General features: G+C 62.0%; 44 protein-coding genes and 1 tRNA gene (1 of these 45 cut by a window edge). 31 read left to right on the top strand and 14 right to left on the bottom strand.

All coding sequences use genetic code 11. The features are described from left to right. Positions 1–252: 252 nt before the first annotated feature. Positions 253–1,623 carry a tyrosine-type recombinase/integrase gene (locus tag ACZ5WQ_RS15930; protein WP_464382657.1) on the bottom strand — a complete coding sequence of 457 codons (1,371 nt, stop codon included), beginning with the start codon at positions 1,621–1,623 and terminating at the stop codon, positions 253–255. A gap of 182 nt (positions 1,624–1,805) precedes the next feature. Here ACZ5WQ_RS15930 and ACZ5WQ_RS15935 point away from each other — a divergent pair. The 3 genes from ACZ5WQ_RS15935 to ppnN all read left to right on the top strand — a co-directional run bounded on the left by ACZ5WQ_RS15935 (position 1,806) and on the right by ppnN (position 6,531). Then, positions 1,806–1,892 (top strand) — tRNA-OTHER (locus ACZ5WQ_RS15935). A gap of 235 nt (positions 1,893–2,127) precedes the next feature. Then, a complete protein-coding gene (locus tag ACZ5WQ_RS15940) occupies positions 2,128–5,004 on the top strand; it encodes a bifunctional diguanylate cyclase/phosphodiesterase (protein ID WP_464382658.1) in 2,877 nt (958 codons plus the stop codon). 153 nt (positions 5,005–5,157) lie between these two features. Beyond that, complete coding sequence (gene ppnN, locus ACZ5WQ_RS15945; RefSeq protein ID WP_464382659.1) at positions 5,158–6,531, top strand: nucleotide 5'-monophosphate nucleosidase PpnN; 1,374 nt, start codon at positions 5,158–5,160, stop codon at positions 6,529–6,531. Positions 6,532–6,573: 42 nt separating this feature from the next. Here ppnN and rutF read toward each other — a convergent pair whose 3' ends face one another. Genes rutF through rutA form a run of 6 tightly spaced genes read right to left on the bottom strand, consistent with a single transcriptional unit; the run spans position 6,574 to position 10,738 of the window. Continuing rightward, a complete protein-coding gene (gene rutF, locus ACZ5WQ_RS15950; protein ID WP_233048931.1) occupies positions 6,574–7,086 on the bottom strand; it encodes an NADH-dependent FMN reductase RutF in 513 nt (170 codons plus the stop codon). A gap of 11 nt (positions 7,087–7,097) precedes the next feature. Next, the gene (locus ACZ5WQ_RS15955; RefSeq protein ID WP_228247616.1) at positions 7,098–7,688 is read right to left on the bottom strand and encodes a malonic semialdehyde reductase; all 591 of its coding nucleotides are present in this window, start codon (positions 7,686–7,688) and stop codon (positions 7,098–7,100) included. Between the two features lie 12 nt (positions 7,689–7,700). Next, positions 7,701–8,504, bottom strand: coding sequence for a pyrimidine utilization protein D (gene rutD, locus ACZ5WQ_RS15960; RefSeq protein ID WP_464383660.1), 804 nt, complete (start codon positions 8,502–8,504; stop codon positions 7,701–7,703). Between the two features lie 13 nt (positions 8,505–8,517). Next, positions 8,518–8,901: a pyrimidine utilization protein C gene (rutC, locus tag ACZ5WQ_RS15965; protein ID WP_088277171.1), complete on the bottom strand. Its 384-nt coding sequence runs from the start codon at positions 8,899–8,901 to the stop codon at positions 8,518–8,520. Next, on the bottom strand, positions 8,898–9,650 hold the full coding sequence (gene rutB, locus ACZ5WQ_RS15970; RefSeq protein ID WP_464382660.1) for a pyrimidine utilization protein B: 753 nt from the start codon (positions 9,648–9,650) through the stop codon (positions 8,898–8,900). The genes rutC and rutB overlap by 4 nt, the downstream gene beginning before the upstream one ends. Further along, positions 9,650–10,738 carry a pyrimidine utilization protein A gene (rutA, locus tag ACZ5WQ_RS15975; protein WP_464382661.1) on the bottom strand — a complete coding sequence of 363 codons (1,089 nt, stop codon included), beginning with the start codon at positions 10,736–10,738 and terminating at the stop codon, positions 9,650–9,652. The genes rutB and rutA overlap by 1 nt, the downstream gene beginning before the upstream one ends. A gap of 236 nt (positions 10,739–10,974) precedes the next feature. Between rutA and rutR the strand changes: the two genes are divergently transcribed. From rutR to ACZ5WQ_RS16015, 8 genes are all read left to right on the top strand, one after another. Beyond that, complete coding sequence (gene rutR / locus ACZ5WQ_RS15980) at positions 10,975–11,703, top strand: HTH-type transcriptional regulator RutR (RefSeq protein ID WP_464382662.1); 729 nt, start codon at positions 10,975–10,977, stop codon at positions 11,701–11,703. Between the two features lie 242 nt (positions 11,704–11,945). Next, positions 11,946–12,953, top strand: a complete 1,008-nt coding sequence (locus ACZ5WQ_RS15985) for an isopenicillin N synthase family dioxygenase (protein WP_269688140.1) — start codon at positions 11,946–11,948, stop codon at positions 12,951–12,953. Position 12,954: 1 nt separating this feature from the next. Next, positions 12,955–13,341 (top strand): VOC family protein, encoded by a 387-nt coding sequence (locus ACZ5WQ_RS15990; RefSeq protein WP_228247610.1) that lies wholly within the window; start codon positions 12,955–12,957, stop codon positions 13,339–13,341. A 33-nt stretch (positions 13,342–13,374) separates the two neighbouring features. Continuing rightward, positions 13,375–14,466 (top strand): BMP family ABC transporter substrate-binding protein, encoded by a 1,092-nt coding sequence (locus tag ACZ5WQ_RS15995; RefSeq protein WP_464382663.1) that lies wholly within the window; start codon positions 13,375–13,377, stop codon positions 14,464–14,466. Further along, the gene (locus ACZ5WQ_RS16000; RefSeq protein ID WP_464382664.1) at positions 14,463–15,980 is read left to right on the top strand and encodes an ABC transporter ATP-binding protein; all 1,518 of its coding nucleotides are present in this window, start codon (positions 14,463–14,465) and stop codon (positions 15,978–15,980) included. Before ACZ5WQ_RS15995 ends, ACZ5WQ_RS16000 begins: the two co-directional genes overlap by 4 nt. Next, a complete protein-coding gene (locus ACZ5WQ_RS16005) occupies positions 15,973–17,067 on the top strand; it encodes an ABC transporter permease (RefSeq protein ID WP_464382665.1) in 1,095 nt (364 codons plus the stop codon). The genes ACZ5WQ_RS16000 and ACZ5WQ_RS16005 overlap by 8 nt, the downstream gene beginning before the upstream one ends. Continuing rightward, positions 17,067–17,996, top strand: a complete 930-nt coding sequence (locus ACZ5WQ_RS16010) for an ABC transporter permease (RefSeq protein ID WP_464382666.1) — start codon at positions 17,067–17,069, stop codon at positions 17,994–17,996. Before ACZ5WQ_RS16005 ends, ACZ5WQ_RS16010 begins: the two co-directional genes overlap by 1 nt. Positions 17,997–18,068: 72 nt before the next feature. Continuing rightward, positions 18,069–18,845: an SDR family NAD(P)-dependent oxidoreductase gene (locus ACZ5WQ_RS16015; RefSeq protein WP_285677532.1), complete on the top strand. Its 777-nt coding sequence runs from the start codon at positions 18,069–18,071 to the stop codon at positions 18,843–18,845. On the opposite strand, the gene ACZ5WQ_RS16020 is transcribed toward ACZ5WQ_RS16015, so the two are convergent. Both ACZ5WQ_RS16020 and ACZ5WQ_RS16025 read right to left on the bottom strand, forming a co-directional pair. Continuing rightward, entirely contained in the window at positions 18,824–19,768 is a 945-nt protein-coding gene (locus tag ACZ5WQ_RS16020; RefSeq protein ID WP_285677531.1) for an alpha/beta hydrolase fold domain-containing protein, read from the bottom strand. The genes ACZ5WQ_RS16015 and ACZ5WQ_RS16020 overlap by 22 nt on opposite strands. Beyond that, the gene (locus tag ACZ5WQ_RS16025) at positions 19,752–21,227 is read right to left on the bottom strand and encodes a flavin-containing monooxygenase (protein WP_464382667.1); all 1,476 of its coding nucleotides are present in this window, start codon (positions 21,225–21,227) and stop codon (positions 19,752–19,754) included. The genes ACZ5WQ_RS16020 and ACZ5WQ_RS16025 overlap by 17 nt, the downstream gene beginning before the upstream one ends. A 93-nt stretch (positions 21,228–21,320) precedes the next feature. Here ACZ5WQ_RS16025 and ACZ5WQ_RS16030 point away from each other — a divergent pair, with 93 nt between their 5' ends. From ACZ5WQ_RS16030 to ACZ5WQ_RS16040, 3 genes are all read left to right on the top strand, one after another. Beyond that, positions 21,321–22,355, top strand: coding sequence for an AraC family transcriptional regulator (locus tag ACZ5WQ_RS16030; protein ID WP_464382668.1), 1,035 nt, complete (start codon positions 21,321–21,323; stop codon positions 22,353–22,355). Positions 22,356–22,470: 115 nt separating this feature from the next. After that, positions 22,471–23,649: an acyl-CoA dehydrogenase family protein gene (locus tag ACZ5WQ_RS16035; RefSeq protein WP_285677528.1), complete on the top strand. Its 1,179-nt coding sequence runs from the start codon at positions 22,471–22,473 to the stop codon at positions 23,647–23,649. Positions 23,650–23,661: 12 nt separating this feature from the next. After that, on the top strand, positions 23,662–24,804 hold the full coding sequence (locus ACZ5WQ_RS16040; protein WP_285677527.1) for an acyl-CoA dehydrogenase family protein: 1,143 nt from the start codon (positions 23,662–23,664) through the stop codon (positions 24,802–24,804). 310 nt (positions 24,805–25,114) lie between these two features. On the opposite strand, the gene ACZ5WQ_RS16045 is transcribed toward ACZ5WQ_RS16040, so the two are convergent. Together ACZ5WQ_RS16045 and ACZ5WQ_RS16050 are read right to left on the bottom strand one after the other, a co-directional pair. Then, the gene (locus ACZ5WQ_RS16045) at positions 25,115–25,891 is read right to left on the bottom strand and encodes an outer membrane protein OmpK (RefSeq protein WP_432649125.1); all 777 of its coding nucleotides are present in this window, start codon (positions 25,889–25,891) and stop codon (positions 25,115–25,117) included. A 157-nt stretch (positions 25,892–26,048) separates the two neighbouring features. Beyond that, positions 26,049–28,574 carry a bifunctional diguanylate cyclase/phosphodiesterase gene (locus ACZ5WQ_RS16050; RefSeq protein ID WP_285677526.1) on the bottom strand — a complete coding sequence of 842 codons (2,526 nt, stop codon included), beginning with the start codon at positions 28,572–28,574 and terminating at the stop codon, positions 26,049–26,051. A gap of 186 nt (positions 28,575–28,760) precedes the next feature. Between ACZ5WQ_RS16050 and ACZ5WQ_RS16055 the strand changes: the two genes are divergently transcribed. From ACZ5WQ_RS16055 to cydC, 7 genes are all read left to right on the top strand, one after another. Then, positions 28,761–29,120 carry a CidA/LrgA family protein gene (locus tag ACZ5WQ_RS16055; RefSeq protein WP_464382669.1) on the top strand — a complete coding sequence of 120 codons (360 nt, stop codon included), beginning with the start codon at positions 28,761–28,763 and terminating at the stop codon, positions 29,118–29,120. A gap of 11 nt (positions 29,121–29,131) precedes the next feature. Beyond that, positions 29,132–29,839, top strand: a complete 708-nt coding sequence (locus ACZ5WQ_RS16060) for an LrgB family protein (protein ID WP_228247644.1) — start codon at positions 29,132–29,134, stop codon at positions 29,837–29,839. Between the two features lie 180 nt (positions 29,840–30,019). Beyond that, a complete protein-coding gene (locus ACZ5WQ_RS16065) occupies positions 30,020–31,576 on the top strand; it encodes a cytochrome ubiquinol oxidase subunit I (RefSeq protein WP_228247641.1) in 1,557 nt (518 codons plus the stop codon). After that, on the top strand, positions 31,576–32,715 hold the full coding sequence (gene cydB, locus ACZ5WQ_RS16070; protein WP_172409678.1) for a cytochrome d ubiquinol oxidase subunit II: 1,140 nt from the start codon (positions 31,576–31,578) through the stop codon (positions 32,713–32,715). Before ACZ5WQ_RS16065 ends, cydB begins: the two co-directional genes overlap by 1 nt. 15 nt (positions 32,716–32,730) lie before the next feature. Continuing rightward, complete coding sequence (gene cydX / locus ACZ5WQ_RS16075) at positions 32,731–32,844, top strand: cytochrome bd-I oxidase subunit CydX (protein ID WP_083728321.1); 114 nt, start codon at positions 32,731–32,733, stop codon at positions 32,842–32,844. After that, positions 32,816–34,546 (top strand): thiol reductant ABC exporter subunit CydD, encoded by a 1,731-nt coding sequence (gene cydD / locus ACZ5WQ_RS16080; RefSeq protein WP_464382670.1) that lies wholly within the window; start codon positions 32,816–32,818, stop codon positions 34,544–34,546. Before cydX ends, cydD begins: the two co-directional genes overlap by 29 nt. Beyond that, the gene (gene cydC / locus ACZ5WQ_RS16085) at positions 34,539–36,173 is read left to right on the top strand and encodes a thiol reductant ABC exporter subunit CydC (RefSeq protein ID WP_269688129.1); all 1,635 of its coding nucleotides are present in this window, start codon (positions 34,539–34,541) and stop codon (positions 36,171–36,173) included. Before cydD ends, cydC begins: the two co-directional genes overlap by 8 nt. On the opposite strand, the gene ACZ5WQ_RS16090 is transcribed toward cydC, so the two are convergent. Continuing rightward, positions 36,174–39,458 (bottom strand): acetyl-CoA carboxylase family protein, encoded by a 3,285-nt coding sequence (locus ACZ5WQ_RS16090; RefSeq protein ID WP_464382671.1) that lies wholly within the window; start codon positions 39,456–39,458, stop codon positions 36,174–36,176. Between the two features lie 3 nt (positions 39,459–39,461). Further along, positions 39,462–41,162 (bottom strand): AMP-binding protein, encoded by a 1,701-nt coding sequence (locus ACZ5WQ_RS16095; protein ID WP_464382672.1) that lies wholly within the window; start codon positions 41,160–41,162, stop codon positions 39,462–39,464. Positions 41,163–41,316: 154 nt separating this feature from the next. On the opposite strand from ACZ5WQ_RS16095, the gene ACZ5WQ_RS16100 reads away from it, so the two are divergent. Then, positions 41,317–42,267, top strand: coding sequence for a LysR family transcriptional regulator (locus ACZ5WQ_RS16100; RefSeq protein WP_228247636.1), 951 nt, complete (start codon positions 41,317–41,319; stop codon positions 42,265–42,267). Here the strand turns inward: ACZ5WQ_RS16100 and ACZ5WQ_RS16105 are convergent. Further along, on the bottom strand, positions 42,222–44,621 hold the full coding sequence (locus ACZ5WQ_RS16105; protein ID WP_464382673.1) for a penicillin-binding protein 1A: 2,400 nt from the start codon (positions 44,619–44,621) through the stop codon (positions 42,222–42,224). The two genes, ACZ5WQ_RS16100 and ACZ5WQ_RS16105, sit on opposite strands and share 46 nt — an antisense overlap. Before the next feature lie 184 nt (positions 44,622–44,805). Between ACZ5WQ_RS16105 and ACZ5WQ_RS16110 the strand changes: the two genes are divergently transcribed. The 9 genes from ACZ5WQ_RS16110 to gltB all read left to right on the top strand — a co-directional run. Continuing rightward, positions 44,806–45,870: a pilus assembly protein PilM gene (locus ACZ5WQ_RS16110; protein ID WP_228245562.1), complete on the top strand. Its 1,065-nt coding sequence runs from the start codon at positions 44,806–44,808 to the stop codon at positions 45,868–45,870. After that, positions 45,870–46,448: a PilN domain-containing protein gene (locus ACZ5WQ_RS16115; RefSeq protein ID WP_233048949.1), complete on the top strand. Its 579-nt coding sequence runs from the start codon at positions 45,870–45,872 to the stop codon at positions 46,446–46,448. Before ACZ5WQ_RS16110 ends, ACZ5WQ_RS16115 begins: the two co-directional genes overlap by 1 nt. Continuing rightward, a complete protein-coding gene (locus tag ACZ5WQ_RS16120; RefSeq protein WP_088277117.1) occupies positions 46,445–47,068 on the top strand; it encodes a type IV pilus inner membrane component PilO in 624 nt (207 codons plus the stop codon). The genes ACZ5WQ_RS16115 and ACZ5WQ_RS16120 overlap by 4 nt, the downstream gene beginning before the upstream one ends. Before the next feature lie 14 nt (positions 47,069–47,082). Next, positions 47,083–47,595, top strand: a complete 513-nt coding sequence (gene pilP / locus ACZ5WQ_RS16125; protein ID WP_418887104.1) for a type 4a pilus biogenesis lipoprotein PilP — start codon at positions 47,083–47,085, stop codon at positions 47,593–47,595. 56 nt (positions 47,596–47,651) lie between these two features. Further along, the gene (gene pilQ / locus ACZ5WQ_RS16130; protein ID WP_285677519.1) at positions 47,652–49,787 is read left to right on the top strand and encodes a type IV pilus secretin PilQ; all 2,136 of its coding nucleotides are present in this window, start codon (positions 47,652–47,654) and stop codon (positions 49,785–49,787) included. A 5-nt stretch (positions 49,788–49,792) separates the two neighbouring features. Further along, on the top strand, positions 49,793–50,302 hold the full coding sequence (gene aroK / locus ACZ5WQ_RS16135; protein WP_228245559.1) for a shikimate kinase AroK: 510 nt from the start codon (positions 49,793–49,795) through the stop codon (positions 50,300–50,302). A gap of 87 nt (positions 50,303–50,389) precedes the next feature. Continuing rightward, complete coding sequence (gene aroB, locus ACZ5WQ_RS16140; RefSeq protein ID WP_285677518.1) at positions 50,390–51,469, top strand: 3-dehydroquinate synthase; 1,080 nt, start codon at positions 50,390–50,392, stop codon at positions 51,467–51,469. Then, positions 51,466–53,001, top strand: coding sequence for an AAA family ATPase (locus tag ACZ5WQ_RS16145; protein ID WP_464382674.1), 1,536 nt, complete (start codon positions 51,466–51,468; stop codon positions 52,999–53,001). Before aroB ends, ACZ5WQ_RS16145 begins: the two co-directional genes overlap by 4 nt. A gap of 266 nt (positions 53,002–53,267) precedes the next feature. Further along, positions 53,268–57,671 carry the 5' portion of a glutamate synthase large subunit gene (gene gltB / locus ACZ5WQ_RS16150; RefSeq protein ID WP_338213074.1) on the top strand. Its footprint extends 48 nt past the window's final position, so only the first 4,404 of its 4,452 coding nucleotides appear in the window; it begins with the start codon at positions 53,268–53,270; the stop codon falls past the right edge of the window.

Genomic DNA, 57,671 nt, shown 5'->3' on the forward strand with positions numbered 1-57,671 from the left:
GTCTCGGGCCTGTTTCGATGCTCGAGTAGGCGCTTGGGCACATATTTTCGGCAGGTTAAAAAGCACCACCGCGAATCCAAGGGCAAAAGAAGTAGTTCAAAAGGCTGTCTCGAAAGGGGCGGCCTTTTAAATTTATGCGCAGTCATGCTGTTTGCTGCTCGCATGGCTGGTAGCGCCAGGGAGGCGCATATAGCGGGTATTAGGCGCAGGTGAAGCTGCTCTATCTTCACCTGCGCAGCCTTAATGCGACTCTTAGGGAGTCGGAGTCATTGCGTCGTCGTGTTGGGAGGGTTCAAGTTCATTGAGCTTGTCGCCGTAGACTTCGATCCAGGATTTTCCATCGAACTCACGTTCAAATAGTCCCCGCAAGAACGCGTGCCATTCGGATAGCGCTTCTGCCTTCTCATCGAAGTACGCATAGCGGTCGTAGACTGCGTCGACCGACATGTCTTTGTGGTTAAGGATTCGACTGCGAACGTCTTTGCCAAGCCCTCGGCTTGTCATGTGTGTGGTGGCGGTTCTGCGCAGGTCATGTACCACTGGGCGAGGGTAGCCGTCTGCGACGCGGAGCAGGCCTTCGTGCTCAACCCTGTCCATATCCTTGACGTAGGCCGTGTACATTCGATGCATGGCGCGGTTTAGTGATGGTTGAGTCTGAGCCTGTCCGGGGAAGCGTCCGGGAAATACATATTGCCCCGTGCGGCTAGCGAATTCGTTGCCTTTTTTCTTGTGATCCTCGATCTGTTTGCGCTGTTTGTTTTTGAGGTACTTCAGGATGCCCATAACCTCATCCGACAAGGGGATCGCGATGGGGTTGTTATTCTTTTCGAATTTGCCGCTGCGATCCCACATGGAGTCGTAAAAATCTAGATCTACCCAGCGCATTTCTACGATGCGACCGGAGCGCTGTGCCAGCATCAGGCTGAGAAGCAGAGCGAAGCGGGTATTCTCATTGAGGTAGGGGGCGGTGAGCTCGCGCAGGAACCAGACCAGTTCGTGACGATTGAGCGTACGTTCTCGAGGCACATCCTTGACTAGCTTCTTCATCTGCACCAGCGGGGTCGCGTCCAGGATGTCCCGGTCTACGCAGAAGTTGAACATCGCGCGGATGACTGCCAGGTTGCGGTTCGCTTGGATGCCCGCAGTCTTGGCCTTCTCGTCGAGCAAAGCGATGACTTGCTTGCGTTTGATATCGACCATCTTCATGCGGCCGAGGTGAGGGATAAAGTCGACCTCCAAGAGTCGCTTGTACTCGTGCAGTGTCCTCTCGCTGTTCTTGAGTTTGACGTGATCCAGATAGATTGCAGCAGCCTCGGCGAAGGTGGGGCTTTCGCGATACTCGAACAGCTCCGCGACCTTTTTCTGCCCAGGGTCGATGCCCTGGGCGAGAAGGTTGATGGCTTGAGCGGCCTGCTCTCTTGCCTCAGTCAACGACATGGCCGGGTACTTTCCAAGTGTCAGCCTGCGTGGGTGATTGTGAAAGCTGTACAGGAGGATGAAGCTTTTGCTGGTTTTGTTGACCCTGACCCCGAATGTGCCGTGCCCATGCATGGGCGGGTCGAGATATTCAAATCGGCCTTGTTTGGGGTCGTACTTCAGGCGTTTTACGGTCAGCTCATTCATGGGTTGTCGTATGGTCATGCGGCCTCCATAGGCGGTTTTCGGGGTAGGTTTTGGGTAGGGATTTGGCCCCGGGGTAGGGTTGGGGTAGGGCTTTGACGCCGCTTCCAAATCTGTTAGTCTTCCCTTAACAACTCCTGCTTTTTTCTTGAGATTCAAGGGGATGCAGGAATTATTTTTGCCTTGCCTGTTCCGAAAGCCTTGTGGAATATGGGCTGCTGATAAAACTTGTAATCAGTAGGTCCCGAGTTCGACTCTTGGTGCCGGCACCACAACACAAAAGGCTTGCGAGAAATCGCAGGCCTTTTTTGTTTTTCAGCGGTTGTTGCAAGAGGCAGATCGGATCTGCCCGACCCTTGGCGTGCTCGGAAGCACCGCCGCCCGGCGGCGATACGCCAATGCAACTGGGCATCAATGGTGGCCCGTCAGGCGGGCTGGCATTGCTTGTGTCTTGCGTAACCCTGCTGCGACGGGCGCTGCAGCTGTCTGGCTTTGCGGAGTATTCGAATGCATCCTGGTGGTGACCCTAAGTGGCGGTTCGCGATGTTTGCGTGCCTGGTGTCGGCTGCATTGATGGTGGTTGCCCTGTCTCTTCCGCGCATCCCGCTTTTTGTCGAGCGGCCGCAGGATTATCTGTCGCTTCACCTGTTGCTTGAGCTGGTCGCGGTCATTGTGTCGGTGATGGTTGTTGCGATCGCCTGGGGTTCGCTGGGCAAGCGGGATATGCCTCGGGCCAATGTGCTGGTCTTCGGCTTCACTCTTGTGGCGGGCGCTGATCTGGCTCATGCCCTGGCGTATGACGGCATGCCGTCACTGATCGTGGATGGCAGCATCGAACTCTCCATCTTTTTCTGGCTGGCAGGGCGCTGTGTCGAGGCTTTGTCGCTGCTGCTGGTTGCTGCCGGAGTGCGCTTTCACGGCACACCGTTGCGCTGGCTGGCAGCTGCGCTGCTGCTGTTCGCCGGATTGTTGCTGACGGGTGTATATGCCTTGCATCTGCTGCCGGATACCTTTGTGCCGGGGCAGGGCGTCACAGCGTTCAAGGCTCGGATTGAATACGCTCTGTGTGCAGCCAATCTGGTGCTGGCCGGCTGGCTGTTCACCCGTTTCCGCCGCGAACGCAATGTGCGCTTCCTCTGGCTCGGCCTGGCAAGCTTTGTCATGGGGGTGGGTGAACTGGCATTTACCGGCTATGTCGATCCGTCTGACGCGATCAGCCTGCTGGGGCACTTCTACAAGGTGCTGGCCTACATCTTTATCTATCGGGCAGCATTTATCGTCGCGGTTCATGAGCCCTATGCGCTTTTGAGTCAAACCACCGAACTTGCGCAGGCCAGGGAGCAGGACCTGAACAGGTTGATGCAAAATCTGCCGGTCGGTGTGGTGCGTCTGGATCCGAGTCTGGCGATCCGCTTTCGTAATCCGGCCTTTGACCGTGCCTTTGCCGGCGCTTCCTCTGCAGAGACCGGGCGGCCATTTGAGTGGGCGATCAATGCTGATCTTTTTGGGCAGCTGTTGCCATTGCTGCGCAATGCACTGCGCGGTGAGCGTGGACAGCTTGATGGCGCTTACCGCGCGCCGCAGGGAGAGCTGCGCCATGGCCACGCCATCGTGGTGCCTGATGGCGACGGCGTCATGGCGATCTTTACCGATACCACTGAGCGCGAGCGGAACCTGCAAAAGCTGGAGCTGTCGATGCGCGAGAACAGTGATATTCGGCTGGCACTGGACGCTCATGCCATTGTTGCGTTCACTGATGCGCGTGGCGTGATTACCAAGGTCAACGACAAGTTCTGCGCGATCTCCCAATACGCCCGTGATGAGCTGATCGGTCAGACCCATGGCCTGCTCAATTCGGGCTCCCATCCGCGGGCCTTCTTCGTCGATCTGTGGCGCACCATTACCCAGGGCGAGGTCTGGAATGGCGAGGTCTGCAACCGGGCGAAAGATGGCTCGCTGTATTGGGTGCAGACAACCATCGTGCCCTTTGTCGGTGACAACGGCCTGCCGGAGCAATATATCGCCATCCGCGCCGATATTACCAAGCGCAAGCAGGCTGAAGCGCAGGCACTGCATATCGCTCTGCACGATGAGTTGACCGGCCTGCCCAATCGCCGGCTGATGACCGAACGCCTGTTGCAGGCGACCCGCAAGGCTGTGCGCAGCGGCAGTTACGGTGCGGTGTTGATGATCGATCTGGATAACTTCAAGGAGATCAACGATACCCTTGGTCATGCCCAGGGAGACGCACTGCTGTGTCAGGTCGCCGGACGGCTGCAGCAAGTGGTTCGTGACGTGGACACCGTGACCCGGCTGGGTGGGGACGAGTTTGTGCTGCTGTTTGAGGACCTGGGCAGTGATCTGGACCAGGTCATCGCCCGGGTCGCCGCGCGCGCAGAGCACATTCGTCAGCGGCTGGGTGAGCCCTATCAGCTCAGCAGTCTGCAGCTGGGTGTGTCACCAAGTATCGGCGTCACGCTGTTCTCCCTGATCGATGACCAGCCGGAGGAGCTGGTCAAACAGGCTGACATGGCGATGTATCGGGCCAAGGATGCGGGTCGTGATCAGGTATGCTTCTTTGATCCGGCGATGCAGACCGAGGTGGTGGCGCGCGCGATGCTGCTGCGCGACCTGCGTCAGGCGCTGGAGAACCATGAGTTCTGCCTGTTCTATCAGCCGGTAGTGGACGGGCAGCAGCGGATACTGGGTGTCGAGGCCCTTATCCGCTGGCAGCACCCCCAGCGTGGCATGGTCTCGCCGGCCACCTTCATTCCGCTGGCCGAGGACAGCGGGCTGATCCTGCCGATAGGTCAATGGGTGCTGGAAACGGCCTGCCGCCAGTTGGTCAGCTGGGCACAGGACCCGGAACGCGCCCACTGGCATATCGCCGTTAACGTCAGTGCCAGGCAACTGAATCAGGTCGAGTTTGTCGATCAGGTAACCGCTGTCATCGACGCCACGGGCGCACCTGCTGCCAGGCTGCGCATGGAGTTGACCGAGAGCATGCTGCAGGACAACCTGCCGCGTACCATCGGCAAGATGCGCACCCTGCGACAGATGGGTATCCGTTTCTCGCTGGATGACTTTGGCACCGGTTATTCCTCGCTCAGTTATCTCAAGCGACTGCCGCTGGATCAGCTGAAGATCGACAAGTCCTTTATCGACCACATTCTCACCGACGCCAACGACGCGGCGATAGCCGGCACCATTGTGGCGCTGGGGCGAACGCTCGGGTTGGGCGTCGTGGCCGAGGGCGTGGAAACCGCCGAGCAGATGCGTTTTCTGGTCGACAGCGGCTGTGAGGTGTTTCAGGGCTACCTGTTTGGTCGCCCGGTTGAAGCGGCCGCGCTGGGACGCAGTCGTGAGTCATTGGCAACCAGCTGATCGGTTACCTGCCTCTCGGGCGCCATTTTGCGCCACCGGCGATTGCCAAGGCAGGCTGCCGGGGTCGAGAATGAAGGCGCCTTTGCGACCATCGCGGTCGTATCTATCGTCACCCGACGGCGTGGTCGTCGGTGTCTGCCAAGGAAGCCTCGCATGACAAGACCCAACGTAATCAATGCATCGGTCAGCCCCAAAGGCAGCCTGGAAACCCTCTCTCAACGTGAAGTCCAACAGCTCGGCAAGGTCGGCTCCGGTGGCCTGCATCAGCTATTCCGCCAGTGTGCGCTGGCGATTCTCAACACCGGCGCGCGCGTCGATAACGCCAAGACCATTCTTGAGGCTTACGCCGATTTTGAAGTGCAGATTCACCAGCAGGATCGTGGCGTGCGGCTGGAGCTGATCAACGCGCCGGCTGATGCCTTTGTCGATGGCGAGATGATCGCCAGTACCCGCGAGATGCTGTTCAGCGCGCTGCGCGACATCGTTTATACCGAAAGCGAACTGGGCGGCCCGCGGATAGATCTGGAAAGCTCCGCCGGCATCACCGACTACGTCTTCCATCTGCTGCGCAACGCGCGCACCCTGCGCCCCGGGCTGGAACCGAAGATGGTGGTGTGCTGGGGGGGGCACTCGATCAGCATCGAGGAGTACAAGTACACCAAGAAGGTCGGGCACGAACTGGGCCTGCGCAATCTCGACATCTGCACCGGCTGCGGGCCTGGTGTGATGAAGGGCCCGATGAAGGGGGCAACCATTGCCCACGCCAAGCAGCGCATCGTCGAGGGGCGCTATCTGGGTATCACCGAGCCCGGCATCATCGCCGCCGAAGCGCCCAACCCGATCGTCAACGAACTGGTCATCATGCCCGACATCGAGAAGCGCCTGGAGGCCTTCGTGCGGGTTGGTCACGGCATCATCATCTTCCCGGGCGGCGCCGGCACGGCGGAGGAGTTTCTCTACCTGCTGGGTATTTTGATGCACCCGACCAACCGTGATCTGCCGTTCCCGGTCATCCTCACCGGCCCGCGCAGCGCCGAGGCCTATCTGCAGCAACTGCATGCCTTTGTCGGTGCGACCCTGGGCGCCGAGGCGCAGCAGCACTACCGCATCATCATCGACGATCCGATCGAGGTCGCGCGCGGCATGGCCGCCGGCCTCAAGGAGGTGGAGCGGTTCCGGCGCGAGCGTAACGACGCCTTCCACTTCAACTGGCTGCTGCACATCGAGGAGAGTTTTCAGCGCCCATTCGACCCGACCCACGCCAACATGGAAGCGCTGCAGCTCACCCTGGACATGCCGCCGCACGAACTGGCGGCGAACCTGCGTCGGGCCTTTTCCGGGATCGTTGCGGGCAACGTCAAGGACAAGGGTATTCGTCTGATTGAGCAGCACGGGCCGTACCGTATACACGGCGACCCGCGCATCATGCAGCCGCTGGATGCGCTGCTGCAGGCCTTCGTCGATCAGCACCGGATGAAACTGCCGGGTGGCGCCGACTACGAGCCGTGTTACCGCGTGGTCAGCTGAAGCAGGAGGTGCCTCGCCGTCAGCGCGGCGAGGCACCCCGTGTCAGACCGGCTGACAATAGCGGCGCTGGAAGTACACCAGGCCGTCGCCGCTGTCGCGCTGGCGGATCGCCAGAATCTCGCAGATCAGAATGTCGTGGCTGCCGGCGGCAACCCGGTTGCTGATGCGGCAATCGAAGTTGATCAGCGCGTCATCCAGCATCGGCGCACCGCTGACATCGGTGCTCCAGTCGGCACTGGCGAAGCGCTCATCCATTGCCGTCTTGCCGCCGAACAGGTTGGACAGCGCCTGCTGCTCGCAGGTCAGGGTGTTCACGCACAGATGGTCGTTGGTCTGAAAGATGTCGTAGACCGATGCGCTGCGGTTGAGGCAGACCAGCAGGCTTGGCGGCTCGTCCGACACACTGCACACGGCGGTGGCGGTGAAGCCGGCGCGGCCAGCAGGGCCATCGGTGGTGACCACGTTGACGGCTGACGCCAGCACCGACATCGCGTTGCGAAAAGCATCCTTGGTGACCGGGGCGGGCATGGGTTCCACTATCTTGGCTGCGAGCATGACGGGCTCCTTCAGGTGAGAATGCAGGCCTTGGAATAGGCCAGACGCGGCAAACGGTCGAACACCTTGCTGCTGTCGCCGTAACCGAGGTTGATCAACAGGTTGGACTTCCAGTGGCTGTCGCTGAAAAACGCGGCGTCCAGTGCCTTGGCGTCAAAGCCGGACATCGGCCCGGTATCCAGTCCCAGGCTGCGGGCGGCCATGATGAAGTAGGCGGCCTGCATCGAGCTGTTACGGAAGGCAGTTTCGTAAATCATCTCCGGGCTGCCGGTGAACCAGCTGCGTGCGTCCGCATGCGGGAACAGCTCGGGCAGTGCGTCGTAGAAGCGCGAGTCATAGGCAACGATTACGGTGACCGGCGCGCTCATGGTCTTTTCCAGATTGCCCGATGACAGGCACGGCTTGAGCATCTCCTTGCCCTGACGGGTGCGCACGAACACGAAGCGTGCCGGGCTGCAGTTGGCCGAGGTCGGGCCCATTTTGGTCAGGTTGTAGATGGCTTCCAGCAGGCTGTCGGGCACCGGCTGATCGAGCCAGCCATTGTGGCTGCGGGCCTCGGTAAACAGTTGCGCCAGGGCGCTTTGATCCAATGGTTCGTGCATGGTTGCCCTCACTCAGGCGGCGTATTCGGTGTCGTGAATGACGCTGGCAAGAAAGCGCCTGAGCGTCGTATTGATGGTGTCCGGGCAGCTCACGCTGGAGGCGTGGCCGCCGTAGTCAAAGCATTCCAGGCGGGCGTTCGGCAGTTGCTCGGCAAGCTCTCGCGAGCACTGCCAGGGCACCAGCATGTCGTCTCGGTTGGCGATCAGCAGCGTTGGCTGGCGAATGCCGGCCAGCGCCTGAAGATCCGGCGCAAAGGCCTGCAGAGCAGCAATGCGGCGCAACAGATTGTCGGTCGGCGGAAAGCCGGCCACGTGCTTGCGGTCGTCGATTTGCAACTGCTCGATGTTGGCGGCAATCCAGTCCGGCGGGTAGAGAAACAGCGCCTGCGCCTCGACGTAGGCAGCCGGGCCGCTGCCGGCCAGCAATTGCTTGCGTACCGAGAAGCAGCGCGCGGTATGCGAGCTGACCCGCGACCAGGCGTTCATCAGCGTCAGGCTGCGCAGCCCCGGCGCCTGCTGCATGGCCAGTGCCAGGCCGACCAGACCACCGAGGGCATGACCGATCAGGTGATAGTCGCCGATGCCGTGGCTGGCGAGCAGCGTGCGCAACTCGCTGGCCATGGCGTCGATGCTGTAGTCGGCGGGCAGCGTGGCGGGGCTCTTGCCGGTGCCGAGCTGGTCGTACAGCACCACGCGATAGTCGCTGGTCAGGGCATCCAGCTGTGGCATCCAGAAATGCGCCGCGCCGCCGAGCCCCGAGCTGAACACCAGCGTCGGGGCGTCGGCATCACGCCGGCCGTGGATTTCGATATGCATCACGGCCGCGGCCTCAGCCGACGTGGGCAATGCTGGCGATTTCGATCAGCGCGTCCGGCTTTACCAGACCGCACTGGATGCAATAGCGCGCCGGCTTTTCGCCCGGGAAGTACTCGGCGTAGACGGTGTTGATCGCGGCGTAATCGCTCCAGTCGCGCAGCATGATCATGTTGAAGGTGACGTCATCCATGGTGCCGCCGGCTTCCTCGACCACACCCTTGATGGTTTCCAGCACGTGACGGGTTTGCGCTGCGGCATCGCCAACGTGAACCACGTTGTTGTCCTTGTCGAAGGGCAGGGTGCCGGAGACGTAGAGAATGCCATCGGCCATCGAGCCCGGAACGTAGGGGGCCAGCGGTTTGCCGGTGCCGGCAGGGAGTACGGTGGTTTTGCTCATGCGGATGCTCCTTGGGTAACGGGCTTGGTCAGGGCATTACAGAAGTCATCGACGCTGCTGACCCAGCCAAAGAAGGTTTCGATGTTGTACAGCGAGGCCTGCTGGACGAATTCCGGGCCGGCCTGATGGGTGGCGTCTGCCAGGACTACGCCGAAGTATTCGAGGAAGAACCCGTCGCGCAGGGTAGACTCCACGCAGACGTTGGTGGCGATGCCGGTAAACACCAGATTGCGGATGCCACGGGCGCGCAGCAGGCTGTCGAAAGCGGTGTTGAAGAAACCGCTGTAGCGCGGTTTCGGCACCACAAGGTCGCCCGGTTGCGGTTGCAGGGCGTCGACCAGATCGTAGTCCCAGGTGCCCTTGGCCAGCAGCTTGCCCTGCAACTCCGGGTTCTTGCGCATGGTCTTCAGCGCGTTGGATTTGTGCCAGTTCGGCGAGCCGGGGCCACCGGCCTCGGCGTACTCGCTGTCCCAGCCGTTCTGGAAAAAGATCACCTGCACGCCGGCGGCGCGGGCCGCTTCGATGGCGCGGGCGATCTGCTCGATCACCGGTCCGGTGCTGGAAACATCAAAGCCGGCCAGATCCAGATAGCCGCCCTTGGTCGAGTAGGCGTTCTGCATGTCGACTACGATCAGCGCGGTCTCGCCGCTGTTCATCGCCAGCGACTCGGGGCGCGCGGGCAGAATCACATCGGTCGGGTTATTGCGCAGCGGTGCATGACCGACAACAGGTTTGGTCAGGCCGTTCATCACGCGCTCTCCAGCATCTCGTTAACGTGTTGGCGGCTTTTCATCAGCGGCTGGATCTTGCTGCCGAAGTCTTCGATGCCCTTGATGAAGTCGTCGAAGGTCAGCATCACGCCGCTGTTGCCGGGCACGGTGGCGACTTCGTCGAGCATGCGCGCAACATTTTCGTAGGAACCCACCAAGGTGCCCATGTTGATGTTCACCGCAGAGGTCGGATCGGCCATCTGGCGGATGTTGGTGTCACCCTTGGACTTGGTGTCGGCGGCGCCTTGCTCGCCCAGCCAGGCGATGGCCTCGTGGTCGGCGCCGTCCTTGTAGTGCTCCCAGCGGGCGCGCGCGGCTTCGTCGGTCTCATCGGCGATGATCATGAACAGCGCACAGGAGGTGACGTCGCGGCCGCTTTCTGCGGTGGCCTTGACCAGTCGTTCGACGGTCGGGGCGAAGGCGGTCGGGGTGTTCACGCCCTTGCCGAAGCAGAAGTTGTAGTCGGCGTATTTGGCGGTGAAGGCCATGCCGGCCTCGCTCTGCCCGGCGCAGATGACCTTCATGTCGGCCTGGGGTTTGGGGCTGACGCGGCAGTCGTCCATCTGGAAGTGTTCGCCCTTGAAGTCGCTGCGACCGGTGTTCCACAGATCGCGCAGCACAGTGGCGTACTCACCGAGATAGTCGTAGCGGTTGGCAAAGAACTCATCACCCGGCCACAGGCCCATCTGGCTGTATTCCGGTTTTTGCCAGCCGGTCACCAGGTTGACGCCGAAGCGGCCGTTGGAGATCGAGTCGATGGTCGAGGCCATGCGCGCAACGATGGCCGGTGGCAGGGTCAGGGTGGCGGCGGTGGCGAACAGCTGGATGCGCTCGGTCACGGCAGCCAGGCCGGCCATCAGGGTGAAGGACTCGAGGTTGTGCTCCCAGAACTCGGTCTCGCCGCCAAAGCCGCGCAGCTTGATCATCGACAGTGCGAACTCGAAGCCGTAGTGCTCGGCGCGTTGCACGATGGCCTTGTTCAGGTCGAAGGTCGGCATGTACTGCGGCGCGTTCTTGGAGATCAGCCAGCCGTTGTTACCGATCGGGATGAAGATACCTACATTCATTGGATTGCACTCCGTGGTCCATTTGTTCGGAAGGTCGGCATACCCTGCCGGCCGCTGAACAGCTGAAAAGCACAATCCAGGCCATGTTTTTTTTGTTGATTTAAATCAATGATTTGGGTGGTTTGACTGGTTTAAGGTAGACCATTTAGTCCGAATTAGAGCACTTGGTTTGTGCATGCCGATTCGCTTTGGGGCCCATTTTGGGGCTTGAGTTGTCTGCTATCCCCAAGGGTAGAATGCGGGCGTTAAAAGAAGAGGCATACCTCCCAGTGAGCAAACAGATACAGCGTCCCGCAACACCTGCCAAGAAGCCCAAGGCGCGGACTCGGGTGCCCAGTGAGGCCACGCTGAATCGGCGCAAGCGGCTGATGGAAACCAAGCGCAGCGCCATCATGGAAGCGGCGCTGGATGTGTTTTCCCGTTACGGCTTGCACGGCACCAGTCTTGATCAGGTGGCCAGCCAGGCCGACGTGTCCAAGACCAACCTGCTGTATTACTTTGCTTCCAAGGAAGATCTGTACATCAATGTGCTGCGTCAGTTGATGGATGTCTGGCTCAGCCCGCTCAAGGCGTTCACTGTCGAACAGGATCCGTCCGAGGCGATTGGTGACTACCTGCGCGTAAAGCTGGAGTTGTCGCGAGATCATCCGGCCGAGTCGCGGCTGTTCTGTCTGGAGGTCATTCAGGGGGCGCCGCTGTTGTTGGGCGAGCTGCAGGGCTCGTTGCGTGATATCGTCGAATCCAAGGTCGGCGTCATCAATGCCTGGATCGAGGCCGGTAAGTTGGCACCGATCGAGCCGCACCATCTGATCTTTTCGCTCTGGGCGATGACCCAGCATTACGCCGACTTTCGTACCCAGGTTGAGGCCGTTTCTGGTCGTACCCTGGAAGATCCGGCCTTCTTTGCCGAGACGCTGGACAATCTCAAGGCACTGGTTTTGCAGGGCGTCTGTCCGCGCTCTTGATGCAGATCAATATCTCCGCCCCTTTTTTGGGCTAGACGCACAAACCGAGTGCTCTAGATCAGACCGTTTGTTCCAAAACAAGCGGTCACTTTTCATTATCTATTTGTTTTTTAAGTAGAAACGCTTTTTGGCATAGTTGCTGCAACCGTCTCCGCTGATTGGAAAATGGCGCGTCGAACACTCCTCGCGTCGCTTCTTCTGCCCAGCGCTCCCGCTGAGCTCCATTTGGAGGAAACGGTTGTATGACGCTTCAATACGTTCCCATCATCGATCTTGGACCCTATTTCAGCGGCACCGCCGAGGGCAAGGCTGAGGTGGCCAGAGCGGTCAACCAGGCCTGTCGCGACATCGGCTTTCTGGTCATTACCGAGCATCAGATTCCCAGGGAACTGATCGAGCGGGTCTATGCCCTGACCTCGCAGTTCTTTGATCTGCCGATGGCAGAAAAGCGCAAGGCAAACCGCCCGCGTCCCGACATGGTGCGCGGTTACAGCGCAGTCGCCGAGGAAAGCCTGTCCTATTCGATGGAAGAGGCGGCGCCGGGCGACCTCAAGGAATCCTTCTCGATCGGCCCGAGCAACGTACCGGCCGAGCCCTACTATTCCGAAGCCATGGCCGGTCCGCACTTTGCGCCTAACGTCTGGCCGTCCGACCTGCCCGGTTTTCAGCAGGCCTACACCGAATACTTTGAAGCCATGGGCGATCTGGCCCGTTCGCTGATGCGCATCTTTGCGCTGGCGCTGGAGCTGCCGGAGACCTTCTTCGACGACAAGATCGACAAGCACATCAGCATGTTCCGCAGCCTGCGTTACCCGCACCTGAAGGAGGGTATCGAGGAAGGTCAGCTGCGCGCCGGTGCGCATACCGATTACGGCAGCCTGACCATCGTCAAACCCGACGGCGCACTGGGTGGCCTGCAGGTTTGCAACCGCGACGGCGAATGGGTCGATGTGCCCTTTGTTGAAGACGGTTTCGTGGTCAACATCGGTGACCTGATGATGCAGTGGACCAACGACCAGTGGATCTCGACCCTGCACCGCGTGATCAACCCGCCGGAAGATGCTGCGGGCGATCAGCAGCGCCAGTCGCTGGTGTTCTTCCATCAGCCCAACTACGACGTGATGGTCGAATGCCTGCCAAGCTGCCTGGCCGAGGGCGAGACGCCGCGGTATGCACCGGTCAGCTCCGGCGATCACCTCAAGTCCAAGTTCGTCCGGCAGACGACCTTTGGCGGCAGCAAGGTGGCCTGAGATGAGCAAACTTTCCTACGTCAACGTATTCGCCCGCGACATCGAAGCGCTCAGCGGGTTCTACCAGCGGGTGTTCGACTTTCCGGAAGTGGAGGCGATTCGCTCGCCGATCTTCGTCGGCCTGGATGCCGGCACCTGCTGTATCGGCTTCAACGCGCCGGATGCCTACGAGCTGCTGCATCTGGCCGAGTATTCCGACACTGCTGGCTGCAAGTTTCTGCTCAACATCGACGTCGACAGCCCCGCCGAGGTCGACCGCATGGTGCCGATCGCCGTCGAAGCGGGCGCCACCCTGATCAAGCCGCCGTATACCACCTATTACAACTGGTATCAGGCGGTGCTGATGGATCCGGAAGGCAACGTGTTCCGTATCAACCACATGATGTAGTCACACCACCTGATCGCAAGAAGGACTTTGGCAATGAAAAAACTGATTGCGGGCGCCGTATGCGCCCTGGCCACCTGCGGCCTGCCGACCCTGGCTGCTGCCGAGGAAGGCGGTTTTACCCTGACCGGCCCGGCGAAGATCGCCATGCTGTACATCAGCCCGCGCAATGACGGCGGCTGGACCCAGGCGTTCGACGAGGCGCGTCAGCGTCTGGAAGGCGAGATTGGCCAGAAGATTCAGTACGTGGAAAGCGTGCCGGAAACCGCCTCGGCGATTAAACCGACCGTTGAACGGCTGATTCAGCGTGGTGCCAACATCATCATCGGTACCGCCTTTGGTTACTCCGACACCTTCAAGGAACTGGCCGACAAGTACCCGGAAGTGGCCTTCCTGAATGGCTCCGGCACCACCAACTCGCACAACCTGGAGTCCTTCTACGGTCGTACCTACGAGAGCCAGTACCTGTGCGGCATGGCCGCGGGTGCCGCTTCTGAAACCGGCAAGCTGGGCTTTGTAGCGGCCAACCCCTTCGGTCAGGTGAACTGGACCGTCAACGCCTTCGCCATGGGCGCGCAGCAGATGAATCCGGATGCGACCGTCACCGTCATCTACACCGGCGCATGGAACGACCCGGTCAAGGAGCGCGCGGCAGCCACCGCACTGATCGATCAGGGCGCTGACGTCATCGGCCAGCACGTGGACAGCCCGACCCCGCAGATCGTTGCCCAGGAGCGCGGCGTCTATGGCACCGGTCACCACCGTGACATGAGCGAGTTCGCCCCCGAAGCCACTGTCTGCTCCTCGGTCTGGGTCTGGGATCGCTTCCTGGCACCGGAGCTGAAGAAAATCATGGCCGGCAACTGGGGCCCGGCGGAGAACGGTGCGCTGCTGTCGATGGAGCAGGGCGGTACCGACGTCTCCTGCTGCGGCAAGGGTATCGATGAAGAAGAGAAAGCCAAGATCATGGCTGCTCGCGAGGCACTGCTGAACGGCGAGAAACTGATCTACGCCGGCCCGATCTCCGACCGTGACGGCAACGTCAAGGCTGCTGAGGGTGAGGCGCTGTCGGACGGTGAACTCTGGTCCATGGACTGGTTCGTCAAGGGAGTGATTACCCAGCAATGAGTAACCCGAACGCGATCCGGCTGGACAGCGTAAGCAAGTCGTTTGACGGCTTCAAGGCGCTGTCCGAGGCATCCTTCACCGCACGCTGGGGCGAGGTACATGCTCTGCTGGGCGAGAACGGAGCGGGCAAGTCGTCCCTGATGAACATCGCCGCAGGGCTGTATGCGCCGGAAACCGGATCGCTGTTCATCGACGACAACCCGGTTCGTCTGAAGGGGCCGCTCGATGCTGCCGCACAGGGCATCGGCATGGTTCACCAGCATTTCAAGCTGGTGAAACCCTTCACCGTGGCAGAGAACATTCTGCTTGGCCTGCGCCATCTGCAAACCGGTACCTACCGGCAGCGGCTGGCGCAGACCGCCGAGCAGATCACCGCCATGGCCGCCAGCCTGGGGTTCAGCATCGAACCCCACGCGCGGGTGGATCAACTGTCGGTGGCCGAGCAGCAACGGGTCGAGATTCTCAAGGTGCTGCTGGCCGGTGCCCGCATTCTGATTCTCGATGAACCCACCGCGGTATTGACCGATGCGGAAGCAGAAAACCTGCTGACCACGGTCCAGAATTTCGCGCATCAGGAAGGTGCTGCCGTCATCCTGGTGACCCACAAAATGAATGATGTCATGCGCTACGCCGATCAGGTGACGGTGATGCGCACAGGCTCAACGGTTGCCAGCCTCAAGCCGCAGACCGTGTCGGTCGGTGAGCTGGTCAAACTGACCGTTGGCGACGCGCCGACTCCACCGCAGATTCCGTCCAGCCGAGACGCGGGCGAGGTCAGGCTGGCGGTGCGTGATCTGCGCTCCAGCGGCGATGCGCCGGCGCTGCGCGGCGTCAATCTGGAGCTGCGTGCCGGTGAGATTTACGGCATCGCCGGGGTTGGTGGCAATGGCCAGAGTGAACTGGCCGGCGCGCTGATGGGCCTGCCCGAGCCGGTGTCCGGCGAGATGGAGCTGGTCGGGGAAGGCGATCTCAACAGCCTCAGTGCGGCCCGTCGCCGCGAGCTGGGCATCGCCTGCATCCCGGCCGACCGCTACAGCTCGGCGCTCGCCGCGCCGCTGTCGATCAGCGACAACTTTGCCATGGGCGATGTACACAGCGGCCGCTACGGGCCGTTCTGGTTCCTGCGCCGCAAGCGGATCGAAGCCGACACCGCCGCCGCGGTCGCCGAGTTTGATGTGCAGGGTGTGCGCTCGCTGCAACAGAAGGCGGCGCTGCTGTCTGGCGGCAACGCGCAGAAGCTGGTGATTGCCCGCGAATTTGCCCGCCCCCCGCAACTGGTCATCGTCCACAGCCCCAGCCGCGGGCTGGATGTGCGCGCCACGCTGGCGGTGCACGAGCGGCTGCGCAGCGCGCGTGATGCGGGCGCTGCGGTGCTGCTGATCAGTGAAGACCTGGACGAAGTGATGGCGCTGGCTGACCGCATTGGCGTGATGTCGGCAGGACGTATCATCGGCGAGTTTGCCCAACCGGCAGACCGCCAGGCAATCGGGCAGGCCATGGTGAATCATGTTTGATACAACGAATTTTCAACCGCTGCTGGCGCGCCGGTACACCCTTGAAGTTCGCCAGCAGATGGCCTGGTACTGGCAGGCGCTGGTCATCGCGCTGGCATTGGTAGTCGGCATGCTGATCTCGGCGGCGATTCTGGTCAGCGCCGGGGTACCCGCCGATGAGCTGCTCAATGAGTTTGTCATCCTCACCCTGTTCGACAGCCAGAGTCTGCGCGCGGTGTTGTTTCAGGCCGCGCCGCTGATCATGGTCGGTCTGGCCGGCTGCCTGGCGTTTCGTGCGCGGTTCTGGAATCTGGGGTTGGAAGGCCAGATGATCTGGGGCGCGATTGGCGCGACGGCCGTTTCGCTGTTCGAGATCGGGCCGCCGTCGCTGCGCCTGCCGCTGATGATGGTCTGCGCCATGGTCTGCGGCCTGCTCTGGGCGCTGGCGCCGGTGCTGCTCAAGCTGCACCTGAAGGTCAACGAGATCATCTCCACGCTGATGCTCAACTACATTGCGATCAACTTCCTGCTGCATCTGGTCTACGGCAGCTGGAAGGACCCGCGTGACTCCTTCCCCTATTCGCCGCAGTACAAGGTATTCGAGCGTCTGCCCGAGCTGTTCGATGGCGTCAGTCTGGCGGTGGTGCTGGCGCTGGTGGTCGCGCTGTTCGTGCTCTGGTTTACCGGTATCTCGCGCGCTGGCCTGTACCTGCGCTTTGTCGACAGCAGCCCAGGTGTGGCGCGTGCGGTCGGCGTGCCGGTCAAGCGGGTGATCCTCGGTACCGTGCTGCTGTCCGGCGCGCTGGCTGGCCTGGCCGGGCTGATGATTACCGCCGGGCAGGAAGGGCGGCTGACCCATTCCTTCTACGCCGGTTATGGTTTTTCCGGGATTCTGATCGCCTTCCTGGCGCGTAACCAGCCGATAGCCGCCACCATTGTCGCGGTGCTGGTGGCGACCCTGTTTGTCGCCGGGCGCAGTCTGCAGGTGTTCTATCAGATTCCGTTCTCGATGGTGCAGTTGATCCAGGCGATTCTGGTGATCTGCGTGGCGTCTTCGGAGTTCTTTATCCGCCACCGTATTCGCCGCATTCAGGGAGGGCAGGTCTGATGGACATGATTGCAAGCTGGATCGGCAACATTCCCGACTTTGCCGTGCCCTTTGCGCTGGCGGCGCTCGGGTTGATCGTGATCGAACGCTCCGGGGTGCTGGCACTGGGTGCCGAGGGCTTGATGCTGGTGGGTGCGCTGGCAGGGATCGGCGCGTCACTGATGACCGGCGGCGCAACCGTCTGGGCATTGATTCTGGCGATGTGCGCGGCCGGGGTTGTCTCGCTGCTGTTTGCCCTGATGGTGCTGGTGATGCGCATCAATCAGGTGATCGCGGGCCTTGCTCTGGTGTTCTTCTGTCAGGGCCTGACCGGCTTGCTCGGCACCCTGCTGGACTGGACCAACAAGCCGGTCGCCGGGCTGCACGCGGTCTCGCTCTGGCCGTTTTCGGAGCTGCCGGTAGTGGGCAAGCTGTTTGTGCAGAACCCGCTGGTATTCGTTACGCCGCTGATCTTCGTCGTGGTGGTGCTGGTGCTCAATCGCAGTGTGCTGGGTCTGCGCCTGCGTGCGGTCGGCGAGAACCCGCAGGCGGCGGATGCCGCCGGTATTCCGGTACTGGGCTATCGCTGCGCCGCCATTGTTGCCGGCTCCATGCTGATCGGTCTCGCTGGTGCCTATATCTCGGTGCTGAGCACCAAGATGTGGATCGTCGATATGGTCGGCGGGCGCGGCTGGATCGCCGTGGCGCTGGTGATTTTTGCCCGCTGGTCGCCGTGGAAGGCGCTGGCCGGTGCCGTGCTGTTTGGCTGTATCGAGGCGCTGATTCCGCAGATGGCCGCCTCCGGTATTCGCCTGCCGCAGTACTTCGTATTCATGACCCCCTACGCCGTCACCCTCGGGGTGATGATCTGGGTTGCCGTGGCCAGCCGCGATAGCAGCAGCCAGCCCGGGGCGTTGGGGGAACCCTTTATTCGTGAGGAGAGGCGCTAGCCGCGTTGAAAGCTGGCTGCGTGGCCAGCGCTTTCAACACCGCTAGCCCGGAACTGAAAACAGGATATACCCATGCAAGGTGCAGTATTGATTACCGGCGCGACCTCGGGGTTTGGCGCCGCCAGCGCGCGCTGTCTGGCGCGTCAGGGCTGGCCGCTGATTCTCTGTGGTCGCCGTCTGGAGCGGCTGCAGGCGCTGGCCGATGAACTCAGCGAGCTGACCAGCGTTCTGCCGCTGCAGCTGGACGTACGCGATGCCATCGCCGTGCAGCGTGCCATCGATGAGCTGCCGGAGCCGTTCTCCGGGATTCAGGTGCTGGTCAACAACGCCGGGCTGGCGCTGGCGCCGGGCCCGGCGCAGGCGGTTGAGTTGAGCGACCTGCACACCATGATCGACACCAACATCACCGGACTGGTCAACGTCACCCACGCGGTGCTGCCTAAACTGATCGTCTGGGGTAGCGGTGCAACCATCATCAACATCGGCTCCACTGCCGCCGGCAATCCGTATCCGGGCAGTCATGTCTACGGTGCCAGCAAGGCGTTCGTGCAGCAGTTTTCCTACAACCTGCGCTGTGACCTGCAGGGCACCGGCGTGCGGGTGACTGATCTGGCGCCGGGTATTGCCGAGACCGAGTTCAGTCTGGTGCGCAACGCCGGGGACTCGGGTGCCGCGGACAAGGTCTATCAGGGCACGGTGCCGCTCACCGCCGACGATGTAGCCGCACAGGTGGGCTACATCGCCGCGCTGCCGGCGCACATGAACATCAACCGGCTGGAAGTGGTGCCGGTGCGTCAGGCCTGGGGGCCTTACGCTATTCACCGGGATCAGCTTACCGAGTCGGTCTGAGCGCTGTTCACAAAGTCCACCACCCGCTGCAGCGCTGCATCAGCACTGTGCAGCAGCCCGGCGTGGGCCTGAAATACATGCCACAGGTCTTCGTAGCGCTCCAGCCGTACGGCGACGTCGGCTGCGCGCGCGGCTTCGGCCAGCCGCAGGCTGTCGTTCAGCAGCACCTCGTCTTCACCGACCTGCAGCAGCAATGGCGGCAAGCCCTTGAGCTGGCCGAACAGCGGCGACACCATCGGGTCGGCGCGGTCCAGCCCGGCCGGGCAGTAGGCGTCGCGGGCGCTGTCTAGCCAGGACGGATGCAGCAGTGGATCGCCGGCCGCAGGCGCGTGCAGCTGTTCGGCGGTCATGTCGGTGACCGGTGAAAAGCACACCAGCGAGGCCGGCAGCGGCAGCTTGAGTGCAGCCAGCTTTTGCGCTGTCACCAGCACCAGATTGCCGCCCGCCGAGTCGCCGATCAGGGTGATCTGTTCTGGCGCGTAACCCCGCTGCAGCAGCGCCTGATAGGCGGCGACCGCATCGTCACAGGCCGCCGGTGCCGGATACGCCGGCGCCATTCGGTAATCGAGGGCGCAGACGTCAAACTGACCACGGCTGGCGAGCGCCGAGCAGATGCCCCGATGGGTCTGCGGGGAGCCGATGACGAAGGCGCCGCCATGCAGATACAGCAGCACGCGACCGTCGCCACCCGCCGCCGGGCGGTGCCACATACAGGGCCGTCCGGCGATCTGCTCGGCGCTGCGGGTCACGCCTCTGGCCAGCGGCATGCCGAGGGTCAGCAGGCGCAGCACCAGTGCCTGCACGGCAAAGGGCACGGGCGGACGGATCAGACCGCGAAACAGCAGTTTCAGCATGCCGCGCAGCAGGGCGCGCAACCCGGGCTGCCCTGGGTTGCGATACAGCTCATCAACGTACCTGGACATAGTCACTCCATGTCGGTTTGCGGGTCATGTATCGATAGGTGAAGGTAAAGCCGGGCCAGTTGACGGTCTGTTTGCCGTCGGCGGTCAGGTACCAGCTCTGGCAGCCCCGGGCCCAGACCGTGCCGCGGGCATCTTCCTGCAGCTGCCGGTTGTAGCGCACCTGCACTTCGGGCTGCAGATCAAGGTAACGCAGACCACGATCGCGCACGGCCTTTACGCAGGCAACGACATAGCGGAACTGGCTTTCCAGCATGTAGATGATCGAGTTGTGGCCGAGGTTGGTGTTTGGCCCGTAGAGCACATACAGATTGGGGAAGCCGGAGACCGAGATGCCCTTGTAGGCTTCTGCGCCGTCGCGCCAGGCGTCGTTCAGGTCACGACCGTCCAGCCCGCTGATGCGGATCGGCGCGAGGAACTCGGTGGCGGCAAAGCCGGTGCCGTAGATCAGTACGTCGGCCGGATGCAGGGTGCCGTCGTTGGTGACGACGCCTTCCGGGACAATTTTCTCGATGCCGTCACTGACGATGTTGACGTGCTTTTGATCCAGCGCCGGGTAGTAGTTGTTGCTGATCAGGATACGCTTGCAGCCCATCGGGTAGTCCGGGGTCAGTGCGGCGCGCTTGGCGGGATCGCTGACCTGACGGTCCAGATGACGCAGGGCGGCCTTTTCGCTGCTTTTGACCAGCGAGGTGAAGTGTACAAAGCCGAGGGCACGTACTTCATGGCTGAGGTACTGCCAGGCCCTGTCCAGCCGGTGCAGCAGCGGCAGGCGACTCAGCCAGCGTCGGCGCGAATCGCTGTACTCGCAATCATCCTTGGGCAGCACCCAGGCGGCGTTGCGCTGGTACAGGTCGAGCTGGGCCACCTCGGGCACGATCTGCGGTACGAACTGGATCGCCGAGGCGCCGGTACCGATGACTGCGACCCGTTTGCCCTTCAGATCAACGTCGTGCTGCCATTCGGCCGAGTGGAAGGCCGGGCCGGCAAAGCTGCCGAGCCCGTCGATGTTCGGCATCAGCGGGCGGTTGAGCTGGCCGGTGGCGGCGATCAGGTTGCGCGCGACCAGGGTGTCTCCGCTGGCGGTAGTGACCTGCCAGCAGCCGCTGTCGGCATCGAAGCGGGCGTCGCTGACTTCGCAGTTCAGGCGGATGCGCTGGCGCAGGTGGTATTTGTCGGCGCAGTGGCGGATGTAGGCGTGAATCTCGTCCTGGCGGGCGTATTTGTGCGGCCAGTTGGTGCGCGGCTCGAACGAGTAGGAATACAGGTGCGAAGGTACGTCGCAACCTGAGCCCGGATAGTGGTTGTCGCGCCAGGTTCCGCCAATGTCAGCGGCCTTCTCCAGCAGCAGAAAATGGCTGATGCCGGCACGATCCAGTTGGATGGCCATGCCGAGGCCGCCAAACCCGCTGCCGATGATAATGGCGTCGAGTGGTGCGGCAGGTGAGCTTTTTGTAGTCATTGTGTGCTTCCTCCTGTTGTCAGCATATTAGGTGTTGCCTGTCGGCGCGGGTATGGCATAGTCGGTCAAAAAATTGTGAGTTTCGGACACGTCATGACCGCTACTGCTCCTCCCTGGCCGCGCCTGCGCAACATTGGCAGCGTGCAACTGATGACCCAACTGGGTACCGAGCTGGGCCTGACCGTACCGCAGTGCCTGCAGGGCACCGGGCTGGATGTGATGGCGCTGGCCGATGGTCAGGCCGAGGTCACCGCGGATCAGGAGCTGCAGGTGGTCGGCAATCTGCTCGCCAACCTGCCTGATCAGCCGCTGCTCGGTCTGCTGGCCGGGCGCCGTTATCAACTGAGTCGCTATGGCATCTGGGGGTATGCGTTGCTCAGCAGTGCCTCGCTGGGCGAGGCGCTGGAAATGGGCCTGCGCTACCTTGATCTGACCTTTGCCTTCTGCCGCATCCAGGCCCGCGAGGACGCCGGTCGCCGATGGCTGGTCATTGATGATCGCTGGGTCGAACCGCGCCTGCGGTCCTTTCTGCTGCTGCGTGACAGCTCCGCCATTACCCGTATCCACAGGGAGCTGACCGGGCTGCGGCAGCCCTTCAAATCGGTTCGACTGGCGCTGCCCGCGCCACCGGATGCACTGATAAGTGCCTACACCGAGGCCTATGGCTGCGCCCCGCAGTTCGATGCCGCGGAAACCCTGCTGGAACTGGACCCGGTACTGCTGGCCCGCGGTTTGCCCGGCGATAACCCGGCGATTCGGCAGGCCTGCGAGCAGCAGTGTCGGCAGTTGCTGCAGCGCTATCGGGCGCGTGATGGACTGGCAGGTCGGGTGCGCGAATTGCTGCTGGAGGGCGGCAGCGCTCTGCCGGACATGACCTCGGTCGCAGCGCGACTGCACCTGACCGAGCGTACGCTGCGCCGCCGCCTGGGCCAGGAACAGACCGGTTTCCGCCAACTGCAGGAGGAAACCCGCGAGGCGCTGGCCGAGGAACTGCTGCGCCTGCCGGGCCTGTCGCTCGACGAGGTCGCCCAACGTCTGGGTTACGGCGAGGTGTCCAATTTCGTGCATGCCTTCCGGCGCTGGAAGGGGATGACGCCGAAGCAGTTCATGCGCAGCCGGCAGGGCTGATCCATCACGTTGGTTAATGGGTAACCATTCGGTCAGTCAAGCTCTGCGCGCGCGCTGGGCCGGGCAGAGTATCTTTGCTTCCGGACCTTTCACGAACATACCGAGGAGAATGCCCGTGGCCGATCTGGACGTATTTCGCCAGCAGACCCGTGCCTGGCTGGAAGAAAATTGCCCGCAGAGCATGCGCACACCGCAACGCTCGGACAACGATGCCTGCTGGGGTGGACGCAACTTCACCTTTGCCAGCGAAGACCAGAAACTCTGGCTCGAGCGCATGGCCGCACGCGGCTGGACCGCGCCCGACTGGCCAACCGAGTATGGCGGCGGTGGTCTCAGTCAGCAGGAGCACAAGGTGCTGCGTGAAGAGATGGCGCGCATCAATGCCCGCCCGCCGCTGTCCAGTTTTGGTGTCTGGATGATCGGCCCGGCGATTCTCAAGTTCGGCTCCGAAGAGCTCAAGCGTCAGCATCTGCCGCCGATCGTCCGCGGTGAAATCCGCTGGTGTCAGGGCTACAGCGAGCCGGGTGCCGGCTCCGACTTGGCCGGCCTGCAGACCCGTGCCGAAGACCACGGCGACCACTTTATCGTCAATGGCCAGAAGATCTGGACCTCCTACGCCGACAAGGCCGACTGGATGTTCTGTCTGGTGCGCACCAACCCGGATGCCAAGAAGCAGCTGGGCATCAGTCTGGTGCTGTTCGACATGACCACCCCCGGTGTCAGCACCCGGCCGATCAAGCTGATTTCCGGCAGCTCACCTTTCTGTGAAACCTTCCTCGACAATGTGCGGGTGGAAAAAAGCCAGGTCGTGGGCGAGATCAACGCCGGCTGGACCATCGCCAAGTACCTACTGACCCACGAGCGGGAAATGATTGGCGGCATGGGCCGCACGGCCGCAGGTCAGAAGAGTCTGCCGCAGATCGCGGTGGATGCTGTCGGCCTGGAAGACGGCAAGCTGGCCGACGGCATGCTGCGCGGCGAGCTGGCGACATGGGATCTGGATGCGGCTGCCTTTGCGCTGACCGCCGAGCGGGTATTGGATGAAGCCAAGGCGGGTCAGGGCGTTGGCGCGGCATCGGCCATGCTCAAGTACTACGGCACCGAGCTGAACAAGCGTCGGCAGGAGCTGATGGTTGCCCTGCATGGCAGTGACGGTCTGCTCTGGGAAGGGGAGGCGTCTCGCGAGGGGGCCATCGCCCGTAACTGGCTGCGCTCGAAGGGCAACTCGATCGAGGGCGGCACCAGCGAGGTGCAGCTCAACGTCATCGCCCGCAACATTCTCGGCCTTCAGTGAGGGGACAGCATCATGGCAGCTTTGGTACTTAACGAAGAACAACAGATGCTCAAGGACGCGGCCAAGCGTTTTCTGAGCGAGAGCGCCCCGGTCAGCCAGCTGCGTGCGCTGCGCGACAGCCGCGACGAAACCGGCTTCTCCCGCGAGCTGTGGCAGAGCATGGTCGAGATGGGTTTTGTCGGCACCCTGATCCCCGAAGCCCTCGGCGGTGCCCAGTTTGGCTACGTCGGCATGGGCCAGGTCAGCGAGCAGGCTGGTCGCAACCTGAGTGCTTCCCCCTTGATCTCGACCGCCATTGGCGGTGTGGCCGCGCTGCTGCTGGCCGGCTCCAGCGAACAGCAGCAGGCGCTGCTGCCGCAGGTCGCCGAGGGCAGCCTGCTGCTGGCGCTGGCGGTTGATGAAGCGCCGCGTCACGCGCCGAACCGGGTAGCAACCCGTCTGCAGGTGGCTGATGGCGGGTATCTGCTCAACGGCCGCAAGACTTTTGTGGTCGACGGCCATGTTGCCGACAAGCTGATCGTCTCCGTCCGCAGCGCGGGTGCCGAAGCCGACCAGGCGGGCATCAGCCTGTTGCTGGTGGATCGCAACGCGCCGGGCGTCAGTGTCGAGCGCACCATCATGGCCGACAGCCGCAATGCGGCGATTGTGAGCTTTGACAATGTGAAGGTCGCCGCGGGTGATCTGCTGGGTGAAGCGGGCACTGCCTGGGCTGCGCTGGAACTGACCCTGGATGTGGTCAACGCTCAGCTGGCCGGCGAACTGCTGGGCCTGTCGCTGGAGGTGTTCGAGCGCACCGTTGCCTATCTGCAGGAGCGCAAGCAGTTCGGGGTAACCCTGAGCACCTTCCAGGCACTGCAGCATCGTTGCGCGCATCTGTTCAGCGAGCTGGAGCTGGTCAAGTCGGCGGTGCTGAAGGCGCAGATGGCGCTGGATGCCGGTGACGCCGAGGCAGCGCAGTGGGTCAGTCTGGCCAAGGCCAAGGCCTGCGAAGTGGCCGAGTTGGCGACCAACGAAGCGGTGCAGATGCACGGCGGCATGGGCATGACCGACGAGTTTGATATCGGCCTGTTCATTAAGCGCGCGCGCAGTGTGCAGACGCTGTTCGGCGACTACCGCTACCACGCCAACCGCTTTGCGGCGCTGCGGGGGTATTGAGTTCTGTGGAGAAAGCCGCAGGCTTTTCCACCGGATGGCGCGGCGAATGCTGGAGAGCGCTCGCGCTTCAGGTATGCGGCTGCACCACTGGCACGGTCGGACGCGACATGTCGCGTCCCTACGGAAAGAGCGCAACTTCACCGTCGTAGATACCGTCTTCCCGATCAGTGTGCAAGTGCTCTGATCGGGTCGAACGGCTGACCTGATTTCAGTACGCCGTAGATGAGGTCCACGGCATGCCGTGGCCGTTGGCATTACCGGTGCCGCATAAAAAAACCGCAGCCTTGGCCGCGGTTTTTTTATGTCCTGATCAGAAGTGGAACTTGACGATCAGGTTGGTCGCGCTCTGGTGGGTGTCCAGTCCGAAGTTGCCGTTCTGGATGCCGTACTTGTGCTTCCAGTAGTCGTACTCGATACCGGTGTACAGCTGCTTGGCGGACCAGCCCAGCGACTTGCCCAGGTCGTACTTGACCTGCGGGTTGATGTGCAGGTTGGCGTGGTAGTTGTCGCCGTCGTTATCGACTACCCAGTCGATAAAGCCGTCGATCAGGATGTCGGAGTTGCCCACCGGTACGGTGTAGGCCCAGACCGGGGTGATCTGCCAGATGCCGCGGCCACCTTCGTCGTTGTTGGCATGGCGGTAGTAGGTGTTCAGCTGGAAGTAGTCGAAGCCGGGGATGCTCAGGTCAACGGCCGGGCCGAGCAGGTAGTTCTTGAGGTCGTTGCGGCCAAACTCGTAGGTGCCGGCCAGCAGCACGTCGGTGATCGGGCCGAAGGCAAAGCTCTGGCCGGTGATCTTGCCAAGCGACAGGCGCGGGGAGATTTCACCGTAGTAGCTGCTGTTCTGGTCTTCGCTGTTGGTACCACCGTTGTAGTGGATGGTGTCGAAGAAGGCGAACAGGTCACCCTTGGTCCAGCCGCTGGCGTGCTCGAAGGTCACGGTTTGCTGGGTGTCAGGATCAACCTGGAAGTCGGTGCCGTACAGATAGGTAATGCTGTTGTTCTGCCACAGCAGGGGATAGGCGTGTGCAAGGCTGCTGGCCAGCATCAGGGTGCTACCCAGTGCGGCGCGGGTCAGGCTGTTCATGGATGTTGCTCCATTTCGTATTGGCATTGTGGGTGTAACGCAGTGGCCCGGTAATGCACAGCTTGGTTGGGCCGGTAATCCGGCGCGCATGGTATAGCAAAACGCGTCCGGAAGCAGCGGTTCATGGGCATGTTGCTACATTTTGCCGCGCCGTCTGTCAGGGTGTCAGGACGGCCTGGCTCTGGTTGATCAGCAGTTTTTGCGCGTCGGTACAGGTCAAGGGGCGGCCCCACAGGTAGCCCTGGATGGCCTCGCACTCAAGACGCTCCAGCAGTGACAGCTGTCGGGCTGTTTCTACCCCTTCGGCCAGGGTGCTGATGCCCAGGTTGTGGGCCATCTGGATGATGCTGCGTACCATGTCGGCGCTGCCCTGGTCGACATCGACGTCCTGCACGAAGCTGCGATCGATCTTCAGCGTATCGACCGGGAAGTGGCGCAGTTGGGCCAGCGAGGAGAAGCCGGTACCAAAGTCGTCGATTGCCAGCCTGACGCCCAGACGATGCAGGCTGGTCAACTGCTGGCGCGCCTGCATCGGGTCTTCCATGGCTGTTCCTTCGGTCAGCTCCAGCTCCAGACGTTCGGGCGGAACCTGATGGTGGTGCAGCAGGTCAGCCACCTGGGTGGCCAGATCGGTGCGGCGGAACTGCGCGGCCGACAGATTGATTGCCAGGGTAATCGAGGTGAAGCCCTGCGCGCGCCAGCGCGCCAGTTGAGCCACGCCCTGCTGCAGTACCCATTCGCCAATCTGGCCGATCTGACCGCTGCTTTCGGCGACCGGTATGAATTCGGCCGGAGAGACCTGCCCCAGTACCGGATGTTGCCAGCGCAGCAGCACCTCAAAACCGGTCAGCCGTTGGCCTACCAGTGCCCACTGCGGCTGATAATGCAGTGCCAGCTCGTGTCGATCGATTGCGGTACGCAGGGCATTCTCCAGCTCCATCAGGCGGGACATGCGCGTCTGCAGATCGGCCGTGTAGAACTGCACGTTGTTGCGACCGCGCTGCTTGGCCAGGTACATGGCGGCATCGGCGTGCTGGATAAGACAGTCCAGATCGTCGCTGTCGTTCGGGTACAGGGCAATGCCGATAGAGGCGCTGGTGGTAGTGACGTGATGGTCGAAATGCAGCGGTTGCGTCAGGCTTTCAAGCAATCGGGTGGCCATGTGCATCGCACCATCGGCGTCGATGTCGGGTAGCGCAATGATGAACTCGTCGCCGCCCTGGCGCGACAGGGTATCCTCGCTGCGCAGATGCGGACGCAGCCGTTCGGCGACGGCACACAGCAACTGATCGCCAGCGTTGTGTCCAAGGGTATCGTTGATATGTTTGAAGTGGTCAAGGTCGATCAGCAGCAACGCCACCGACTGCTGATGGCGCCTGGCAAGACCCAGTGACAGCGTCACTCGCTGGCGGAACAGGGTGCGATTGGGCAGGCCGGTCAGTGTATCGAAATGGGCCAGATGGAGAATTCGCTCTTCTTGTTGCTTCAGCTGGCTGACGTCACGCACCAGCAGGATATGCCCTGTCAGGCGGCGACCGATGCGCCGCGCCGATACCGACAACTGCAGCCAGATTGACAGGTTGCCCTGCTCGAACAGGAAGGGCTGGCTCTGGGCGTAGCCCTGCGCGCTGGCGCTGGCCATCGTCTGCCGACAATGTTCCAGCGTGTCGTCAGACAGCAGGTCTGCAACCGATTTGCCGATAACTCTGGCCGGGTCTACCTGCAACCGAGCGTCGGCCGAAGAGTGGCAGTTGACTACGCGCTCCTGTTCATCCAGCTCGAACAGCATGTCCGGAATGGCGTCGAAGGTGGCCTGCAGCTGGGCGCGGGAGCGGGCCAACTGATCGTAGGGCTGTTCGACCGCCTCAACGAAGATGCCCTGATACAGCTGCCAGTAGGCAATCACCTTGATCAGGTGCCCGAGCAGGTTGAACTGGTCGGTAACGCTGGCGTAGAGGGTGAAGCACAGCTCGCCCAGGGCCATCAGCAGCGATGCGCAGAACAGCGCGGCAATGTTGAATGGTTGTGGGCGGCGCATGCTGCGCCAGAAACACACGGCGGTGAGCAGGTGAACGGCAATCAGCAGGTACTCGCAACCCACCTTGAACCGGGTCAGTCCCACACCCTCGATAAAGGTACGAGGCAGCAGTTCCTGATAGCCGAAAACGGTAATGTGAACCACGGCAACCGCGAACAGGCTGAGGCCGAGTATGGCCCAGCGTTCAAAGGGTCGGCCGGAGGCTTTCCATGGGCGCAGTGCAACCCACAGCAGGGTGCCGGCGGCCATGCCCCGGGCGGCCAGCCAGAAGGAGATCGCCTTTTCCGGGTCCGCCGGAGTAATGAAATCGGGCATGCCCTGGAATGACAGCATGTGGCTGAAATCGAGAATCGCCACGCCGGCAAAGCCGCAAGCCAGGCTCAGCAGGGTATCGGCCCGCAGTCGCCGGTAACTGGCCCAGCTGATGGCGAACACCATTGCGGCAACCACGATCGCCAGCGTCTCCAGCAGCATGTGCAGCGGCAGGTAGCCTGCCTGGCCGAGTAGGCCCGGGAGCGGCACAACAGCGAACAGCAGCATTGCCAGGCACAGGGTGCCCAGCAGCAGCGCCGAGCGACGAAGGCCCTGGCGGTGGCTGGCGTGACGGCTGGAAAACAGCCACAGGTGGCGCAGGGGTATCGGCATGGCCTCGGTACGACAACTGATCCGGGGGTTGGGAGATAAGTGACGCACTTTATCAGGCACTTGTCGATTATCCATTGATCCATGTCGGTATTTGCCCGAAAAGGGCGTTTTAGGCCGCACGGTACTAGGCACTGCGCAGCGGAGTGTTTACCCTTTCGGGGTGTCTGTCCTGCTGGATTCAAATCAATGCTCTTACGTGGAATGACCTGGCTGGTGTTCTTCCAGTTGCTGGGTACCGGGCTCAATGTCCTGCTGTTGCCATTTCTCCCTGGCCCCATCATCGGCATGCTGCTGATGGTGGTCTATCTGAGCCTGCGTGGCGGCGTGAGCGAGTCGATCAGCCTGGCGGCCAGCGGGCTGCTGACCTATCTGCCGCTGATTCTGGTGCCGCCGGCGGTGGGTATCATGGCCTACGGCTCAGAAATCCTGGCGGACGCTACCGCGATTCTGCTGACCCTGGGGGCGTCGCTGGCGCTGAGCCTGCCGTTCTGCGGCTGGCTGATGCAGAAGATGATCGAGCGACAGGATCGGAGGGCCGGCCTGTGACCGGGACGCTGATGCAGGCCTGGCAGGCGATTCTTGGCCATCCTCTGTTCTGGGTTGGAGTGACACTGGCCGCTTATCAATTCGGCCTCGCGCTCTATCAGCGCACCCGGCTGGCGCTGTTTCACCCGGTACTGGTCTCGACCCCGGTGCTGGTGCTGGCGATCTGGCTGGCCGGTGAGGATTACCCGCATTACCGTGACGCGGTGCAGCCGTTGCTGGTGCTGCTGGGGCCGGCAACCGTGGCGCTCGCCGTGCCGTTGTACATGAACCTCAAGCGTATTCGCAGCTACCTGGTGCCGGTGCTTACCTGCCTGCTGGTGGGTGGGACCTTTGCGACCGTTCTGGCCATCGTGCTGGCCTGGGCGCTGGGCGCCGAGGACATGATCATGATGACGCTGGCACCCAAGTCGGTGACCTCGCCGATCGCCATGCTGGTAGCTGAACAGATCGGCGGTGTTGCCGCGCTGGCAGCGGTATTCGTGATGTTTACCGGGGTACTGGGCGCGATTTTCGGCCCGATGCTGCTGCGCTGGTGCGGAGTCGATCATCCTGCAGCCTGGGGCATGGCGATGGGTCTCACCGCCCACGCGGTTGGCACCTCTCGGGCGCTGGAGGAAGGCGAGGAGGCCGGTGCCTTCGCTGCCCTGGCAATGAGTCTGATGGGCACGGCAACGGCCCTGTTGCTGCCGCTGGCGGTATCCATCTGGATGATGTGGTAGGCAAGTCGCCAGCCGGCGGCTGCATTCTGGACTAATCTGCGTTCTGTTTGCTGTGCGTCAATTCGCCCAATCGCCGCTGGAGCGATGATTGCGGCACACTGTGTCGGCAGGCTCGGAAAACCGGGCCTGCCTGCGGTGCAGAATTGACCTGACGATGACTTCTCCGAGCGGAGTACGCAGATGGATATTGTAGAGCTCTCCCGAATGCAGTTCGCCTTGACGGCGATGATTCACTTCCTGTTTGTCCCTCTGACGCTGGGTATGGCTTTTTTGCTGGCGATCATGGAGTCGGTCTATGTAATGACCGGCAAGACCATCTACCGTGACATGACCCAGTTCTGGGGCAAGCTGTTCGGTATCAACTTCGCCCTGGGGGTTACCACCGGCCTGGCAATGGAATTCCAGTTCGGCACCAACTGGTCCTATTACTCTCATTACGTCGGCGATATCTTCGGTGCGCCGCTGGCGATCGAAGCGCTGATGGCGTTCTTCCTTGAGTCGACCCTGTTCGGTCTGTTCTTCTTCGGCTGGGAGCGCATGAGCAAGGTCAAGCATTTGGCGGTGACCTGGCTGATGGCGCTGGGCACCAACCTGTCGGCGCTGTGGATTCTGGTTGCCAACGGCTGGATGCAGCACCCGGTGGGCTCGGAGTTCAACATCGAAACCATGCGCATGGAGCTGACCAATTTTGCCGAGGTGCTGCTCAACCCGGTGGCCCAGGTCAAGTTCGTTCACACTGTCTCGGCCGGCTATGTAACCGGTTCGATCTTCGTGCTGGCGATCTCCAGCTACTATCTGCTCAAGGGCCGCGATCTGGCCTTCGCCCGCCGCAGCTTCGCCATTGCCTCGGCCTTTGGCCTGGCCAGCGCGCTGTCGGTCATCGTGCTGGGTGACGAGTCCGGTTACGAAGTCGGTGAGGTGCAGCAGGTCAAGCTGGCAGCGGTGGAAGCCGAGTGGGAAACTCAGGTGCCGCCGGCGTCCTTTACCCTGTTCGGCATCCCCAACGAGGAAACGCAACGCACCGATTACGCGCTGAAGATTCCGGCGGTACTCGGCCTGATTGCGACCCGCTCGGTCAGCGAAGAGGTCAAGGGCCTGCAGCAGATCAAGGAAGAGAACCTGCAGCGCATTATCCGCGGGCAGGAAGCCTATGACCTGATGCAGCGTATCCGCGCGGGAGACAAGTCCTCTGCCACGGTCGATCGCTTCAACGAAGTGCGTGTTGATCTGGGCTTTGGTTTGCTGCTCAGTGGCTACACCGATGATGTGCTGAACGCGACGCCGGAAGAAATCGCCAACGCGGTCGAGGCGACCGTGCCGAAGGTCTGGCCGCTGTTCTGGAGTTTCCGGGTCATGGTTGCCTGCGGCTTCCTGATGCTGCTGCTGTTCGCTTGCGCCTTCTGGCATAGCGCACGCCGCACCGTCGACAAGCCCAAATGGCTGCTCAAGTTTGCCGTGTTCAGCCTGCCGCTGCCGTGGATCGCCAGTGAAATGGGCTGGTTCGTCGCCGAGTACGGCCGTCAGCCCTGGGCGATCGGTGAAATCCTGCCGACCCACCTGGCTGTCTCGCAGCTGAGCCCGGGCGATGTGCTGTTTACCCTGATTTCGATCGCCGTGCTCTACAGCATTTTCGTGATCATCGAGATCTGGCTGATGACCAAATACGCGCGCAAGGGGCCGTCGAGCCTGCACACCGGTCGCTATGACCTGGAAACTGCCGAAGCACAGGAGGCCTGATCATGGATTACGAAGCGTTACGGTTTATCTGGTGGGTGCTGATCGGAGTGCTGCTGATTGGCTTTGTGGTCACCGACGGGTTTGACATGGGGGTTGCCTCGCTGCTGAAGATCATTGGCAAGAGCAACGATGAACGCCGGGTGATGATCAACTCGATCGCGCCGCACTGGGATGGCAACCAGGTCTGGCTGGTGACCGCTGGTGGCGCGCTGTTTGCGGCCTGGCCAACGGTCTATGCCGCCTCCTTCAGCGGCTTCTATATCGCCATGATGCTGACCCTGTTTGCGTTGTTCCTGCGCCCGCTGGCATTTGAATACCGCTCGAAGATCGATAATGAGCTGTGGCGCAGCCGTTGGGATTGGGCGCTGACCGCCGGTTCGGCGATCCCTGCACTGATCTTCGGTGTGGCCTTTGGTAACCTGCTGCAGGGCGTGCCATTCCATTTCGACGACCTGCTGCGGCTGGAGTACACCGGCAGCTTCTGGGCGCTGCTCAACCCCTTTGCGCTGCTCGCCGGGGTGCTGAGTCTGCTGATGATCGTCAACCACGGTGCGACCTATCTGCAGCTCAAGACCGAGGGGCAGATCAAGGCGCGTGCCGAGGCGATCTCTTCGCTGCTGGCGCTGGTCTGTGCGGTGGTATTCGTCATGGCCGGGGTCTGGCTGTGGGTTGGCATTGATGGCTATATCGTCACCAGCGTGATCGACACCAACGGTGGCAACCGGACCGTCGAGAAGACCGTCGAGATCATGTCCGGTGCCTGGTTTATCAACTACGGCAAGGCGCCGCTGCTGTGGGCTGTTCCGGCGCTCGGGGTGATCTGCTTCGTGCTCTGCGCACTGTTCAGCAAGGCGCGGGCGCATGCGATGGCGTTTGTCAGCTCCGGGCTGGCGATGGCGATGGTGCTGATCACTACCGGCATCAGCATGTTCCCCTTCGTGATGCCGTCCTCGAGCATGCCCAACCACAGTCTGACCATGTGGGATGCCACCGCCAGTGAAACCACGCTGTTCATCATGTTCTGTGTGGCCTGTGTGTTTGTGCCGCTGATTCTCGGCTACACCGCCTGGGGCTACTTCGTGATGCGCGGCCGTTTGAACGAGCAGCACATCCGCGACAACACTCACAGCATGTATTAACGGAAGGAGAAGACTATGTGGTATTTCACCTGGATTCTCGGCGTACTGCTGGCCTGTGCTTTTGGCATCGTCAATGCCATGTGGCTGGAACTCAATGGCTATGTCGGTGAAGAAGATCAAGTCGACTGAGATTGATTCGCGTACCGCCAGCGGCTGGCTGACCCGGCTGCTGGCACCGCAGGCTTCCCTGCTCAATCTGGCCCTGCTGTTCGCGTTGGCGGCGGCGGGGCTTTTTGTCTGGCAGTGCTGGTTGCTGGCGCAGCTGTTTTCCGGCTGGCTGGTGGCCTGGCAGCAGGGCGGGCTGGGTGAGACGCAGACGCAGCTGCTGAGCAGTCTGCTGCCCTGGCTGGCGCTCTGTCTTGTCCTGCGGCCGTTATTGCAGTACGGCCGCGAGCAGACCAGCCAATTGGCCAGTCTGCGCGCCCGCGGCGAGTTGCGCCGCACACTGCTGCAACGACTTGCCGCGCTGGGGCCTGCCCGGGCGCAACTGGGCGCTGACGCGGAACTCGGCAGCCGTTTGCTGGAGCAGGTCGAGGCGCTGGACGGCTATATCAGCCGCTACCGGGTGCAGCGTCAACTGGTGTTGCTGGTCCCCGTGTTGCTGATCGTTTGCACCGCGGTGTTCAGTCCGCTGGCAGCGGTGCTGTTGCTGCTGACTGCGCCGCTGGTGCCCGTGTTCATGATCTTGCTGGGCAAGGCCGCGGCCTCCGCCAGTCAGCGCCAGTTCGTTGCGCTGGCGCGGATGAGCGGGCGCTTCAGTGACCTGCTGCGCGGTAGCTGGACGCTGCGCCATCTGGGCGCGTTGCCCGCCGCCGAAGCGGAAGTGGAAACCGCCGCCGAACACTACCGCGCCGGCACCATGCGGGTGCTGCGTATGGCCTTTCTCTCCGGTGCTGTCCTGGAGCTCTTTTCCTCGCTGGCGATCGCGCTGGTGGCGCTCTACCTGGGGCTGGGGCTGCTCGGTATTTTGCCCTGGGCCAAGGGCGAAATTCCGGTTCCCTATCTGGGCGCGCTGTTCATTCTGCTGCTGGCGCCGGAGTTCTATGCGCCGCTGCGTCAGCTCGGCGCGGATTATCACGCCAAGGCGGAAGCCGAAGGGGCGATGACCGAGCTGCTGCCACTGCTCAATCAGCAGGTGTGGGCGCACCCGGGGCGTGAGCCGGTGACGCTCAGCGCCGCGCCGCGTATCGAGTGCTATCAGTTGGCAATTGAGGGTCGCCTGGCGCCGCTCGATCTGCGTGTGCAGCCGGCCGAGCGGGTGGTGCTGCAGGGCGCCAGCGGCAGCGGCAAGTCCAGCCTGCTCGAAGCGCTGCTGGGCTTTGTGCTCTGGCAGGGTGAGTTGCTGATCAATGGTCGCTCGCTGCTGGATCTGTCGCGACCGGACTGGCTGCGGCACGTTGGTTATCTGGCCCAGCAGGTACCGATTCTGCACGGCAGCATCGCCGATAATCTGCGCCTTGCCGCGCCCGCGGCCACTGACGCCGAGCTGATCGCAGTGCTGGAGCAGGTCGCGCTCTGGCCGCTGATTTGCCAACTGCCCAAGGGTCTGGAGACCGAGCTGGGGGAGCGCGGGCTGGGGCTGTCGGGCGGGCAGCTGAGCCGGCTGGCGCTGGCGCGGCTGCTGCTGCGCGATACCCCGGTCTGGCTGCTGGATGAGCCGACGGCCCACCTGGATGCGGACACCGCCGAGTTGATCCATGCGCTACTGGAGCGCCTGAGCCAGGGGCGCACACTGCTGCTGGTCAGCCACGATCTGCAGGGACTGGACTGGGCTGATCGGGTGGTGACGCTCGGCCAGTCTGAGCAACGCCTGGAGGCTGCCGATGTCTGAGCAACCCATTCGTCTGCGGACCCTGCTGCGCAGCCGCCTCGGGCAGTGGAGTCTGGCGCTGTTTCTCGGCGCGGTGACGCTGTGGTCGGCAATCGGCCTGCTGGCCACCTCCGGCTGGTTTATCAGCGCGGCGGCGCTGGCCGGGCTGGCGACGGTCGCGGCCTACGGTTTCGACTACTTTCGTCCGGCGGCGATCATCCGCTTCTTCGCCATCGTTCGTACTGCCGGCCGCTACGCCGAACGGCTGGCTTCGCACAACGCTGCACTGGCCCTGCTCAAGGATTTGCGTACGCGCCTGTTTGCCCGCGTTGCCGGGCAGCGCCGGCTCACTCCGGCGGCGCGCTCGGCGATTGCCATGCACCGGCTGGTAGCCGATATCGATCTGCTCGACTTCTTCCCGCTGCGCTTTGTCGCGCCCTGGTTCTGGGCCTCCATGCTCACACTGCTGGTGCTTGGCTGGCTGGCGCTGCTCGACAGCTCGCTGGCGGTTGCCGCGCTGCCGGGCCTGCTGTTGGCCTGGCTGGTGGTGCCAATGCTCGGTGGCCGCCTGGCTGCGCGCCTGGCCCGCCGTGATGCCGAACTGGCCGAACAACGCCGCGAATTTTTGCTCGACCGCTTGCAACTGTTGACCTCGCTGCTGCTGTGGCAGCGCTGGGACGATCAGCAGGCGGCATTTCTGCAGCAGGATGATGCCTGGCTGCAGCAGCGCCTGCGACAGCAGAAATTGGTCAGTTTGACGGCGCTGGGGCAGCAACTGGGCCTGGCGCTGGCGTTGCTTGCGGTGCTCTGGCAGGGGCATGCGCTGTTGCAGCAGGGGGCGTTGTCGGTGCCCTGGCTGCTGGCCGCCTTGCTGTCGGTAATGGGGCTGGCCGAAGCCCTGCTGCCGCTGGCAGCGAGCTTTATTTCGCTGGGCTTCAGCCAGGCGGCGCGGGATCGGTTGAATCAGCTGACCGCCGCCGAGACCGACCTTGCCGGCACCGCAACCGCGCCGCCTGAGCAGCCACTTAGCCTGGTGCTGTCTGGCCTCAGCGCCAGAATGCCCGGCGCGCTGAACGGCCCGGAAAATGTGTCCATCGCCCTGCAACAGGGCGACGTGCTGCTGATCGAAGGGCCGTCCGGCGGTGGCAAGAGCACCCTGCTGCAGGTGCTGGCGGGCGAGCCGCTGGCGTTCACGGGGGAACGGCTGATCAACGGTCAGGGCTTTGAGCATTGGAATCTGCGTGAGCTGATCGGCTACCTGCCGCAGCAGCTGGATATCTTCGATATGACACTGGCGCAGAACCTGCGTCTGGCCGATCCGGAGGCCAGTGACGAGGCGCTCTGGCAGGTGCTGGACGATGTCGCGCTGGCTGACTGGGTGCGCGGGCGCAAGCATGGCCTGAACACCACGCTGGGCGAGTTCGGTGCCAAAGTCTCCGGTGGGCAGGCGCGGCGTATTGCCCTGGCCCGTCTGCTGCTGACCAAACGCCCCCTGCTGCTGCTGGATGAGCCCTTTGCCGGGCTGGATTTTGATACCCGCGAGCGGGTGCTGGCGTCCCTGCTGCGTCGGCGCGAGCAGGGCATTATCGTAATAGTCAGCCATCAGCAGGTGGCGGTTCCGGAGGCTCGCCACCTGCGTATTGGCTGATTACCAGGTGTCGACGAACGGACGGGTGCCCTTCTTCAGCGCCTCGTCCGGGGCCGAGTGCAGGCCACGCATCAGCCAGTCACGGGTTTCCAGCGGGTCGATTACGGCGTCGATCTCGAGGAAGCTGGCCATGCTGATGCCCTTGCCGCGCTGGTACAGCTCGGCGACCAGCTTCTCGAAGGTCGCCTGACGTTCGCCCTCGTCCTCGATGGCGGCCAGTTCCTTCGAGTAGCCCAGGCGCACCGCGCCTTCCAGGCCCATCGCCCCGAACTCGCTGCTTGGCCAGCCGATGGTGAACATCGGTGCGTGGAAGCTGCCCGCCGCCATTGCCTGCGCGCCCAGGCCGTAGCCCTTGCGCAGCACCACGGTGAAGAACGGGATGCTCAGGCTGGCGGCGGTGACGAACATGCGCGAGACGTGGCGCACGGTGCCCTGCTGTTCGGCATCCGGGCCGACCATAAAGCCGGGGGTGTCGCATAGCGAAATCATGGGCAGACCGTGGGCCTGACACAGCTGCATGAAGCGCGCTGCCTTGTCACCGGAGACGGCATCAATGGCGCCGCCCAGATGCATCGGGTTATTGGCGATCAGGCCGAAGGCGCGGCCCTCGATGCGAATCAGCGCGGTGATCAGCCCCGGCGCAAACTCGCGGCGCAGCTCCAGCACCGAATCGCGATCGGCCAGGGTTTCGATGACCTTGCGGATGTCGTACGCGCGCAGGCGGTTTTCCGGGATCAGGTGACGCAGCTCGCGCTGGTCCGCCGCTTCCCAGTCCGTCAGATCACCCTGGAAGTAGGACAGGTACTGTTTGGCCACTGCGGTGGCTTCAGCCTCATCGCGCACCCGCACGTCGATTACCCCGTTCGGACTCTGCATACTGGTCGGGCCAACCTGCTCCGGGGTAAAGCGGCCCAGACCGCCGCCTTCGATCATCGCCGGCCCGGCCATGCCGATGGTGGCGTTCTCGGTGGCGATGATTACGTCGCAGCAGCCCAGCAGCGCGGCGTTACCGGCGAAGCAGCGGCCGGAGACGATACCGACGGTGGGTACCATGCCGGACAGCCGCGCCATGCGCATGAAGGTGGTGCAGTCCAGTCCGGCCACGCCGACCTTGTCGATATCGCCCGGGCGGCCGCCGCCGCCTTCGGTGAAGAACACCAGCGGCAGCTTCCACTGCTCGGCCAGCTCCAGCATGCGGTCGGTCTTCTTGTGGTTGGTGACACCCTGGGTGCCGGCGAACACCGTGTAGTCATAGGACAGCGCCATGCAGCGGGCGGCGTGTTCGCCGAACTTGTCGGCATTGATGGTGCCGATGCCGTTGATCAGGCCGTCCGCCGGGCTCATCTTCAGCAGCTCTTCGTGGGTGCGGCGAGTGCGCTGGGCGGCGAGGGCAAAGCCGCCGTATTCGATAAAGCTGCCGTCGTCGAGCAGGTCGGCGAGGTTCTCGCGGGCGGTACGCTGACCGGTCTTACGGCGCTTGGCGACGGCGTCCGGGCGGCGCTCGTCGGTCAGCTCGGCGCGGCGCTCCAGCACTTCCTGCAGGTCGGCGCGGATATGGTCGATGGCGACGGACTCTTCATCCTGCTGGGCGTTGCCCGCCACCTCGGCAGGCTCCAGATAGAGCAGGGCGCTGCCTTCGAACAGGCTGTCACCGGCGTTGGCGGCCAGCGCGCGGACGATGCCGCTCTGGGTCGCCTTGACCACGAACTCCATTTTCATGGCTTCCATGATCGCGACCTGCTGGCCGACGGCGACGCTGTCGCCAACCTGTACATCCAGACTGACCAGCACGCCCTGTACCGGCGCATTCAGCGGCTCGGTGCCGGCCGGAGCGTCGGTCTGCGCGCTGCTGGTGGCGGCGCTACTTGCGCTGCCTTGGAAGAAACGGTGCGGGTGGGCGCTGGGGTGGGCGGCAGTCAGGCTGGCAGCTTCTGCTTCGATAAAGGCGGTTGATACGTCGTTGTTCTGTACCTGCGGGTGCTGCAGCAGGTTCTGCAGCAGGTGCAGGTTGCTGGCGGCCCCTTCCAGACGGAATTCGCACAGCGCGCGGTAGGCGCGGCGCAGGGTGTTCGGATAGTCACCGCCCGCGTGCACGATCAGCTTGGCCAGCAGCGAGTCGTAGCGTGGGCTGGTGGTGTAACCGGCGTAGCCGTAGCCATCGATGCGGATGCCCGGGCCACTGGGCGGCTGATAGGCGCTGAGCGTGCCACCGGCCGGTCGGGTGCTGCCGTCGGCGGCCATGCTTTCCAGATTGATGCGCAGCTGCACGGCAAAGCCGCGGGCGGCGGGGATGTTGGCCTGGGTCAGGCCCAGCTCGGCCAGCGTCTTGCCGGCGGCAAGCTGGATCTGAGTCACCGCCAGATCCAGACCGGTCACCGCTTCGGTTACCGTGTGTTCGACCTGAATGCGCGGGTTGGCTTCCATAAACACGAAGTCGCCACGCTCCTCGTCGAGCAGAAACTCGACGGTGCACAGGCCGCGGTAGCCGACCGCGCGGGTCAGGGTGCAGGCGGCGGCGTGCAGTTGCTCGCGCACAGCCGGATCAAGACTCGGCGCCGGAGCCACTTCCAGCAGCTTCTGGTTACGGCGTTGCAGTGTGCAGTCGCGCTCCCAGACGTGGGCAACCTCAGTGCCGTCGCCAATGATCTGCACCTCGATATGACGGGCGCGGCGAATCAGCCGTTCGACATACAGATCGCCACGGCCAAAGGCGGCGGTGGCCTCCGAACTGCAGCGGGCGAAGGCGTCGTCCAGCTCGGCAAGGTCGTATACCGCGCGCATGCCGCGCCCGCCGCCGCCAGCCAAGGCTTTCAGCATTACCGCGGCGCCGTCGCCGAGCGACTGCATAAAGTCGCGGGCCTGCTCCAGCGTGGTCGGCTCGTTGGTGCCCTGGGTCAGGGGCACACCCTGCTGCTGCGCCAGTCGGCGCGCACTGGCCTTGTCGCCAAAGGTGTCGAGCACCTCAGGCGCGGGGCCGATAAAGGTGATGCCGGCCTGCTGGCAGGCGCGGGCGAAGTCGGCGTTTTCGCTGAGGAAACCGTAACCGGGGTGGATCGCATCGCAGTCTTGCTCCGTGGCGATGCGAATCAGCTGGGCGGCGTCCAGATAGGCGGCAACACCCTGGCCCTGCAGGGCGATGGCCTGATCGGCGCTGCGTACGTGCAGCGACTGGGCGTCATCTTCGGCGTAGACGGCAACGCTGGTGGCGTCACAGTCGGCGATGGCGCGGGCCAGACGAATGGCGATTTCGCCACGGTTGGCGATGAGAATGCGGTTGAATGCCATGAGTTAGTTGATCCAGTCCTGTAGTTCCTGTTTCTTGACCTTGCCGGTCGCGGTCATCGGCAGTGTATCGACCAGCCGAATCTCCGGCACCTTGTAGATCGCCATCGCCTGTTTGCACCAGTCGCGCAGCGACTCGGCACTGGCGTGGCTGCCGGGCTTGGTAATGATGAAGGCAAGGGGCGTCTGGCCGCGCTGCGGGTCTGGCTTGCCGATGACCGCTGAGGCCAGAATATCCGGATGTTGGCCGAGCATGGCTTCCAGCTCGCTGGGGAACACGCTCATGCCGTTGACCTTGAGCATTTCCTTGCGCCGGCCGAGGTAGCGGATAAAACCCTGCTCGGTGATCACGCCGCTGTCGCCGGTATGCAGCCAGCCACCGTCGCGCAGTGCCTCGGCGCTGGCGTCGGGTTTGTTCCAGTAGCCCTTGAGCAGCGACGGACTGCGCAGGCACAGCTCGCCTTCGCTGCCCAGCGGCAGCAGCGCGCCGGTCTCGAAGTCGCAGACCTTGAACTCGGTGCCGGGCACCGGCAGGCCGACGAAGGTGGGCTCGGATTTCAGATCGAAGTCATCGTCCTGCAGGCCGGCGGTAAAGGTGTCGCAGGTGTGGGTTTCGGTCATGCCGAAGCTGGTTTCGAACAGCGTGCAGCCGGTCAGCTCGCGCCAGCGGCGGCGGTATTCCGGGGTCAGCTTCTTGATAAAGGAGACGCAGCTGGTGGTTTCGAGCGAGCTGAAGTCGAACTCGCTGACCTGCGGGTGATCGAGCACCTCGGAGGCGCTGTCGACCAGTAGACCGGTCTGGGTAACCCGATAGTGCTGAACGGCGCTCATAAAGGTCAGCGCGTCCCAGCGGGCCAGCAACACCAGCGTGGTGCCGGCGAAAACGGGGAACAGTAGGCCGGAGTTCTCGCCGGCGATCCAGAATTCCGGCATGAAGTTCAGGCCTATGCGCTCCTCGTCAAAGCCCATGGCGACCGGAACAAAGCTGGCGCAGGTGTAGAGCATGTCGCCGTGGGTATGAATGCAGCCCTTCGGCAGACCGGTGGTGCCGCCGGTGTAGTTGAGCGCGGCGGTGTCGTCCAGATTCAGCCTGGGCAGGTTCTGCGGAGCGGGATCTGTGGCAGCCAGTGCGGGCATCAGGTCGATGCTGTCGGTGACGGGCAGTTTGGGTGCCTGCAGCAGGTCCGGTACCGGAATCGGCGGCTGGGCCGGGCAGAGTTCGGACAAGCTGGTGGAGAACACCTGCTCCAGCGCGGTCTGCTCGCGAATCTCTCGTACCACCGGCAGCAACTGGTCGAAGCAGATGATGGCGCGGGCGCCACAGTCGTCGAGCTGATAGCTCAGCTCCATGCCCTTGGCCATCGGGCTGACCGGGGCGTGGATCGCGCCCATCTTGAGAATGCCGTAGAAAGCGATATGCAGCTGCGGGCAGTTGGGCATGAACACCGCGACCCGGTCTCCCGGCTTGATACCTTGGGCCTGCAACAGGGCGGCGCAACGGTTGCTCAGGTCATCCAGCTCGGCGTAGGTCAGTTGGTGACCATAGAAATGCACGGCAACCCGGTCCGGCGCGGTGTGCGCCCAGTGGGCGAGATATTCGGTCAGCGGTCGTTCACCCTGTGGGTAGACGGGGTTGGTCGGTTTGCCTGCCGGCCAGACCTTGGCCTGAATCGCCTTGAGGGTATCGAGATAGTCCTGCTCGTGCATGTCCGTGCCTCTTGCTGTTGTTGTTGCTCAAGCTTAGGAGCTGTCGAGGCGGATAAGAAGCGATCAATATTCATTCAGAACCATGATTACGATTCATGGTTTGGCTATGGGCGCGTAATCTCGGGGGGATGGCCCATGCAGCAGGTGTTTGTTGATGAGTGAAAAGAATGATTCCCCATCATTGGCCCGGATTGATCTCAATCTGTTTCGGGTATTCGAGGTGGTTTACCGCGAGCGCAACCTGACCCGTGCGGCGGCGGTGCTGCATGTCAGCCAGTCCGCGGTCAGCCACTCGCTGGCACGGCTGCGAGAGCACTTTTCCGACCCGCTGTTCGTGCGTGAGGGCAGGGGCGTGACCCCGACCGCCGCGGCAATGCGGCTGGCGCCCGGGATTATCGATAGTCTGAGTCGGCTGCAGCAGAGCCTCGGCTATCTGCAGCAGTTTGATCCGCAGGAAGACGCGCGCACCTTCACCATCAGCCTGCCGGAGCAACTGGAGCCGGTCTTGATTCCGCCGCTGCTGACCCGGTTGCGTGAATTGGCGCCGCGCAGCCGGGTGCGCACCGTGGGTGTGCGCTGGTCTGAGCTGAAGCTGGAATTAGCCGCGGGACGGATTGACCTCGCTGTGCAGATCGCGCGACCGGCGGACGCCAGTCTGCGGCAGATGCAACTGGTCAAGGAGCCGCTCTGCGTGGTGGCCGGGCCGCAGTTTGAGGGCGAGCTGACGGCCGACAGCTATATGGCCGCCGAGCATATCGCGGTGGCGTCCTGGCGGCGTGGGCTGTCCTACGAGGATCTGGCACTGGGGCATCTGGGGCTGATGCGCAATGTGGTGCAGCAGTGCCAGAGTTATCAGGCGGCGAGCCTGGTGGTGGCGCAGACGCCCTTGTTGCTGACCATGTCGCGGCGTCATGCCGAGTTGATCAACCGGCCGCTGGGAAACCGGCTGCTGAACATGCCGTTACCACTACCGGAGATTGGTCTGACGCTTTACTGGCACAAGGGCATGGAGCATGACCCGGTCAACCGCTGGTTGCGGCGCCAGGTCCATGCGTTGGCTCAGAACAGCTCTAGCGGTGAGACGCTGCCGTCGCCATTGCTGTAGCCACCCATTTCCAATTCGCTGTAGGGCGGCGGCGCCTCTTCCTGCTTGAAGATTTCCAGGAAGGCATCACTGCTGCCGGGCGGCGCGCTGCGCCCGGTAGCGGGATCGATGCGTGCCGTTACCAGCCCGCTCGGCATGGGGATGGTCCGGTCCGGGACGCCTTCCAGCGCGGCGCCCATGAACTGCATCCAGATTGGCAGTGCGGCGGTACCACCGTATTCGCGGCGCCCCAGCGTCGCGGGCTGGTCGAATCCGACCCAGGCGGTGGCCACCAGATCGGGGTTGTAGCCGGAGAACCAGGCATCCTTCTGGTCGTTGGTGGTCCCGGTCTTGCCCGCCAGGTCATTGCGTTGCAGTGCCCGGGCACGGACGGCGGTGCCGCGGCGCACAACGTCCTGGAGCATGCTGTTCAGTTGGTAGATGGTGCGCGCGTCGACGATGCGCTCCGCGGCTACCGGCTCTTTTGCGGTCTCGGTTTCCTGGCGTTCTGCATAGCTTTGCAGGCGAGCGGTTTGCTCCTCGGTCAGCTCGGGCGTTACTGCCGGCCTGGCGTAGTCGATCAGGTTGCCGTAACGGTCTTCGATGCGCTCAACCAGGTAGGGTTTGACCGCATAGCCGCCATTGGCAAAGGCGGTATAACCCTGGGCAATCTGCAGTGGCGTCAGCTCGGAGGTACCGAGTGAGGCAGACAGGTTGCGAGGCAGCTCCTCACGGCTGAAGCCGAAACGCTCGATATAGGTCAGTGCCTTGTCGACGCCCAGATCCTGCATCAGGCGAATGGAAACCAGGTTGCGAGAACGATACAGCGCCTCGCGCAGGCGGATCGGGCCGAGGAAATCACCGCCCGAGTTCTGCGGGCGCCAGATCGAGTCCAGATAGTCGTCAACAAAGATCAGCGGCGCATCGTTGACCAGGCTGGCCGGGTTGTAGCCGTTATCCAGTGCCGCGCAGTACAGGAATGGCTTGAAACTTGAGCCGGGCTGCCGGCGTGCCTGGGTAACCCGGTTATAGTTGCTCTGCAGGAACGAGAAACCGCCGATCAGTGCCTTGATTGCGCCGTCCTGCGGGCCCAGCACCACCAGTGCGCTCTGCGCCTGCGGGATTTGCGCCAGGCGGAACTGGTCACCTTCGAGGCGGCTGACCCGGATGATGTCACCCGGTTTGAGCACGTCGGCGGGTTTGCCCGGACGCGGCCCCATGCTGTTGGCGCTGAGATAGGGGCGTGCCCAGTTCATGTTCTCCCAGGCGATGATCCCCGTCTGCTCGCGGCGCAGGCGAATCTCGACATTGTCGCCGTTCACCGCCGAAACCAGCGCCGGCTCCAGTCCGCCCATGCTGCGGTAGCCTTCGAGCATGGCCAGGCCCTGCTCCAGTGTGATCTCGGGGTTGCGCGACTCAGGGCCACGGTAACCGTGGCGGCGGTCATACTCCTGCAGGCCGTCACGCAGGGCGCTGTTGGCCATTTCCTGCAGTCGACTGTCGACGGTGGTGTAGACGTTGAAGCCTTGGGTGTAAGCCTCGTTGCCGTAGCGCTCGACCATCTCAAGGCGGGCCATCTCGGCAATATAGGGTGCTTCCATTTCAGGGTTGGCGCCGTGATTGCGTGCGGTAATTGGCGTCGCAACGGCTTCTCGATAACTCGCTTCATCGATATAGCCAAGCGTCAGCATGCGGTCGAGAATCCAGTCTCGACGCACCTTGGTGCGTTCCGGGTTGGCAATCGGGTTGTAGCGCGAAGGCGCCTTGGGCAGGCCGGCGATCATGGCCAGATCCGCCAGGGGTAACTCATTAATTGACTTGCCGTAATACACCTGCGCGGCGGCTTCGATCCCGTAGGCGCGGTTGCCAAGGTAGATCTTGTTCACATATAACTCGAAAATCTCCTGCTTGCTGAGATTGCGCTCGATTTGCAGAGCCAGCAGGATTTCGTTCAGCTTGCGCGAGAACACGCGCTTGCTCGACAGGAAGTAATTCTTGGCGACCTGCATGGTGATTGTGCTGCCGCCGGTCTGGATGTGACCGGTCTGCACAAGCTCTGCGGCAGCGCGCAGCAGGCCCATCGGGTCGACGCCATGGTGATTCAGGAAGTTGTCATCTTCTGCAGCAAGCAGGGCGTGGACGAAGGCCGGTGGAATCTGCTCGTAACTGATCGGGAAACGACGCATTTCGCCGAACTCTGCAATCAGTCGATTATCTGTGCTATATATCCGCAACGGAGTCTGCAGTTCGACGTCTCGAAGGGTTTCGACGTCAGGCAGCGAGGGGCTCAGATAGAGCGCGACGCCGCTGAGCACCATGGCTGGAGCGCATACAAGCGCCAGAACTGACCAGAATAGAAACTTCAGCAATCGCATAAGGGATGCGGAATTCCCTGATTAATTAGAACGTTAGCAGGATTGCTAAACGAGAACGGGATAACAGTCTGCATTATAAGCGTATTTTTTTTGTTTTAGCCATTTGCGCTTGTACAAGTCCTGTTATTTAATGTAGGAAAACATAAACCGTCCGTAAGTGTCGGATGCTGATAGGAAATTGGCTGTGCTAGGGCTCTTCAAGAAAAAAGCGAATACGCTGCTGGGCATCGACATCAGCTCCACCACCGTGAAGCTGCTCGAACTCAGCCGCTCCGGTGGCCGCTACAAGGTCGAGGCCTACGCGGTCGAACCTCTCCCTCCCGCTTCGGTAGTGGAGAAGAACATTGTCGAACTCGAAGGCGTCGGACAGGCGCTGGAGAAGGTACTGGCGCGATCGAAATCGTCGCTCAGGCAGGCCGCAGTGGCGGTAGCCGGATCCGCGGTGATCACCAAGGTGATCGAGATGGATGCCGGGCTTGATCCTGACGAGATGGAAGAACAGATCAAGATCGAAGCCGACCAGTACATCCCCTACCCGCTGGACGAGGTTGCCATAGACTTCGAAGTCCAGGGCGTTTCCCCCCGCAATCCCGCCAGAGAAGAAGTGTTGCTCGCTGCCTGTCGCCGTGAAAATGTCGATATCCGCGAAGCCGCACTGGCACTTGCCGGTCTGACCGCCAAGATTGTCGAGGTCGAGGCTTACGCGATGGAGCGTGCCTGCGAGCTTGTTATTGGGCAGCTGGATGCGGGCAACGATGACCTGACCATCGCGGTGATCGACATCGGTGCAACCATGATGACCCTGAGTGTGCTCAGTGGTGGTCGCACCATTTATACCCGCGAGCAGCTGTTTGGCGGCAAGCAACTGACGGATGAGATTCAGCGCCGTTACGGCTTGTCCCAGGACGAGGCCGGGCTGGCCAAGAAGCAGGGCGGTCTTCCCGACGATTACGAAGTCGAGGTGCTGGGTCCCTTCAAGGATGCAGTGGTGCAGCAGGTATCTCGATCGCTGCAGTTTTTCTTTGCCGGCGGGCAATACAACGACGTCGACTACATCTTGCTGGCCGGTGGTACCGCTTCGATTCCAGGGCTGGATCAGTTGGTACAGCAGAAAATTGGTACCACCACTCTGGTTGCCAACCCCTTTGCAAACATGACCCTGTCAAACAAGGTTGATGCGGTTGCCCTGAGCAATGACGCGCCCGCCCTGATGATTGCGTGTGGTCTGGCAATGAGGAGTTTTGACTGATGGCTCGCATTAACCTGTTGCCTTGGCGCGAGCAGCTGAGGGAAGAGCGAAAAAAGGAATTTCTGACCATTCTGGCACTGGTTGTCCTGTTTGCAGGGGCGCTGGTGTTTTTGGCTGACCGCTACGTCAATGGGCAGATCGAGAATCAGAACGCGCGCAATGCCTTTATCAAGAGCGAAATTGCCCAGCTTGAGCGGCGTATCAAGGAAATCGAACAGTTGCAGGCGCGTCGCGCCCAGTTGCTGGATCGGATGAAGATTATCCAGGATCTGCAGGGCAAACGGCCCATCATTGTTCGTGTCTTTGATGAGTTGGCGCGTACGCTGCCCGATGGAGTCTATTTCACTGACGTGGGCATGAAGGGCAGTGCGATTTCCATCAAGGGTGGGGCAGAGTCCAACAGCCGAGTGTCCAATCTGATGCGTCAGCTGGATGCGTCTGACTGGCTGACCGCTCCGAATCTGACTGCCGTCAAGGCGGTTACCTCGGGTGCTCTGGATCAGGCCAACGTGTTTGAGTTGACCGTAAAACAAACCGAGCCCAGAGCCGGTGCCGCTGAGGGAGAGCAGCAGCAATGAGTTTCGCTCAATCCATGGAAAGTCTGAAGAAGATCGATTTAAACGATCTTGACTTCAATAATATTGGCTCCTGGCCGGGAGCGCTCAAGGTCATCGTCTGCGTGCTGGTGTTTATCGCGCTGCTGGCGGCGGGCTACCAGTTCCACCTGAAGGATCTGAGAGTAGGGCTGGAGCGTGTCCAGGCTCAGGAAGTGGCTCTGCGCAAGGAGTTCGAGGACAAGTCGTTCCGCGCCGCAAACCTTGAAGCCTATAAGGAGCAACTGGCCGAAATCGAGGAGCGCTTCAGCGGTCTCCTCAAGCAGCTGCCCAAGGACAGCGAAGTCCCCGGTTTGCTCGAAGACATTACCCAGATGGGGCTGAACAGCGGCCTGGAGTTCGAGTCGATTACCCTGCGTCCCGAGCAGGCCAAACAGTTCTACGTTGAACTGCCGATCAATATCGTGGTTCGTGGCAGCTACCATGATCTGGCGACCTTCGTCAGCGGTGTAGCCGGCCTGCCGCGGATCGTGACGCTCGGTGACTTCACTATCAAACCGGTCAGCGGGAACAACCCCGATTTGCTGGCGATGAATATCGTCGCGAAAACCTACCGCTACAATGATGCCGGAGGTCAGCAATGAACTTGACCTGGCGAATGACCGGATTGACGCTGCTGGCGGCGTTTTCGCTCAGTGGCTGTGGCAGTAACGATTTTTCCGATCTGCAGCAATTCATGGACGATGTGCGCGCGCGTCCTGCGGGCAAGATCGAGCCGTTGCCACGCTTTGAACCCTATGAGGCCTTCACCTACAGCGCAGCGTCCCTGCGCAGCCCCTTCCAGCCGCCGATCAAGATTGATCTGTCGCAGCGGCAAAAAGGGTCTCAGGACATCAAGCCTGACGAAAACCGCGTCAAGCAGTTCCTTGAAGGGTTCAACATCGAGAGTTTCCAGATGGTCGGTACCATCAGTAACGCCGAGGGAATGCAGGCGCTCATCTCGGGTGCCGGCAGTGTGCATCGGGTCAGAATTGGCGATTACCTCGGGCGTAATCATGGACGTGTCACCGGGATCGAAGAAAATCGCGTTGATGTAGTTGAAATCGTGCCGGACGGAGAAGGCGGGTGGTTGGAGCGACCGCGCACCCTCAGCCTTGCTGAGCGCGGGTAGGACAACCAGGGAGAGAAAACATGAACTGCAAACAGTCACGCGTGGAACGCAAGCAAATGTCTCTGACCAGAATTTTTCCGCTCGCAGCAGTAATGTCACTGCTGAGTCCGTTGGCCCTTGCGGCTGATCTGCAACGTATGGATGTCGCTTCTCTGCCGGGGGATCGGGTAGAGCTCAAACTGAGCTTCGACGAGCCTGTCACCGGCTCGCCGAAGGGTTACACCATCGACCAGCCGGCGCGGATCGCGCTGGACCTGCCAGGCGTCAAGAACAAGCTCGGTGAGCGCAGCCGCGAACTCGGTCTGGGTAATGCCCGGAGCGTGACCGTCGTTGAGGCCGGTGACCGTACCCGCCTGATCATCAATTTGACCAGCCTGGCGCCCTACACCACCCGCGCCGAAGGCAATGACCTGTACGTGATGGTTGGTGCAACGGCAGCGGCAGCGCCGGCAACCACGGCCGCCGCCACTCCGGTGGCCACCAACAATAACTGGCGCACGGACAACGAGCCGGCGGTATCCAGTCCGGTCGTCAGTGGTCGGGCGATCACCAGTCTGGACTTTCAGCGTGGCAGTGACGGCTCCGGTAATGTCGTCATTGACTTGAGTGATCCGACTATCCGGGTCGACGTGGAGGAGCAGGGCGGTCGCGTCAAGCTCAACTTCCCAAATACCCGCCTGCCTGACGAGCTGCGTGTTCAGCTGGACGTCAAGGACTTCGCCACGCCGGTGAACTTCGTCAATGCCAGTGGCAGCGGCGACAATGCGTCTATCGTGATTGAGCCGACCGGCTATTACGAGCATCTGGTGTATCAGGCTGACAATCGCCTGACCGTCAGCTTCAAGCCGCTGACCCGTGCCGAGGTGGAGCAGCGTCGTGCTGATGCGTTCACCTATACCGGTGAGAAGCTGTCGCTGAACTTCCAGGATATCGAAGTGCGCTCGGTGCTGCAGTTGATTGCCGACTTCACCGACCTGAACCTGGTAGCCAGCGACACAGTGCAGGGCAGTATCACGCTGCGCCTGCAGAACGTGCCATGGGATCAGGCGCTGGATCTGGTGCTCAAGACCAAAGGTCTGGATAAGCGTCAGGTGGGTAATGTGTTGCTGGTAGCGCCGGCAGACGAGATCGCTGCACGCGAGCGTCAGGAGCTGGAGGCGCAGAAGCAGATTGCCGAGCTGGCACCGCTGCGTCGCGAGCTGATTCAGGTCAATTACGCCAAGGCGGCGGATATTGCCAAGCTGTTTGCCTCAGTAACGGCGGCTGATGCCGACTCCCAACGGGGTTCGCTGACGGTTGATGAGCGTACCAACAGCATTATCGCGCTGGAAACCCAGCAAAAGCTGGACGAGCTGCGCCGCATTGTGACCCAGCTGGACATTCCGGTTCGTCAGGTCATGATTGAAGCCCGGATTGTTGAAGCCAACGTCGGTTTCGACAAGGCCCTGGGTGTGCGCTGGGGTGGCGCGTTCAATCTGGGTGGCAACTTCTCCGCATTCGGTAAGGATGGCCAGACCGAGATCGTTGACGCGCCGGACTTTCTGCCGCCGGATACTACCTCTGGCGGCTATTACGGTGTACCGGAGCGCCCGGCAAACTCGCCGTTCGTCGATATGGGCGTAGTGGGCTCCACCTCGGGGATCGGCATCGGCTTTATTACCGACAACACCATTCTGGATCTGCAACTGTCCGCGATGGAGAGCACCGGTAACGGTGAGGTGATTTCCCAGCCGAAAGTGGTGACCTCCGACAAGGAAACGGCAAAGATCCTGAAAGGTTCGGAAATTCCGTATCAGGAAGCCAGCTCCAGCGGTGCAACCACGACGTCCTTTGCCGATGCAGTGCTGTCGCTGGAAGTGACCCCCCAGATCACTCCGGACAACCAGGTGATCATGGAAGTTATCGTGACCAAGGATGAGCCGGACTTCTCCAACCAGGTGAATGGGGTGCCGACCATTCGCAAGAATGAGGTCAATGCCAATATCCTGGTTGCCGACGGTGAAACTATCGTGATCGGTGGCGTATTCCAGAGCGAGACCTCCAGTGCTCAGGAAAAGGTACCTTTCCTTGGTGATCTGCCGTTGCTCGGTCGGATGTTCCGTCGTGACGTAACGGCAGAAAGCAAGACCGAACTGCTGATTTTCCTGACGCCGCGGATCATCAACAACGGTGCCATCACGCTGGCCAGGTAATCTTCTTGCGTAACGTCTTTCTGATAGGCCCGATGGGTGCTGGAAAAAGCACCATCGGGCGTTTGCTTGCCAAAGAGCTCAAATACCCCTTCAAGGACTCCGATCGCGAGATCGAGGTGCGCACTGGTGCCGATATCCCCTGGATCTTCGATGTTGAGGGCGAGGAGGGGTTTCGCCAGCGTGAGGAGGCGATGATTGCCGAGCTGGTCCACGAGGACGGAATCGTGCTGGCGACCGGCGGTGGCGTTGTCATGCGCCCGGCCAATCGTGCTGCGCTTAAATCCGGTGGTCTGGTCGTCTACCTGTGCACCAGTGTAGAGCAGCAGCTGCAACGGACGGCCAAGGATCGTCAGCGCCCTCTGCTGCAAACCGCCGATCCCGAGGCGGTGCTGCGTGACCTGATGGCCAAGCGAGATCCGCTCTATCGGGAAATTGCCGATCTGATCATCGAAACGGATCAACGCGGCCCCAAGGTGGTTGTTAACGCCATTCTGGCCAAGCTGCAGGAAGCCTGAGTTTTACAGCTTTTGCTTCTCCTCCCTCCCGTATCGCAGCTTCCCGCGACTGTTGTATCCTGTGCCAGCTGAATGGGGAGTGCTTTGATGCAGGTTCTGAATGTCGATCTAGGTGATCGCAGTTATCCAATTTATATCGGCTCGGGTCTGATGGCCCAGGCTGAGATGTTCGCTCGTCATATCGGCGGTCGGCAGGTGTGCATCGTCACCGATGATACCGTCGCGCCGCTATATCTTGAGTCTCTGCAGCAGGTGCTCAGTGACTACAAGGTAACCTCGGTGGTCTTGCCGACGGGTGAGGCCTACAAGAACTGGGCAACACTGCAGCAGATTTTCGATGCCCTGCTGGCGGAGCGCCACGATCGCCGAACAACGCTCATTGCCCTTGGTGGTGGTGTAATTGGTGACATGACGGGCTTCGCTGCGTCTGCCTACCAGCGCGGTGTCGATTTCATTCAGGTGCCTACCACCCTGTTGTCGCAGGTTGACTCTTCTGTGGGCGGCAAGACCGGCATCAATCATCCGGCAGGCAAGAATATGATCGGCGCCTTCTATCAGCCCAAGGCGGTGATTATCGACACTGACAGCCTCAAGACCCTGCCGGGTCGTGAGGTCAGCGCCGGGCTGGCAGAGATAATCAAGTACGGCCTGATCAGGGATGAAGCCTTTCTTGGCTGGCTGGAACGGAACATGGTCGGCTTGCGTCAACTCGATACGACGCTGGTGACCGAGGCGATCATGCGCTCCTGTGCTATCAAGGCCGAGGTTGTTGCTGCTGACGAGCGCGAAGGCGGTGTGCGCGCGATTCTCAATCTGGGTCATACCTTCGGCCACGCCATTGAGGCACACCAGGGCTACGGCAGCTGGCTGCACGGAGAGGCCGTGGGCGCCGGAATGGTCATGGCGCTTGACCTGTCGGAGCGGCTTGGCTGGATCTCGGATGTTGATCGAAAGCGTGGCGAATCCGTCATCGCCGCAGCTGGATTGCCGGTTCGTGCGCCTGCCGGTATGCGGGCGTCCGACTTTGAGCGCCTGATGGCAGTGGATAAAAAGGTTCTCGACGGTCAGCTGCGCCTGGTGCTGCTGCGCCGGATTGGCGGCGCTGAAGTGACGGCCGATTATGACGTCGTGGCGCTTCGTGAATGCCTGCAGGACAGTGAACAATGAGTAACGGTTTTGATGAGGTTTTCAGTGCGGTGAGTCAGCCGGACGAGCTGCTGGAACATTACCAGCTCAGTCATGATCCTTTTGCCGCGCGTGCTCCCGGCTTCAAATTCTTTACGCCGAAAAGAAAGCCGGTTCTCGCCGAGTTGCACCATCTCGCTCGTTATGGCCACAAGGTGCTGGTGGTAGCGGGGCCGCAGGGTGCCGGCAAGACGTTGTTGCGTCAGGCGCTGGTGGCCAGCAGCAACAAGGATGTCGTTCAGTGCGTTGTGTTGTCTGCGCGCGAGCACGCCTCGGAGGCGGCTTTGCTGGCGCAGCTGTGTCAGGCGCTCAATACCGAGCAGCGCGATGTGGCCAGTCTGCTGCAGAAGGCGCAGCAAAGCGAGCTGGTAGGCATTCAGCTCTATCTGGTCATTGATGATGCCGAACTGCTTGAGTCGTCGGCCATCAGCATGTTGTGTGAAATCGCTGAAGCCGGCAGCTTTGCACCGCGGGTATTCCTGTTTGCCGATAGCGAATCGGTGGGGCGTTTTGCTTCTGCCGCTGCGGGTGAGGAGGCCGGCAATGTTCATGTTGTCAGTTTGGCCGCGCTGGATGTTAACGAAACCCGCGACTATCTCGCCCAGCGCCTGGAAGGCGCCGGGCAGGGAATCGAGCTGCTTAGCGACGAGCAGATTGAGGAGATTCACCGGCTCAGCGGCGGCTGGCCCGGCGGGATCAATCTGGCAGGACGTCAGGTTATGCTTCGGGCGATGCAGCAGGCGCCACTGGCAGCGCGCACTTCAAGCTCAGGCGGTATACCCTTCAAGGCGCTGGCAGCGCTTGGCCTGATTGGGCTGGGTGTTGCCGTGGCCTGGTACATGGGGGATCGAGCCCCGGTTGAGCCGGAGCGCACGGTGCTGCAGTTGCCGGAGCCGGTCGTTGAGGCGCAAATTGAAGTACCCGAGCCGATTGCGCCGCCGGCGCCGGCCTCGGCTGCTGCTCAGAATGACGGCGGCAACCAAACAGCGCCGTCAGTGGCTGGCCTGGTTGATGCGCCGGTGCTGGTAGAGGGCGATGAAACTGTCCCTGCTCGTGCACCCGAATTGGAGGTTGCGCAATCCGATTCCTCGCCACAGCCTGTTTCAGCTCCAGCTCCAGCTCCAGCTCCAGCTCCAGCTCCAGCTCCAGCTCCAGCTCCAGTCCCGACGCCAGCGCCTGCTCCCGTTACGGCGCCGGTTGTTGCGTCCGCTGTGTCATCGGTTACGCATGACGCGCAGTGGTACCGTCAGCGCGCGGGTTCCGAGTACGTGGTTCAGTTGCTGGGTACGCGCTCAGAGGCGGCGGCCCGCAGTTTTATCGGTAAGCACGCCGGCGTCTCTGATCTGGGCTATTTCGAGACGACGCATCAGGGTGCTGCCTGGTTTGTGGTCACCCAGGGCATTTATCCTTCCCGCCAGGCTGCCCAGGCCGGAATTGCCGAGCTGCCTGCTGTTCTGCGCGACAGCAAGCCCTGGCCGCGCAGCATTGGGGACATTCAGGGCGGTTTGCGCTGAGCCCGAGCCCGTCGGTGCAAGGCTGACGGGTGCACCGCGCCCTGTCGCAGGATCTATAAAGCGCCTTCGGGCGCTTGGCAGGGGTGGCAAAAGTTTCCTATTTACGACATTTGGATACGCCCAAGCGGCATTTTTTGCCCAAAAAAAATTGTGGGCGCTGATGCCGCTGTGTACAATTACTCCCCTTTTGTCCGGCGCAGGGCCAGATTTCTCTGTGATCTGGAGTCTAACGCGCCCGAATTTACTAGCTTTTTGAGAGAGTGCCTATGAAAGCAGGTCTATACCAGCCTGATCAGTTCAAGGATAACTGTGGCTTTGGTTTGATTGCCCACATGGAAGGCCAGCCCAGTCATCACCTGCTGCAGACGGCAATTGAAGCGCTGACGTGCATGACCCATCGCGGCGGCATTAACGCCGACGGCAAGACCGGCGATGGTTGCGGCCTGCTCATTCAGAAGCCGGACCGTTTTCTGCGCGAGGTTGCCCGCGAGGCGCTGGCGGTTGAACTGCCCGACCAGTACGCCGTGGGCATGGTGTTCATGGGTGCCGACGAGGCTGCCAGTACCGCTGCCAAACAGGCTTTTGCCGACGCCTTGAGTGATCAGGGGCTGACCGGTCTGGGCTGGCGCGAAGTGCCGGTCGATCCGTCGGTTCTCGGCCCGCTGGCCCTGAGCAGCATGCCGCGTATTGAGCAAGTGTTCGTATCAGGCGAGGGCCTGGACGAGCAGCAATTTGCCGTCAAGTTGTTCTACGTGCGCCGCAAGGCCGAAATCGCCATGCAGGCCGACAGCAACTTCTATGTCTGCAGCCTGTCGCACAAGGTCGTGTCCTACAAGGGCCTGATGATGCCGGCCGATCTGGACAAGTTCTATCCGGATCTGGGCGATGCGCGAATGGAAACCGCGATCAGCGTGTTCCATCAGCGCTTCTCAACCAATACCCTGCCGAAGTGGCCGCTGGCGCAGCCGTTCCGTCTGGTTGCCCACAATGGTGAAATCAACACCATCACCGCCAACCGTAACTGGGCCCAGGCGCGCCGTAACAAGTTCACCAACGATCTGATGCCCGATCTGGACAGTCTGGCACCGCTGGTCAACACCACCGGTTCCGACTCCTCGAGCATGGACAACATGCTTGAGCTGCTGATCTGCGGCGGCATGGATCTGTTCCGCGCCATCCGCATGGTCGTGCCGCCGGCGTGGCAAAACGTGGAGACCATGGATGCCGATCTGCGGGCGTTCTACGAATACAACTCCATGCATATGGAAGCCTGGGACGGCCCGGCCGGTATTGTACTGACCGAAGGTCGCTACGCGGTTTGTCTGCTCGACCGCAACGGTCTGCGCCCGGCGCGTTATGTCATCACCAAGAACGGCTATATCACCCTGGCCTCCGAAATCGGCGTGTGGGACTACCAGCCCGAGGACGTCGTCAGCAAGGGCCGTGTTGGTCCGGGTCAGATTCTGGCTGTCGACACTCAGACTGGCGAAGTGCTGCACACCGATGATGTGGCTAATCGCCTGAAGTCCCGTCATCCGTACCGCAAGTGGCTGAAGGAAAATGCCCTGCGCATCCAGGCTACGCTGGATGATCGCGACCACGGCTCCGATTTCCTCTCGTCCGAGCGTCTCAAGCAGTACATGAAGATGTTCCAGGTCACCTTCGAAGAGCGTGACCAGGTGCTGCGCCCGCTGGCCGAGAACGGTCAGGAAGCGGTCGGCTCCATGGGCGACGACACGCCGATGGCGGTGCTGTCCGGTCGCGTGCGTTCGGTCTATGACTACTTCCGTCAGCAGTTCGCCCAGGTGACCAATCCGGCGATCGACCCGCTGCGTGAAGCCATCGTCATGTCGCTGGAAACCTGCCTGGGTGCCGAGCGCAACGTCTTTGAAGAGACTGCCGATCACGCCAATCGCGCGATTCTCAGCTCGCCGGTGATCTCTCCGGCCAAGTGGCGCACCATCATGAACCTGGACGAGCGTCCCGGTTTTGCGCGCCACGTCATTGACCTCAACGTCGCTGAAGGCACGCCGCTTGGCGAGGCCGTGCGCGATATCGCCGCCCAGGCCGAGGCCGCCGTGCGTGAAGGCAAGACGCTGATCGTGCTGAGCGACCGGGCTATCGAGCAGGGCAAGCTGCCGGTCCACGCGGCGCTGGCTGTAGGTGCTGTGCATCACCACCTGACCGCGACGGGTCTGCGTTGCGAGTGCAACATCCTGGTTGAAACCGCGACCACCCGTGATCCGCATCACTACGCGGTGCTGATCGGCTTCGGTGCGACCGCAGTCTACCCGTACCTGGCGTATGAAGTGCTGGGTGACCTGATCCGTACCGGCGAAGTCATTGGCGACCTGTACGAAACCTTCAAGTACTACCGCAAGGGTATTTCCAAGGGCCTGCTGAAGATCCTGTCGAAGATGGGTATCTCCACCATCGCGTCCTATCGTGGTGCCCAACTGTTTGAAGCAGTGGGTCTGGCCGACGAAGTCGTTGATGTCTGCTTCAAGGGCGTTGCCAGCCGCATTCAGGGTGCCCGCTTCCAGGACCTGCAGGCCGAACAGGCGCTGCTGGCCAAGGAAGCCTGGAACCCGCGCAAGGCGATCCAGCAGGGCGGTCTGCTCAAGTTCGTGTTTGGTGGCGAATACCATGCCTACAACCCGGACGTGGTCCGCGCGCTGCAGGATGCGGTGCAGGGCGACAGCTACGACAAGTATCAGGAGTACGCCGCTCTGGTGAACAGCCGTCCGGTTGCGGCGCTGCGTGACCTGCTCAAGGTGCGCGACGACCAGCAGGCGATTGCGTTGGATGAGGTCGAGCCGCTGGAGTCGATCTTCAAGCGCTTTGACTCTGCCGGTATCTCGCTGGGTGCACTGTCTCCCGAGGCACATGAGGCCATCGCCGAGGCGATGAACCGTCTGGGCGCACGCTCCAACTCTGGCGAAGGTGGTGAAGACCCCGCTCGCTACGGAACCGAGCGCACCTCCAAGATCAAGCAGATCGCTTCCGGTCGCTTTGGTGTGACCCCGGAATACCTGGTCAACGCCGAGGTGCTGCAGATCAAGGTTGCCCAGGGTGCCAAGCCCGGTGAGGGTGGCCAGCTGCCGGGTGGCAAGGTCAACGAGCTGATTGCCCGTCTGCGTTATGCAGTCCCGGGTGTGACGCTGATTTCACCGCCGCCACACCACGACATCTACTCGATTGAAGATCTGTCGCAGCTGATCTTTGACCTCAAGCAGGTCAACCCGCAGGCGCTGGTGTCGGTCAAACTGGTATCCGAGCCGGGCGTGGGTACCATCGCCGCCGGTGTGGCCAAGGCCTACGCTGACCTGATCACCATCTCCGGGTACGACGGTGGTACCGGCGCCTCGCCGCTGACCTCCATCCGTTATGCCGGCTCGCCCTGGGAGCTGGGCCTGTCCGAAGCCCATCAGACCCTGCGCGGCAATGATCTGCGTGGCAAGGTCCGGGTACAGACCGACGGTGGTCTGAAAACCGGTCTGGACGTGATCAAGGCGGCGATCCTCGGTGCCGAGAGCTTTGGTTTCGGTACCGCGCCGATGATCGCGTTGGGCTGCAAATACCTGCGTATCTGCCACCTGAACAACTGCGCGACCGGTGTTGCGACCCAGAACCAGCACCTGCGTGACAACCACTACATCGGTACCGTGCAGATGGTGATGAACTTCTTCACCTACGTCGCCATGGAAACCCGTGAGTGGCTGGCCAAGCTGGGTGTGCGCAGTCTGCAGGACCTGATCGGCCGTACCGATCTGCTGGAAATCCTGCCCGGCACGACCGCCAAGCAGCAAAACCTGGATCTTGAGCCGTTGCTGTTCAGCAAGGACGTTCCGGCCGACAAGCCGCAGTTCTGCGAGTCGCCGCGTAACCCGCCGTTCGACAAGGGCCTGACTGCCGAGAAGATGGTCGAGATGGCGCGTGCCGCCATCGACGGTCGTACCGGTGGCGAGTTCGAGCTGTCGCTGACCAACTGTGACCGTTCCATCGGTGCCCGTGTGTCCGGCGAGATCGCCAAGGTACACGGCAACCAGGGCATGGCCAGCGCACCGATCACCTTCCGCATGAAGGGCACGGCCGGTCAGAGCTTCGGCGTCTGGAACGCCGGTGGTTTGCACATGTATCTGGAAGGCGATGCCAACGACTACGTCGGCAAGGGCATGACCGGCGGCAAGCTGACCATCGTACCGCCCAAGGGCAGCCCGTTCCGCTCCGAGCAGACCTCGATCATCGGCAACACCTGCCTGTACGGTGCCACCGGTGGCAAGCTGTTCGCAGCCGGCGTGGCCGGCGAGCGCTTCGCGGTGCGTAACTCCGGTGCGCACGCGGTCATCGAAGGCGCTGGCGACCACTGCTGTGAGTACATGACCGGCGGTATGGTCTGCGTACTCGGCAGTACCGGCCACAATTTCGGTGCCGGTATGACCGGTGGCTTTGCCTATGTGCTGGATATGGACAATACCTTCTTCGACAAGCTCAATCATGAGCTGGTCGAGTTGCACCGCATCAGCAACGAGGCGATGGAGATGTACCGCAGCCACCTGACCCAGGTGCTGACCGAGTACGTCACCGAAACCGGCAGTGCATGGGGTGCCGAGGTGCTGGACAACCTGGACGACTACATCCGCCGCTTCTGGCTGGTCAAGCCGAAGGCC

The sequence above is a fragment of the Halopseudomonas sp. T1L2 genome (assembly GCF_055397385.1).

Coding starts and splice junctions, on each gene's coding strand:
- ACZ5WQ_RS15930 (WP_464382657.1), bottom strand. CDS start 1,623: ATGAATGAGCTGACCGTAAAACGCCTGAAGTACGACCCCAAACAAGGC.
- ACZ5WQ_RS15940 (WP_464382658.1), top strand. CDS start 2,128: ATGCATCCTGGTGGTGACCCTAAGTGGCGGTTCGCGATGTTTGCGTGC.
- ppnN (WP_464382659.1), top strand. CDS start 5,158: ATGACAAGACCCAACGTAATCAATGCATCGGTCAGCCCCAAAGGCAGC.
- rutF (WP_233048931.1), bottom strand. CDS start 7,086: ATGCTCGCAGCCAAGATAGTGGAACCCATGCCCGCCCCGGTCACCAAG.
- ACZ5WQ_RS15955 (WP_228247616.1), bottom strand. CDS start 7,688: ATGCACGAACCATTGGATCAAAGCGCCCTGGCGCAACTGTTTACCGAG.
- rutD (WP_464383660.1), bottom strand. CDS start 8,504: ATGCATATCGAAATCCACGGCCGGCGTGATGCCGACGCCCCGACGCTG.
- rutC (WP_088277171.1), bottom strand. CDS start 8,901: ATGAGCAAAACCACCGTACTCCCTGCCGGCACCGGCAAACCGCTGGCC.
- rutB (WP_464382660.1), bottom strand. CDS start 9,650: ATGAACGGCCTGACCAAACCTGTTGTCGGTCATGCACCGCTGCGCAAT.
- rutA (WP_464382661.1), bottom strand. CDS start 10,738: ATGAATGTAGGTATCTTCATCCCGATCGGTAACAACGGCTGGCTGATC.
- rutR (WP_464382662.1), top strand. CDS start 10,975: ATGCGGGCGTTAAAAGAAGAGGCATACCTCCCAGTGAGCAAACAGATA.
- ACZ5WQ_RS15985 (WP_269688140.1), top strand. CDS start 11,946: ATGACGCTTCAATACGTTCCCATCATCGATCTTGGACCCTATTTCAGC.
- ACZ5WQ_RS15990 (WP_228247610.1), top strand. CDS start 12,955: ATGAGCAAACTTTCCTACGTCAACGTATTCGCCCGCGACATCGAAGCG.
- ACZ5WQ_RS15995 (WP_464382663.1), top strand. CDS start 13,375: ATGAAAAAACTGATTGCGGGCGCCGTATGCGCCCTGGCCACCTGCGGC.
- ACZ5WQ_RS16000 (WP_464382664.1), top strand. CDS start 14,463: ATGAGTAACCCGAACGCGATCCGGCTGGACAGCGTAAGCAAGTCGTTT.
- ACZ5WQ_RS16005 (WP_464382665.1), top strand. CDS start 15,973: ATGTTTGATACAACGAATTTTCAACCGCTGCTGGCGCGCCGGTACACC.
- ACZ5WQ_RS16010 (WP_464382666.1), top strand. CDS start 17,067: ATGGACATGATTGCAAGCTGGATCGGCAACATTCCCGACTTTGCCGTG.
- ACZ5WQ_RS16015 (WP_285677532.1), top strand. CDS start 18,069: ATGCAAGGTGCAGTATTGATTACCGGCGCGACCTCGGGGTTTGGCGCC.
- ACZ5WQ_RS16020 (WP_285677531.1), bottom strand. CDS start 19,768: ATGTCCAGGTACGTTGATGAGCTGTATCGCAACCCAGGGCAGCCCGGG.
- ACZ5WQ_RS16025 (WP_464382667.1), bottom strand. CDS start 21,227: ATGACTACAAAAAGCTCACCTGCCGCACCACTCGACGCCATTATCATC.
- ACZ5WQ_RS16030 (WP_464382668.1), top strand. CDS start 21,321: ATGACCGCTACTGCTCCTCCCTGGCCGCGCCTGCGCAACATTGGCAGC.
- ACZ5WQ_RS16040 (WP_285677527.1), top strand. CDS start 23,662: ATGGCAGCTTTGGTACTTAACGAAGAACAACAGATGCTCAAGGACGCG.
- ACZ5WQ_RS16045 (WP_432649125.1), bottom strand. CDS start 25,891: ATGAACAGCCTGACCCGCGCCGCACTGGGTAGCACCCTGATGCTGGCC.
- ACZ5WQ_RS16050 (WP_285677526.1), bottom strand. CDS start 28,574: ATGCCGATACCCCTGCGCCACCTGTGGCTGTTTTCCAGCCGTCACGCC.
- ACZ5WQ_RS16055 (WP_464382669.1), top strand. CDS start 28,761: ATGCTCTTACGTGGAATGACCTGGCTGGTGTTCTTCCAGTTGCTGGGT.
- ACZ5WQ_RS16060 (WP_228247644.1), top strand. CDS start 29,132: ATGCAGGCCTGGCAGGCGATTCTTGGCCATCCTCTGTTCTGGGTTGGA.
- ACZ5WQ_RS16065 (WP_228247641.1), top strand. CDS start 30,020: ATGGATATTGTAGAGCTCTCCCGAATGCAGTTCGCCTTGACGGCGATG.
- cydX (WP_083728321.1), top strand. CDS start 32,731: ATGTGGTATTTCACCTGGATTCTCGGCGTACTGCTGGCCTGTGCTTTT.
- cydD (WP_464382670.1), top strand. CDS start 32,816: ATGTCGGTGAAGAAGATCAAGTCGACTGAGATTGATTCGCGTACCGCC.
- cydC (WP_269688129.1), top strand. CDS start 34,539: ATGTCTGAGCAACCCATTCGTCTGCGGACCCTGCTGCGCAGCCGCCTC.
- ACZ5WQ_RS16090 (WP_464382671.1), bottom strand. CDS start 39,458: ATGGCATTCAACCGCATTCTCATCGCCAACCGTGGCGAAATCGCCATT.
- ACZ5WQ_RS16095 (WP_464382672.1), bottom strand. CDS start 41,162: ATGCACGAGCAGGACTATCTCGATACCCTCAAGGCGATTCAGGCCAAG.
- ACZ5WQ_RS16100 (WP_228247636.1), top strand. CDS start 41,317: ATGAGTGAAAAGAATGATTCCCCATCATTGGCCCGGATTGATCTCAAT.
- ACZ5WQ_RS16105 (WP_464382673.1), bottom strand. CDS start 44,621: ATGCGATTGCTGAAGTTTCTATTCTGGTCAGTTCTGGCGCTTGTATGC.
- ACZ5WQ_RS16115 (WP_233048949.1), top strand. CDS start 45,870: ATGGCTCGCATTAACCTGTTGCCTTGGCGCGAGCAGCTGAGGGAAGAG.
- ACZ5WQ_RS16120 (WP_088277117.1), top strand. CDS start 46,445: ATGAGTTTCGCTCAATCCATGGAAAGTCTGAAGAAGATCGATTTAAAC.
- pilP (WP_418887104.1), top strand. CDS start 47,083: ATGACCGGATTGACGCTGCTGGCGGCGTTTTCGCTCAGTGGCTGTGGC.
- pilQ (WP_285677519.1), top strand. CDS start 47,652: ATGTCTCTGACCAGAATTTTTCCGCTCGCAGCAGTAATGTCACTGCTG.
- aroB (WP_285677518.1), top strand. CDS start 50,390: ATGCAGGTTCTGAATGTCGATCTAGGTGATCGCAGTTATCCAATTTAT.
- ACZ5WQ_RS16145 (WP_464382674.1), top strand. CDS start 51,466: ATGAGTAACGGTTTTGATGAGGTTTTCAGTGCGGTGAGTCAGCCGGAC.